The organism is Carboxylicivirga sp. M1479 (genome assembly GCF_007097485.1).
Taxonomy (GTDB): Bacteria; Bacteroidota; Bacteroidia; order Bacteroidales; family Marinilabiliaceae; genus Carboxylicivirga.
In genome coordinates this window covers 1-57,671 of the sequence record NZ_VKDE01000026.1, presented here as the reverse complement: position 1 = coordinate 57,671, position 57,671 = coordinate 1, and the positions used below count along the sequence as shown (strand labels likewise).

Annotated in this window: 37 protein-coding genes and 1 pseudogene (1 of these 38 running past the window's edge); 8 read left to right on the top strand and 30 right to left on the bottom strand. The window is 37.8% G+C overall.

Annotation, left to right across the window (positions count from 1 at the left end):
- The 3 genes and pseudogenes from FNN09_RS15460 to FNN09_RS15445 all read right to left on the bottom strand — a co-directional run.
- Nucleotides 1-594 (bottom strand): annotated as a pseudogene (locus FNN09_RS15460) (IS1380 family transposase) (it extends 670 nt beyond the left edge of the window).
- A gap of 462 nt (nucleotides 595-1,056) precedes the next feature.
- Nucleotides 1,057-2,475, bottom strand: a complete 1,419-nt coding sequence (locus FNN09_RS15450; protein WP_143303275.1) for a sulfatase-like hydrolase/transferase — start codon at nucleotides 2,473-2,475, stop codon at nucleotides 1,057-1,059.
- Complete coding sequence (locus FNN09_RS15445; protein ID WP_143303274.1) at nucleotides 2,475-4,280, bottom strand: alpha-L-fucosidase; 1,806 nt, start codon at nucleotides 4,278-4,280, stop codon at nucleotides 2,475-2,477. Before FNN09_RS15445 ends, FNN09_RS15450 begins: the two co-directional genes overlap by 1 nt.
- A 451-nt stretch (nucleotides 4,281-4,731) precedes the next feature.
- Between FNN09_RS15445 and FNN09_RS15440 the strand changes: the two genes are divergently transcribed.
- Nucleotides 4,732-6,333 carry a sulfatase gene (locus FNN09_RS15440; protein ID WP_143303273.1) on the top strand — a complete coding sequence of 534 codons (1,602 nt, stop codon included), beginning with the start codon at nucleotides 4,732-4,734 and terminating at the stop codon, nucleotides 6,331-6,333.
- A gap of 61 nt (nucleotides 6,334-6,394) precedes the next feature.
- On the opposite strand, the gene FNN09_RS21180 is transcribed toward FNN09_RS15440, so the two are convergent.
- Nucleotides 6,395-6,553 carry a hypothetical protein gene (locus tag FNN09_RS21180; protein WP_185969036.1) on the bottom strand — a complete coding sequence of 53 codons (159 nt, stop codon included), beginning with the start codon at nucleotides 6,551-6,553 and terminating at the stop codon, nucleotides 6,395-6,397.
- 100 nt (nucleotides 6,554-6,653) lie between these two features.
- Between FNN09_RS21180 and FNN09_RS15435 the strand changes: the two genes are divergently transcribed.
- Complete coding sequence (locus FNN09_RS15435) at nucleotides 6,654-7,514, top strand: T9SS type A sorting domain-containing protein (protein WP_143303272.1); 861 nt, start codon at nucleotides 6,654-6,656, stop codon at nucleotides 7,512-7,514.
- A gap of 477 nt (nucleotides 7,515-7,991) precedes the next feature.
- Complete coding sequence (locus tag FNN09_RS15430) at nucleotides 7,992-11,288, top strand: T9SS type A sorting domain-containing protein (RefSeq protein ID WP_143303271.1); 3,297 nt, start codon at nucleotides 7,992-7,994, stop codon at nucleotides 11,286-11,288.
- A gap of 318 nt (nucleotides 11,289-11,606) precedes the next feature.
- On the opposite strand, the gene FNN09_RS15425 is transcribed toward FNN09_RS15430, so the two are convergent.
- Together FNN09_RS15425 and FNN09_RS15420 are read right to left on the bottom strand one after the other, a co-directional pair.
- Nucleotides 11,607-12,581 (bottom strand): hypothetical protein, encoded by a 975-nt coding sequence (locus tag FNN09_RS15425; protein ID WP_143303270.1) that lies wholly within the window; start codon nucleotides 12,579-12,581, stop codon nucleotides 11,607-11,609.
- Nucleotides 12,582-12,603: 22 nt separating this feature from the next.
- The gene (locus FNN09_RS15420) at nucleotides 12,604-14,130 is read right to left on the bottom strand and encodes a sulfatase-like hydrolase/transferase (RefSeq protein ID WP_221932516.1); all 1,527 of its coding nucleotides are present in this window, start codon (nucleotides 14,128-14,130) and stop codon (nucleotides 12,604-12,606) included.
- A 538-nt stretch (nucleotides 14,131-14,668) separates the two neighbouring features.
- Between FNN09_RS15420 and FNN09_RS15415 the strand changes: the two genes are divergently transcribed.
- Both FNN09_RS15415 and FNN09_RS15410 read left to right on the top strand, forming a co-directional pair.
- Complete coding sequence (locus tag FNN09_RS15415) at nucleotides 14,669-16,099, top strand: sulfatase (RefSeq protein WP_185969035.1); 1,431 nt, start codon at nucleotides 14,669-14,671, stop codon at nucleotides 16,097-16,099.
- Between the two features lie 70 nt (nucleotides 16,100-16,169).
- Nucleotides 16,170-17,738, top strand: a complete 1,569-nt coding sequence (locus FNN09_RS15410) for a sulfatase-like hydrolase/transferase (RefSeq protein WP_143303267.1) — start codon at nucleotides 16,170-16,172, stop codon at nucleotides 17,736-17,738.
- 559 nt (nucleotides 17,739-18,297) lie between these two features.
- Here FNN09_RS15410 and FNN09_RS15405 read toward each other — a convergent pair.
- The 3 genes from FNN09_RS15405 to FNN09_RS15395 all read right to left on the bottom strand — a co-directional run bounded on the left by FNN09_RS15405 (nucleotide 18,298) and on the right by FNN09_RS15395 (nucleotide 19,891).
- Nucleotides 18,298-18,885, bottom strand: coding sequence for a hypothetical protein (locus FNN09_RS15405; RefSeq protein ID WP_143303266.1), 588 nt, complete (start codon nucleotides 18,883-18,885; stop codon nucleotides 18,298-18,300).
- A gap of 178 nt (nucleotides 18,886-19,063) precedes the next feature.
- The gene (locus tag FNN09_RS15400; RefSeq protein WP_143303265.1) at nucleotides 19,064-19,447 is read right to left on the bottom strand and encodes a hypothetical protein; all 384 of its coding nucleotides are present in this window, start codon (nucleotides 19,445-19,447) and stop codon (nucleotides 19,064-19,066) included.
- Between the two features lie 39 nt (nucleotides 19,448-19,486).
- Nucleotides 19,487-19,891: a structural protein gene (locus FNN09_RS15395; RefSeq protein ID WP_143303264.1), complete on the bottom strand. Its 405-nt coding sequence runs from the start codon at nucleotides 19,889-19,891 to the stop codon at nucleotides 19,487-19,489.
- 1,019 nt (nucleotides 19,892-20,910) lie between these two features.
- Between FNN09_RS15395 and FNN09_RS15390 the strand changes: the two genes are divergently transcribed.
- Complete coding sequence (locus tag FNN09_RS15390; RefSeq protein ID WP_143303263.1) at nucleotides 20,911-22,818, top strand: alpha-L-fucosidase; 1,908 nt, start codon at nucleotides 20,911-20,913, stop codon at nucleotides 22,816-22,818.
- Nucleotides 22,819-23,027: 209 nt separating this feature from the next.
- Here FNN09_RS15390 and FNN09_RS15385 read toward each other — a convergent pair whose 3' ends face one another.
- The 17 genes from FNN09_RS15385 to mnmE form a co-directional block, all read right to left on the bottom strand.
- Nucleotides 23,028-24,068 (bottom strand): LacI family DNA-binding transcriptional regulator, encoded by a 1,041-nt coding sequence (locus FNN09_RS15385; protein ID WP_143303262.1) that lies wholly within the window; start codon nucleotides 24,066-24,068, stop codon nucleotides 23,028-23,030.
- Between the two features lie 59 nt (nucleotides 24,069-24,127).
- Nucleotides 24,128-25,456 carry an MFS transporter gene (locus tag FNN09_RS15380; protein WP_143303261.1) on the bottom strand — a complete coding sequence of 443 codons (1,329 nt, stop codon included), beginning with the start codon at nucleotides 25,454-25,456 and terminating at the stop codon, nucleotides 24,128-24,130.
- A 217-nt stretch (nucleotides 25,457-25,673) separates the two neighbouring features.
- The gene (gene uxuA, locus FNN09_RS15375; protein ID WP_221932515.1) at nucleotides 25,674-26,852 is read right to left on the bottom strand and encodes a mannonate dehydratase; all 1,179 of its coding nucleotides are present in this window, start codon (nucleotides 26,850-26,852) and stop codon (nucleotides 25,674-25,676) included.
- 85 nt (nucleotides 26,853-26,937) lie between these two features.
- Nucleotides 26,938-27,780: an SDR family oxidoreductase gene (locus FNN09_RS15370; protein ID WP_143303260.1), complete on the bottom strand. Its 843-nt coding sequence runs from the start codon at nucleotides 27,778-27,780 to the stop codon at nucleotides 26,938-26,940.
- Nucleotides 27,781-27,785: 5 nt separating this feature from the next.
- The gene (locus FNN09_RS15365) at nucleotides 27,786-28,454 is read right to left on the bottom strand and encodes a bifunctional 4-hydroxy-2-oxoglutarate aldolase/2-dehydro-3-deoxy-phosphogluconate aldolase (protein ID WP_143303259.1); all 669 of its coding nucleotides are present in this window, start codon (nucleotides 28,452-28,454) and stop codon (nucleotides 27,786-27,788) included.
- Between the two features lie 163 nt (nucleotides 28,455-28,617).
- On the bottom strand, nucleotides 28,618-29,655 hold the full coding sequence (locus FNN09_RS15360) for a sugar kinase (RefSeq protein WP_143303258.1): 1,038 nt from the start codon (nucleotides 29,653-29,655) through the stop codon (nucleotides 28,618-28,620).
- 3 nt (nucleotides 29,656-29,658) lie between these two features.
- On the bottom strand, nucleotides 29,659-31,059 hold the full coding sequence (gene uxaC, locus FNN09_RS15355; protein ID WP_143303257.1) for a glucuronate isomerase: 1,401 nt from the start codon (nucleotides 31,057-31,059) through the stop codon (nucleotides 29,659-29,661).
- Nucleotides 31,060-31,465: 406 nt separating this feature from the next.
- Nucleotides 31,466-32,527 (bottom strand): T9SS type A sorting domain-containing protein, encoded by a 1,062-nt coding sequence (locus FNN09_RS15350; protein WP_143303256.1) that lies wholly within the window; start codon nucleotides 32,525-32,527, stop codon nucleotides 31,466-31,468.
- A 225-nt stretch (nucleotides 32,528-32,752) separates the two neighbouring features.
- The gene (locus FNN09_RS15345) at nucleotides 32,753-35,437 is read right to left on the bottom strand and encodes a glycoside hydrolase family 2 TIM barrel-domain containing protein (protein ID WP_143303255.1); all 2,685 of its coding nucleotides are present in this window, start codon (nucleotides 35,435-35,437) and stop codon (nucleotides 32,753-32,755) included.
- 155 nt (nucleotides 35,438-35,592) lie between these two features.
- A complete protein-coding gene (locus tag FNN09_RS15340; protein ID WP_143303254.1) occupies nucleotides 35,593-37,221 on the bottom strand; it encodes a right-handed parallel beta-helix repeat-containing protein in 1,629 nt (542 codons plus the stop codon).
- Nucleotides 37,222-37,289: 68 nt separating this feature from the next.
- A complete protein-coding gene (gene bglX / locus FNN09_RS15335; RefSeq protein ID WP_143303253.1) occupies nucleotides 37,290-39,569 on the bottom strand; it encodes a beta-glucosidase BglX in 2,280 nt (759 codons plus the stop codon).
- A 192-nt stretch (nucleotides 39,570-39,761) separates the two neighbouring features.
- Nucleotides 39,762-41,102: a hypothetical protein gene (locus FNN09_RS15330; RefSeq protein ID WP_143303252.1), complete on the bottom strand. Its 1,341-nt coding sequence runs from the start codon at nucleotides 41,100-41,102 to the stop codon at nucleotides 39,762-39,764.
- 20 nt (nucleotides 41,103-41,122) lie between these two features.
- On the bottom strand, nucleotides 41,123-42,778 hold the full coding sequence (locus FNN09_RS15325) for a RagB/SusD family nutrient uptake outer membrane protein (RefSeq protein ID WP_143303251.1): 1,656 nt from the start codon (nucleotides 42,776-42,778) through the stop codon (nucleotides 41,123-41,125).
- An 18-nt stretch (nucleotides 42,779-42,796) separates the two neighbouring features.
- The gene (locus tag FNN09_RS15320; protein WP_185969034.1) at nucleotides 42,797-46,042 is read right to left on the bottom strand and encodes a TonB-dependent receptor; all 3,246 of its coding nucleotides are present in this window, start codon (nucleotides 46,040-46,042) and stop codon (nucleotides 42,797-42,799) included.
- Nucleotides 46,043-46,237: 195 nt separating this feature from the next.
- Nucleotides 46,238-47,233, bottom strand: coding sequence for a FecR family protein (locus FNN09_RS15315; protein WP_143303249.1), 996 nt, complete (start codon nucleotides 47,231-47,233; stop codon nucleotides 46,238-46,240).
- A 66-nt stretch (nucleotides 47,234-47,299) separates the two neighbouring features.
- Complete coding sequence (locus FNN09_RS15310) at nucleotides 47,300-47,878, bottom strand: RNA polymerase sigma factor (RefSeq protein WP_185969033.1); 579 nt, start codon at nucleotides 47,876-47,878, stop codon at nucleotides 47,300-47,302.
- Between the two features lie 373 nt (nucleotides 47,879-48,251).
- Nucleotides 48,252-49,661 (bottom strand): tRNA uridine-5-carboxymethylaminomethyl(34) synthesis GTPase MnmE, encoded by a 1,410-nt coding sequence (gene mnmE, locus FNN09_RS15305; RefSeq protein WP_143303247.1) that lies wholly within the window; start codon nucleotides 49,659-49,661, stop codon nucleotides 48,252-48,254.
- A gap of 305 nt (nucleotides 49,662-49,966) precedes the next feature.
- Here mnmE and FNN09_RS15300 point away from each other — a divergent pair, with 305 nt between their 5' ends.
- Together FNN09_RS15300 and speB are read left to right on the top strand one after the other, a co-directional pair.
- Nucleotides 49,967-51,385 carry an arginine decarboxylase gene (locus tag FNN09_RS15300; protein ID WP_143303246.1) on the top strand — a complete coding sequence of 473 codons (1,419 nt, stop codon included), beginning with the start codon at nucleotides 49,967-49,969 and terminating at the stop codon, nucleotides 51,383-51,385.
- A complete protein-coding gene (gene speB / locus FNN09_RS15295) occupies nucleotides 51,375-52,241 on the top strand; it encodes an agmatinase (RefSeq protein WP_143303245.1) in 867 nt (288 codons plus the stop codon). Before FNN09_RS15300 ends, speB begins: the two co-directional genes overlap by 11 nt.
- Nucleotides 52,242-52,289: 48 nt before the next feature.
- On the opposite strand, the gene gshAB is transcribed toward speB, so the two are convergent.
- The 4 genes from gshAB to FNN09_RS15275 form a co-directional block, all read right to left on the bottom strand.
- Nucleotides 52,290-54,605: a bifunctional glutamate--cysteine ligase GshA/glutathione synthetase GshB gene (gene gshAB / locus FNN09_RS15290; RefSeq protein ID WP_143303244.1), complete on the bottom strand. Its 2,316-nt coding sequence runs from the start codon at nucleotides 54,603-54,605 to the stop codon at nucleotides 52,290-52,292.
- Nucleotides 54,592-55,932, bottom strand: coding sequence for an MATE family efflux transporter (locus FNN09_RS15285; RefSeq protein ID WP_143303243.1), 1,341 nt, complete (start codon nucleotides 55,930-55,932; stop codon nucleotides 54,592-54,594). The genes gshAB and FNN09_RS15285 overlap by 14 nt, the downstream gene beginning before the upstream one ends.
- Nucleotides 55,933-56,184: 252 nt before the next feature.
- Complete coding sequence (locus FNN09_RS15280; RefSeq protein WP_143303242.1) at nucleotides 56,185-56,598, bottom strand: DUF2721 domain-containing protein; 414 nt, start codon at nucleotides 56,596-56,598, stop codon at nucleotides 56,185-56,187.
- A gap of 70 nt (nucleotides 56,599-56,668) precedes the next feature.
- The gene (locus tag FNN09_RS15275) at nucleotides 56,669-57,364 is read right to left on the bottom strand and encodes an HAD family hydrolase (RefSeq protein ID WP_143303241.1); all 696 of its coding nucleotides are present in this window, start codon (nucleotides 57,362-57,364) and stop codon (nucleotides 56,669-56,671) included.
- Nucleotides 57,365-57,671 lie beyond the last annotated feature (307 nt).

Below are 57,671 nucleotides of genomic sequence, written 5' to 3'. Positions count from 1 at the left end.
GGCCACTGTTGTCTCAACCTGAAAATCAATTTCTTTAATAATGAAGCTACATCGCTTTGTTTGCTCCTTCGACCAGGCTTAAGCATAGTGGCCACCAGCTTACCCGACAAGCCTTCGTATATATGCAATGGCATGTAGCAGTGGTTGTGGTAGTAATTATTGAAAAGGCTCAATTGTTGCCCTCCATAGGTGTTATTGTTGGTATCGTCACAATCCAGTATAATTAAAGGTGGGGCACTCTGATAAGAGCCAATAAATGTGTCAAGTAGGTACTCACCTATACGGTAAAGCATTTTGTTGTCAATAGCATTTTCCAACCTGCTCATTGTTGGTTGAGAAGCTAGTGGCTATTTGAAAAATTCGTTGCGTAAGGAGCTCTTTTACCGTATGGTCGATATACCGCTTATCCCTGCTATCTTCAATACAAGCAACCGCGCCTTCTATTAGACCTATCTGTTGCTCTGTTTCTCGAAGTAACAGCAGGCCGCCATCGCTGCTAATTTCCTCACCGTTGAACGTAAGCTCAATGTTTTTTCCTTCTATTGGAAAAAGTTCGTAGGACGTGGAGATACTTTCTGATTTATTTTTTATCATTACATAAAGGGATTTGTGTATCGATACCTTGAAAATACTGATATTCCAGAAGATTCAAGGAGCACTTATCCCTTTTTTATGAATAATTCAGGCTAGAACAATTATCTACGTCTTCTGGTAATTGTTTATAGTCCTATTCATTTTTGTTAATTTAACGAGCAACATAAGGTGTTCTCGGCTATTTTTATCTGCTTCTCACTCAATATTAATCAGGTGTGGCCTCATTGGGTTGATTTCCCGGGTTGTATTGAGTGACTCTCGGAAGTCTTTTCCTCGTTCAATGACTTTAAATGAACCTAAAAAGTCGTCGCATGACAAAATAAATGCCCTCCAGGTTGATATTATCACATGCCACGCAAAAGGATTAGCTTGGGAGCTGAAATATAGGCGATGCCAACGTTTACTAAAAAAGGCATCCGGAATAGCCTCCGGATGCCTTTTTACTAATTGTTTGTTTTCATATTACCGCTTAAACTCAGGGTTTATTGCAGGTTCAGGTAATTTCGTGTTTTTCTTGGCCTGCTCCAATTGTTCAATTAAACGCTGGGCAATCACCGATTCTTTAGTGAAGATATTCTTTTTCTCACCAGGATCATTACTCAGATTATAAAGCTCATAACTATTCGTTTCAATATCTTCAAGAAGCTTATAACCATTGTCCTGAATGACATTAATCCATTTTGATTGAAATTTCTTTGTTTTGGAATTAAAGCCACTGTAATTTGTATAAAACCATACCAGAGGCATTCTTCGCTCAGGGCTTGTCTCTTTATTGAGTAAAGTGCTTTTTATGCTGATTCCATCAATGATGTGGTTCTCATCTATTTGAATATTTGCCATGTCAGCCAGGGTCGGAAATAGGTCGACGTGAATGATTGGCAATTCTGATTTTGTTCCCGGCTCAATATGATCAGGCCATTTAAAAATATAGGGTATACGCACACCACCTTCCCACATTACACCTTTATTCCCCCTATAAGGCTGAGCAAACAGATTGTTTCCTTTAACCTGATAATGGCCGTTGTCTGAGGTGAAAATGACAATGGTATTATCGGCAATACCCATTCTTTCAAGGTTATTCAATAATTCACCAACACTGTCGTCCAATGATTTGATCATGGCAATGACATCAATCACTTGTTCGTGATCGTACTCACTTCCTTTGAGTTTATTGCTGAAGTATTTAACGTACTCTGGTTTTGGATCAAATGGTCCATGCACCAGATAATAAGGCATGAACAAAAAGAATGGTTGCTCATTTTTCACACAAGCATTCATAAAGTCAACTCCTTTTTGGGTACAATAATCGGCATTGTACACCTTACTGTCATAGTCATCCTGCTGCGGTACTGTTGAGAAATTATAATGCTTCTTGGCTTCAATAGCTACGTCAAAACCGACTTTGTGCATGGCTGAAGTGCCCGTTCCCAGATGCCACTTTCCGAAAGCAGCTGTTCTGTATTCAGCTCCTTTAAAGGCTTTGGCCATATTAAAACACTTAGGATCCAAGCCATTGTTTCCGGAATACAGGTGTGCAGTAGCAGGTGGCAGGTAGCGCATATGCTGTCGCATCTCTTCTGCATTTTTCGCAGTGTAGTGGCGGTTAACCACCCGGTAAATATTGGTGCGTGGAGACAATTGCCCGGTCATAATAGAGGCTCGTGACGGTGCACAGGTTGGGTCGTTGGCATAGCCATTGGTGAAATGCATGCCCTGTTCGAATAAGCGATCGATGTTAGGCGTTTCTACGGCTTTATTACCGTAGCAATTAAGCGCATTAATACCCAGGTCATCCGCTAATATAAGTAATACATTGGGCTGTTTTGTCTGGGCCGTTACCAAACCGGCCCACAATAATAGAAGTAAATAAATATGTCGCATTATAATATATTGTAAATTAGCACTTTGTTAATTTCTAATCCCTTCGCATTTTCAAATGTGATGCGTAATTTTGAGGTGTTGACAGGTGTGGTAAAATTAACACCGTAAAAGCGGCCTATATTACTACCTTTATGAATGGTTTCCCATTGCCCTTTATTCCAGCTTTGAATCTGAAAAGCCTTCACCTTCGATTTGTCTAGGCGCCTTCCTTCTTTAATAGATATTTGTTTAATTTTTTGCGGCTGTTCCCAGGAATATTCCAGGCTTGGTTCTTCATCTTGATCCGATGGGCGCCACGATTTTTTAATACGGATACCTTCCGAGAAATCCTCTCCTGCACCTGGTAATAAATTTTTACTGGCAAAGCTCTCTGCTTTATCAGAACTGGCTTGCAGTTTAACTGATTGAAGCAGTAAATGTCCGCTGGTTGCAATGGGCGTGATGCTTGCTGCATCTTTGTTTATAGTCAGTTCAATAACCGGAAACAGCTCATCATCCTGCCGGGCATCATACTTTACCACAAGTCCTTTTTTAGTATTGCTTACTTCAATGCCTGTGTTATTCGTCAGTGCTTTAAAAGCCTTTACATTAGCCGGTAATTGCGGTAAGATAAGTGCCTTTCCTTCTTTATTACCCATCAAATGCAAATACACCTTATTACCCTTATAGGTGGCTCCACCCCATGGGCCTGAGATATATGGCCCCCCCTGAGTGGCATAAATACTTTCGCCATACTTAGCCAGGTAATCACCCATTTCTGTTAGTCGTGCCACGTGGTTATCCACGTTGGAACCATCCGGGCGAGGTCCGGTACCCAACAAAAGGTTACCGCCATTCACTGCTACTTTGGTTAGGGCTTTTATCACTTCACCTATTGGAGCCGGGTCTGACTCGCCGTTATAGGCCCAGGCACCTGCAATAACATCACATGTTTCCCAGGGACGATTCACCTGAAAACGACCCACGCCGCGTTCCGGGCCGTCAAAGTCACCCATGTGCCATTGCGGAGGTCCGTGGCGATGATTCACAATCGCATTGGGATTGACATCACGTATCATCTTTAGCATCTTAGGAGAGTTCCAGCGGTCGGGATGAAGCCCCAATCCATCAAACCAGATGCCGTCAATGCCTTTATAACTCATTAGCTCTTCTAATTGGGGAAATAATATTTCGTCGTTATAGCGCTGATGAGGTACATTTTCAGCATAATATGGATGTGTCCAGTCGGGCTGTGAATAATACCACATTAAACGCATATCGTGCTTTTCGCAGGCATCAGCAATGTCTTTCATTACATCTTTGCCATAGGGCGTGTTCATGATGTTAAAATCGGTTGTTTTGGTGTCCCACATACAAAAGCCGTAGTGATGCTTGGCCGTAAAGACGAAATACCTGGCTCCGGCTTTTTTCCATGTCTTCACCCATTCTTCAGCATCAAAATTAACAGGATTAAAGGTTTTGTAAGTGTCGTTGTATTCCTGCTGGGGCACTCCTTTTTTTACGGTTCCGTCTGATGAATGATGCGGTCGTGGCCCTTTACGCCCCCAGCTAAGGGGTGCCTCGGTCACTACCGACGGAGCCCAGTGAACAAAAATGCCGAACTTAGCTTCTTTCCACCACCGCATGTCTTCGTCAGAAGCAAACATATAAGGTAAATAGACCGGATCAATCGATTCCAGGTAATTGCTTAAATCCTTAGGGTGGTAATAGGGTTCAATCCCGTTTGTATGCGTACCGTGCTGAGCTCTGGAGGTAGTTATGCCCAACAATAGGATTAAAGTGATAATACTTATTGATTGTTTCATGATATTTTATTTTAATAAATATTTTGACTTAAATGAAGTACAATATCTCAATTTTTGCTTCACAATAAATGATGCTGTAAAAGTAGAAGATTTGTCGTTGAACAGGGTTTCATTATAATTCGCATAGGTCACTCCATTGCTCATTGTCTGTTGACTTCGGCCCTAAGAAAGCCTTTTTTTCTCCTAAGTATCTCCTCAATGCTTATTCCTATAAACGAGGGAAGAATTATTATGAGATCAGTACAAAAAACTCCTCCCTTGCCTACACTGCAAAAGGTGGGAGATGTTGGGTGAATGATATTGACACCTCAAAAGCCCGAAAAAGCAAACTTAACCGATAGACTATTACATAAATAGAACGCTATTCAAACCATCCAAAGAATGATAGAATATAATTTTACAACAGGGATTGGCTTATAGGTCTCCTGTTAACAATATTAAATTCAGATTTATGAAAAACGCTCTATTCAATTTGGGTAAGCCGAAAGGCCGCCGGTATTTCAATCTTCAACTAACAGTATTCGCCGTGTTTTACCTGTTAGTGACAGCTTTGTGTTTTGAGGCTGAGGCACAAGAACGGCCAAATATTATCTTTTTATTAGCTGATGACCATTCCTATTTGTCGGCGGGATTTAATGGCAATAAAGTCATTAAAACACCTAACCTGGACAAATTATCGGCTCAGGGGCTGGTGTTTGACAATTATTATAATACCACATCTATTTGCATGGCAAGCAGAGCCCAGATAATGACCGGTATGTTGGAGTATAAAACGGCTTGTAACTTTACACACGGTTCATTAACCAAGGAGCAGTATGAATTATCATACCCTGTGCTACTCCGGAAAGCGGGTTATAAGGTTGCTTTTGCAGGTAAGTTTGGTTTTCCGGTTACCGAAGGTATATCCAATAGCATTGGTCACCATACCTACGATTTGTTGCCAATCGATCAGTTTGATGAGTGGCGCGGCGGAATTGGTCAAACAGAATATGAGACGGCTAAAAACAAGTACATGCAGATGTACGCTGATGATTATCCACACTCCAGCAGGGCTTACGGAGCCTGGGCAGCCAACTTCATTAAGGAAAATACCAATAGCAAGCAGCCCTTTTGCTTATCGCTAAGTTTTAAAGCACCCCACCTGCCAAGTGTACCGGATCCCATGTTTGACGAGGTTTATGCCGGTATAGAAATACCAATGCCTGAAAACTATGGTATTGCTAATGGCAGGCATTTGGCCGAACAAGCTCAAAATGGGCGGCAACGGCTTAGATTATTTCGCAATTACGGCTATGAAAGTGCTGATGCTTATCAGGAAAGCGTAAAAAAATACTATCAACTCATTTATGGAGTGGATTATGCGGTTGGAATGATTATGAAGGCCTTAAAAGAGTCTGGGCAGGATAAGAATACAGTTATTATTTACACTTCTGATAATGGTTATCATCTGGGAGCACATGGTTTTGGCGGTAAAGTGCTGCCATATGAAGAGGCAGCCAAAGCTCCGTTTATTTATTTCGATCCGCGACATAAAAAAATGAATAAAGGCACAAGAACTGCCTCTCTGGTCGGGAACATTGATGTGGCACCAACAATCCTAGCATTGGCACAGCAAGAGATACCCTTTAACATGGATGGTAAAAGTTTATTGCCGATTGTTGATAATCCGAAGAAATCAATGCGCTCCTACCTGCCGGTAATGAATATGTTTGGTGCGGCACCTACACATGTACTATCCATTCAGTCTGAGAAAATCAAATACATCTACTGGGCTTATGGGGGCAATGGCATGAAACCCACCGAAGAGTTGTTTGATAAAGAAAAAGATCCTTTGGAGATGAAGAATGAGGTGAATAACCCCGTTTACAAAAAGCAGTTGGAACAAATGCAAAGTTATTATGACCAGGAGGTTCTGAAAATAAAAAAGGAGGGCGTTGATTACAACAACTACCAATTTTACAAACAGTATTTTGATCGCCACATCAGTTGGGAAAATAAGAAAGTAATTCTGCCTAAAAATTATACATCCTTATATAAGCGATTGTTAAAATAAGATAGCATTGGGTATGTTCATAACATTCTAATGCTAATACGGTACTATTATTTTGATTTATTTATAATAGTGGAGCAGCTGCGACAACAATTTTATCATGCGTTCTTTGGATGGATGACATCACGATAAAAACAGCCGTTGCTCCTGCCACATCGATTGAGCCGTATGAGTGCTTGAACTTACTATTGCTTACTGCTGCATTATAAGGTTTCGGAATCAATTACAAACCTATTAGAACAAAACAGAAACCCCTATAAATACCCATTGCCATACATTTGAACTGTCCAAAATTATTTACTTATTTTTTAAATCTATGTGTTATGAGAAATGTAACGTTTACTCTTTTTGTTTTATTATTTACTGCTTTAAACACTACTAATGCTCAACTATTTTCTGCTAAAGAAAATTTTGAAAATTACACTATCGGAGAAACAGCGCAAGGCTGTTCCGGTTGTGGTACTGATGGTACAGATGTTTTACTTCAGGGAGGAGTGTGGACAGATTTATTCACACAATCTAATCCGACCGGCTACATCAGAAGAATAGCTTTTGATAAACGAGTTGAATTTCCAACTTTAAAAGCTGCAATTTCAGGTTCCGGTGCCAATGGATCAAGCAAATCTTTGAAAGTATCCTATACTACATTGGCTACATTGGATAACGAATGTTGGTTAGAAATGTATGCTTTCCCGTCGGGATCAGCTACAAATCCTGTGACAATGTCATTTTACGCAAAAACTGATGCGGCAGGTGTAACAAACGGTGCCCGTGTAAGAATTTTAAGTACGAGTGTATTGCTAACAGAGGAATGGCAACAGATTACGGTTGACAATTATAATATTGAAAACACAACTAAAATCAAATTGTTTGATAAAAATTATTATGCTGGAGGCAAGGCTTTTAATATTTGGTTTGATGAAATTACTTTTACAGAGGTTGCTCCAACAGCCATCAATGATGTAAAAGATAATTTATTTACTATATATCCAAATCCTGCTTCATCGCAAATTACTGTTGATGGTGCTCAGCAAATTGAGGTTATTGATATTAGCGGAAAAACAGTTCTTGAAGTTAAAGACGTATCAGGAAGTATAAATGTAAGCTCACTAACTAAAGGTTATTACCTGGTAAAAGGTTTGGTTGATGGGCAAATTGGAGTGCAAAAACTTGTGATAAAATAACAAATGCCGTATTTAAGGGTTATCCTTTTATACGCTTGAATTTTTCGCATATCGTATTTTAAGGAAGCTTTTGAGCTTCCTTTTTTGTAAGTTGCTACTAGTGTATAGAATGCTAATTTCCCGAACTTTCTTTTTGTCCTATTTTCCATTTTACTACGTTAAAATTTTTCGCCGTAGCTATGACTATGCTTGTAAATTTTTGCTTTGAAAAAAGAAAAATATCATCAAAATATTAGCTTGTTTAATTAACATACTTCACTCTAGGCTTGTTAAGGAATTTTCACTATCAATCATATTAATAAAGGAATGGATAGTACTGAGCCATTCATTGCCATCATAGCATCATTAATGAATCATTCAGCTTCAATGCCCCACCTTGATGAGGTATGTGTAATATGAATGTTCTTATAACCTGATGAAGGATAATAGTATACATTCAATATTTGTTTTAAAGTAAAGCTAAAAAATCTAAGTAGTATGAAGCACATTCACATTTTTGTTTCTTGTCTAAATATGCTGGTGTGTACATTGCTGTTCACCTCAGCAAATGTATATGCTGCGAGCCCCATTAAAATAAGCACCAACGATGGTGTCGATGTCAGTTCAATCGCATTAATTCAGGCCGACCACATTCACATTGAGGTAGATGTGCCTGATAACTATAACATCACACATTATAAGCTGTCAGAAGGGGGAACAATGCCGGGCGATTGGGCAGCCATTCAGGCTTATGAGTTTTATAAAGACATGTACGTTTATAAAAAATCCGTTTCACAGCACGTCCAAATAACCCTGGAGGACAAACAGGGAAGTATTACTCAAAAAGAGTTTACACTTAAAGGAGGAATGTTAAGTACCCATGTTGATAATCCTATTTTGCCCGTTGACTTAGTGAACAATATGGGCAATGGTTTTATTGTTGAGGCAGATGTTGATAAAGGCGAACATCGGCCGGCACAAACGGTTGTTGATATGAAAAAGGCAGGTTTTGGACACGTAAGAATGCATATTGGTCGGCTTGATAAATCTAAATCAAAGCAACAAGACCAAACCAATACACCCAATTATTATGAATCACTTGATGGCTGGATAGAGGAAATAAGCCGTCATGGCTTATACTGCCATATTGGTAATAAAGGTAATTCGGTCACCGAGGGGGTTCTTGGAATAGATCACGACAATCCGAATTTCTTGCAGCACTTCTTACCTGAGATGGAAGCCTGGTGGATAGCCATTGTCGATCGTTACAAATATGCTTCGCACCGCTTATCCTATCACGTTTTTCTGGAGACCGGGAAGGTAAATAGCTTATTTGGTACGAAAGATCCGCAGGCCATCGATCGATTAAACAACCATTATCAGGTGATATGTAACATCGTTCGACAGGTTGATCCCACCCGAAATATAATTTTCCCACCCGGAAGTATTAACAACCCTGAAAGACTGGATGAGATTATTTTCCCCTCAAATGCCGGAGAGTACTATTTAAGTGATTTTCACAAAGGATTTGCCGGTGGTGGATGGCACCCTTATGAAGAAACGTATAACACCATGATCAATGCAGCAGTGAGCTGGATGAATGAAAGTAAAGTGCCACTGATTATGAGTGCGGTGAATGCCAAAGACAGGGTGGACTATCCGACGGTTCTCAGGATTGAGGAAATCAAGCAATTAATGGAGGATGTAAACAAAGGCATCTATCCCTTGCCCATCACCTTTTTAACTTTGAACGAGTATTACAATCAAATCGACCATGAGTGGTACAACGATTATGAAAAACGCGTGAGGCTTGAGGTCATGAATGGAGAAGGCAGTGTTGATGCCAACGATACAGACGGTGACTTTTTAAGTAATGACTACGAGATCACTATAAGTGGTACAGATCCGCATAACCCGGATAGTGACCGGGATAATATTTCAGATTTCGCGGAGAGTTTACTGGATGAGCTGAATCCCAACGATCCAAGTGATGGAAATCCACCTGGTGATTTATCCATCAATGGCGATTATGACGGAGATGGTATAAGTAATGTCATAGAATTAAGTTATGCACTATTTGATGGGGAGAAGGCCACGATTACACAAACTCTGGATTTAATAGACCCCAATGATTCAGAAACTTCAGAATTTGACAACGATGCTACCCCAAATGTTTGGGAAGCTATTATGGGTTTTAATCTGGATCATCACACCACTTATTATTTGAGAGAAACTACACACGATAGTAATGCCGATCATGACGGAGATGGTGTTTTAACCGTCGATGAAATAAATAATAACACCTGGCCTATTGTTAACTATGATGATTATGGTGACAGGGATGATGATTATGAATTAGCCGGTGATGATGATAAGATGCCCTACGTTCATGATGCCGGCCATGCGGTGGCTTTCGATTTTGCATCATTACAACATGGCGATATTGATAATTTTGCCAGTCAGAGAATCTTTGATACCGGGCATTTAATTGGAGAGGGCTCTAACCCCAATGGTGTACTGGTATTAACCGGTACAGGTTATATAAGCATACCGACTGCCGGGCATCATTCAATGCCGGACCGTTCCGTTCATTTTCACTTTCAGGCAGGTGAAACAACAGACGATCAAATACTATATGCCGAAGGAGATGAAACAAACGGCCTGTCAATCGGTATTAGCGATAATCACCTGGTGGCAAGTATATGGAGTGATGCAAATGGCACTGTCGTTCACGAGCACCTAAATCATGCCATTGATTTTGATACCTGGTATGCCATTACAGTGTTGTTCGATAGCCAGAACCAGCAATTAAAGTTTATGCTCTATGAAGCCAACAGGCCAGTTTCTCGCATAAAAGCAGACCTTCCTTTCACCCAGCTATCATTAAATAATGCAGGGGGTCCTGAGTTAGGGGGCAATACTGTAGCCGTTAAGCTGTATGTACCGGCTGCTCAGGATTACCTGACCGTTGAGGAGTCTTATTATTATGGTTTCATTGATGATTTCCATTTATATGACCGGCTGTTAAGTGAAACAGAGGTGTCTTTATTATCTCGCAATGACTTGTTTCCGGCTAAGGATTTCCCAATGAATGCTTTGCCACCAAAAGGTTCAGGCACTGATAACGGGTATAACTTTATTAAAAATCCCGGATTTGAAGAAGGTGAAATTGGTTGGAGTAATAACAAAGCTCAATTGAGGCAGTTAATACAGCCAGGGCAGAACGAGTCCAACAATGCATATCAAGTAAGTGGTGACCTTAATTCAGGTGTTGACTATATTCAAAGTATTCAAATTGATAATCAGGAAGAATATTTTATGGCATTCTGGGCTAAAGGTAAAGCCGGTGAGCAATGTAAGATGAAAGTGCATTTTGATGAAGGTTCATCTGTTGTTTTTACAGCTACGTTTTCGTCGACTGATACCTGGGAATATTTTGCCGATACGATTCAAACACCCGCCAGTGTACAAAGCATTGAGAAGATTCAGATTCTTTGTGGCACTGATCTATCTCCTCAGTATCAGTCGATAAGTATTGATAATATTCACTTGGGACCGATCATTTATGTCGATATTGAGGATGTGTCAGCTACAGATCTGAAAATATACCCGAACCCGGTGAAACATACCATCTCCTTTTTAACCAACGGTCATGTGGAAAATGTTAAAATTTATAACCTTAATGGGGTAAAAGTGCTGGATGGCACCAATGTGAGTCATTTGTCCAAGGGCTTATACATACTAACTGCAACAGTAGACAAGCTGCCGGTAAGGAAAAAATTTAATAAGGACTAATACCGGTTGTATAATGAAGCTGGCCTTATCATCATTTCATTTGCTAAATCCATTCATTATTGCATCGGCAATACACAAAAAAAATAAGGCTATAATCATAGTTAAAATGGTATAAAGTCTGGAGGATTAGGCTTTTTGTTTAAAATCAACATCATACTGCGCCTAGTAAATCACACTTCAAGAGATTTACTAGGCGCAGTGTTATTAAGTGAGTGATACTGATTGAAAATCCGTGTCAGTAAGTTGAATAAAATATTTTAATTACTATCTATCAAATAGATAAATAACATGCTGGACACTATTCCAATTACTGTAGGATTATTTTAATGCATTTATCGTCTCCTTGACCCTGTTAAGATCGGGTAATAAATCAGACGGGAATTCAAATGATTGCAAATACCACTCTTCGTTAAAGGTAGCTGATTTACCGGGCTTAAGGGTTTCCATCGGTCCATAGGGCTCAATTTCGTATACCTCGTGGCGAAATGACCATATTGAGGTGGTTGCAGCCGTCATCTCACCATAAATTTTCTTCGGATAGTGCTTGAACTTCTTCACAAAAAGCACATCTTCTGGCGATAGATAAGCCATCCAGCCATCTTCACCGTCCATTACCAATTTACCGCAATCCGTTGGCCCGAATATTTCTAGTATATTATCGCGTTTACGTATATTTGGCTCATTAATGTTTTTGTACTTCATAACGGTACCGCTCTTTTCTTTATAATAGGCAATGTACCCCTCGGGAAAACGCGATTGCGGGTGAAGCGGTGTTAAACTAATTCCGCGGCCTTTAACTAGTGTCCGGCCCCAAAAACATACGCTAATCTCCTTATTGCCAAGATTTTTAATTGTTTGTGTACAACTTAACCTCGAACAATGCTGGTCAAGGATAAAATGCCTGGTGATGCACAGGTTAAGGGAAGTGTCAACCTGACTGGTCATTTTTACCGAATAATCACCGATAATTTCAGCCTTCCAGACACCTTTCCAATAGGTATTGTGTTTAGGCATTGTCTGTACCGGGCCAAAGTCAAAACGTCCGGCATCAACTCGCTGTATCTTGTAGCCATCTGTGATACCTTCGTGTGCTTTATCAAAGTACAGCACATTTTTCCCGTTAATTTCATAAACTAAAACCCGTCCGCCGATATTAGGGTCCAGGACAACTCTGGTGTTTTCATTTCGCAATTCAATGCAGTTGGGCAGCCCGTATTGTGTAATGGTCCTGGCTGCCGATAATGAAATCAGAGAGATGAATAGAAGAACAATTAAAGTAGCATATAATTTCATGTATGTAAGTTTTGTTTATTTTTTATGGATTAACAACAACGGGTATAATATTGCTCTTTGCTGAAAACAGACCATTGTTATAATCTCCACTGCATTCTTTCAGTAATTGTTTTTTTAATAAGATAACTCTTTCTGGATGTTGGTGTGATAAGTCATGCTTTTCCCGGTAGTCATCGGGTAAATAGAAGAGCTGAAACGTATTTTTAGGCGCATAATGCCTCAGTTTCCAGCCCTCATTGGTGACAATGGATGCACCTTGAAATGATGCATTGACAACGTACGTATGTTCAGTATCGGGGCCAGTTCCATTCATTACTGGCCATAAAGAAATACCATCCTTAGGGTCCTGTAATTGAATATGCAGCATATCGGCAAAAGTTGTAATAAGGTCAAAGTTGGCGACTAAATTTGATACTTCCCGGTGGCCTTTAATCTCCGCCGGCCAGCTCATAATAAGCGGTACCCGACTTCCGCCTTCCCAGTTATCTCGTTTGCGCCCTGCCATGCCGTCGTTACCGTCGAATATGTCACCTCCACATTCACTATAGTACTTAGTGTTGATATTATTGTAGTTAACCCCCGTCAGTATGTTCTTACCTTTTTTGGTACATCGTCCTTTCATGGTGTAGTACAGTTCATGCCCGTTGTCGGAGGTAAAAATGAAAAGGGTATTGTCAAGCAATCGATGTTGCTTAAGTTCATCCAGTATACGACCAACGTGCTGATCCAGCATTTTTACCATGGAAGCATATTCTTTTTCCACTTCAGTAAGCGTATCGTTTTCGATAAAATCCTGATGTACTTCGGGAACTGCAACCGGACCATGTGGCAATGTTGTCGGGTGATAAATAAAAAAAGGTTTGTTTTTGTTTTGTTGTATAAAAACAAGCAGTTTAGTAAGTATAATATTGGGTGAATACAGTTTTTTACCGGTCATATCCCAACGGTCTTTATAGCTTTCAGGAGTTTCCGGCTCGATTGTTTTGCCACAATCTTTCCGAGTATTACCTGACATTGGCATTATATCGCCGTCTTCAAATAAAAAAGGGGGATAAAAACCATGGGCACGCATATGATCGAGATAACCGCAATAGTGATCCCAACCGTGTGCATCCATTTGTTTTTTACTAACCGAAAATCCCCATTCTAATTTACCAAACTGAGCTGTTGTGTACCCGACATCTTTAAATACCTGTGCCATGTGATGGATGTTCTTATGTTCGGGCACTAGCTTTTCAATAGTGTTTGAAATAAGGTCATCTGAAATGCTGTCAGAAACGGCATAATAGGCACCGCCTTTGGTAATCTTCCATTTATCCGGATGGCAATCGTGGTATCCGGTTAACATACTGGCCCGCGCCGGTGCACAAAGCATGCAGCCGCGGGCATTTTCAAACACCAGCCCCTGATATGCCAATCGATCAATATTTGGGGTTTTCACTATTTTCTGACCATAATACGATAGCATACCTCGCCCTAAATCATCGGCATAAATTAATACCACGTTGGGTTTTAGTTGGTTATTGGTTGCTCCTTTATGGCAGCTCATTATTAGAAATGCCGCTAAGCAAATGTGTTTAAAAGTTTTTTTAGACATATCTTCGTTAAATTCATGTTTTTTTTGAGAAATCAATTGATTACTAATTTAAAGCTATGTATAGAAGCATAGGTTTCTGTATCGTTCAACTAATTTTTATTTAAAAAAGTGACTGTACAAAACCAGGCTTGATGGCATTTTCGAACAGGTAAAACTTTGATGCAAAATAGGATTGTCGTCTATCTATGAAACAATTACAGATTTGTAAACAAGTTATGAAATGATGCAAATTTCAGTTTTGTAACAATCTTTCTTTCAACAATTATTATCTGTTGTGCTGACAGTTGGATGATAAATACCAAAACAACTGAATGAAAATGAAACCTATATGAGATGATAGGAAACTTTGTTTTTTTGTCAAACCAATAACTTTGTTATGAAATTTTCTAAAAAATTATAAGCCGAAATCAAAAGAAATCATTAGTACTATTTACCCAAATCAATTATCACTTTTTAAATTTATACATGCAACTAAAACATGAGTTTTAAAATGAAAAACATAAGAATAATAATAGCGCTGTCGTTGATTTTATTTAATACTGCCAATCACGCATTTGCGAAGAAAAAACCAAATATTGTTTTAATTTTTGCAGATGATTTAGGTTGGACTGGGCTCGGCAGCTATGGAAGCGATTTTTATGAAACACCCAATATTGATAAGTTGTGTTATAGCGGTATGAAGTTTACCCAGGGGTATGCGGCAGCTACTGTTTGTGCGCCATCCAGAGCAGCGCTTATAAGTGGTCAGTACAATACAAAAAATGGCACTTTAAGAGTAAGTGATGTTCCCAAAAGAATCAATAAATATCATTTATATCAGGCACTTCAGCCGGCTAACCTGCCTTTTGAAGAAAGTCAGACAACTATTGCTGAGGCTTTAAAATCAGGTGGCTATGCAACCGGCATGTTCGGAAAATGGCATTTGCACCCCGGCTCACCCGGCGACCATGGTTTTGATGAATGGGTGACTAGTGCATCCAAGCATTTTAATTTTGAAACATCATTAAACGAAGAAATTAAAGAAGGTACTTACCTGAGCGATTACATGGCTGATAAAGCCATTGAGTTTATTGATAAAAATAAAGACAATCCATTCTTTCTTTACCTGCCTGATTTCTTAGTACATAAACCCCATGAGGCTAAAGAGAGGCTGATACAGAAATATGCTAAAAAGCAACCGGCAGGAGGACACAAGGATCCGGTTTATGCCGCCATGACCGAAAGTCTGGATGAAACTGTCGGGCGTATATATAATAAGTTAGAAGATACCGGTATTCTTGAAAATACACTCATCATATTTACATCGGATAATGGAGCTGCCGGTCGAACTAACCCTGATGGAACAGGAATGAGTAAGAACTACACCGACAACATACCTTTAAGAGATGGGAAAGGTCTGTTGTACGAAGGAGGTATCCGTGTTCCGTATATTTTATACTGGAAAAACAAAATTGCTTCCGGCACATCTTCTGAGATGCCAATCATAGGAGTAGATTTATACCCCACCCTATTAGATATAGCAGGCATTAAAGCACCGAAAGAGCATGAACTTGATGGAATAAGCTTTTTTAAAACTCTTTTAAATCCTGATCATCAATGTAAAGAGCGTCCTTTGTATTGGCACTACCCTAATTACGGGCCTGTCTCCTATAAAAATGGACAACTTAAATATGCTTATATCCCCACCGATGCTATTAGACTCGGGGACTATAAGTTACTTGAATTTTACCACGATACAACAGCATATATAGAGCTCTATAATATTGCGGAGGATTTGGGGGAAAGAAACAATTTGGCAGAAAAAATGCCGGAAAAAGCAGAGGAGTTATTACAGATGCTCAAGTCATGGAGGTATGAATCGGGAGCGCGTATGCCAGTACCTAACCCGCAATTTGATAAGAGTTTAAAGTCTTCTAAATAAAAAATGAGCTTAAATAAGCTTGTGGCATAAAGCTGAGTATCAATAATAAAAGTAAAATAATTACAGAGATATGAAAAGATTCACCTTATTTATGATAATGCAATGCTTCGTCTTTGGATTGGCATTTTCTAAAAAAAATAAAGTTGAAAAACTACCCCATATTGTATATGTTTTAGTGGATGATATGGGACAGGGCGATCTGTCGTGCTATAACCCGGAATCTAAGATTCCTACAGTAAACCTTGATAAATTAGCGGAGCAGGGTATGCGCTTTACCGATGCTCATTCAGGATCGGCTGTTTGTACTCCAACCCGATATGGTATTCTCACAGGTCGTTATTGCTGGCGTTCAGAGTTAAAAGAGAGAGTGGTGAGTGGCTACGATCCTTGTATTGTTGATAAAGACCGCAGCACCGTGGCCACTTTGTTAAGTCGGAATGGTTATCAAACGGCAATGATAGGTAAGTGGCATTTAGGCCTTAACTGGGCAACTAAAGATGGCTCTAAAATCACAGAATTAAAAAATGACATCGTGGAAACAGAGAAGCGTATTGATTTTACAAGACCTCTTGAGTTGGGACCGACGCATTTAGGTTTTAATTATTTTTATGGTATTGCTGCGTCGTGGGACTTCCCTCCGTATATTTTTATTGAAAACGACCGACTGGTAGAACAGCCAAATGGCAAAAAAGGTGGCTGGATTGGTGATTTACCTGAAGGTCATACCCTTGAGACTATTGAAAAAAACAAAAAGAAATACCCTTTGGCTAGCTGGCGCGATGGTGTTACCGGCTCATTAGGTCCTAAGGATGCTGTTAAGGTTATTACCGATAAAACCGTTGATTATATCAATGAGTTTGATAATTCAAAACCACAATTTCTTTTCGTTTGCTATACATCACCGCATACGCCTGTTGTGCCGCGTGATGAGTTCAAGGGAACTTCACAGTGTGGTATCTATGGTGATTTTTGTGTTGAGTTGGATGATGCTGTTGGTCAGATTATTACTGCCTTAAAAGAAAAAGGTGTTTACGACAATACATTATTTGTTTTTACGGCCGATAATGGTTCAAGTTTAAAAGGAATCCCCATCACTATTCAGAAAAAATATAACCATAGCCCAAGCTATATTTATAAAGGCTACAAGGCACGCCTGGATGAAGGCGGCCACCGTGTACCGTTTATCACCAGCTGGCCGGCAGCTATGCCTATGGGGGAAGTAAATGATAACCTGATTAGCCTGAACGATTTATATGCCACCTGTGCCGAACTGGTTGGTGAAGATTTATCCAATAATGAAGCAGAAGACAGCTACAGTATTTTGGCAGATTTAAAAGGCGTAAAAACAGTGACTGACACCAAGAGAGTTATTGTGCACAGTGACTTTACAGGCTATTTCGCCATTCGGAAGGGTGATTGGAAACTGACGTTTCCAAGGGCTGGAAAAGAAAATGAATTGTTCAATTTAAAGAATGATCCTGGAGAGAAAAGCAACCTGATGGATAAACATAAAGAAAAAGCTGACGAACTGACAAAGTTGCTGACGAAGGTTGTTAAAGAAGGACGAAGCAATAAGGGCACACCTGTGCTAAACGATGGTCCAAAACATTGGGAACAACTCACCTGGATGAAAGAATAAACACAATGGCAATGTTAGGTCAATAGGTTAATGGTCTGTATTTTGTTAGATAGGTCTAATGGTTCGACTCTTCAAGACAATGTTATGGAGAGGTAAAGGGAAATATTGAGAAGGATCGAATTTATTAGAAAATTAAAATGTAAGTTCAGCGGGATTTGGTCTTTTGACAAAGGACTTTTAAAAGACATAGATGCTTCTAAGAACAGTTTCAATATAAATTGGAGTAATAGATCAGTAGAAGATCATGTCAACAAGATAATGCCTATTTAGAGATAAATATATGACCTGGCTGGGTTTAATCTTCTAAAAAAAAATAGTACTATCGCAAGTTGGAAAAGACACTTCCCCAAATATGATGAAGAATCCTGATATTGCCCTGATATTGCCCCCTTGGATTTAGATTTTTAAGTTAGTTGGCAGAATCTAGTAATTGGCTTAGTAAAATTATTAAAAAATAGTAAAAAATAATTTATATCTTATCTACCAAAATTTACCTTCAAGTTAATAAGCTTACTATAAAAATATGGTAACATTTATGTAACCAATGTAATTTTGCCAATTAATTTACATTGCTATATATGCCAGTACTACATCTTGATACGTTTGAATTAGCCTTTCTAGAGGGTGTCACCCAGTTTGCTCCAACAGTAGCATTCTCTTCAATACGTGACAGTTTATCTTCATCTGTTTGCGGATAGCTTCGCTTTTGAGTGTTTGCTTCAATAGCTGCCGATTGTTCCGGGGTAATGGTATTGGTTTTATTCTCCAACTGTTCAAAATCATTGGTCAGGTTCATGTCGTTTTCCAACTGTGAAAACTTAGTTGGAACAGCTATGTCGATATTTCCGTAAGGTCGGGTAACAAATCCACCATGAATCTCTACACCACCATTGGGCATATACACCGGGCTTTTATCTGAGATAAGCAAGTCTTCAACATTTCCGGCAATAATCATCCCACCGCTTAATGAACTTACAATGGTCTTGGGTCTGAAATCCGGTGCAGATTTACTTCGTGCAATATTCACAAATGAACCCACCGATGTTTTATCCTGAATAGAATCCTCCACATCACGGTTCATGTTGAAATAGGTATCAGAAAGTACAATCTTGTTATAGCCCCGGTCAAACACACATGAATGGTTCACCTTGGCATCAAAGCAACAATCGTCAATGTTGGTAGTACTGTTCAGGTAAGCGATTGCACCATTTGAAGCATCTGAATATTCAAATCGAATATCGGAGAAATTTCCGCACTATTATAAATTTCTATGGTTCGGTCACTCTGAAAAATGACTGGTTTCACGTACGTTCCCAGAGAACCATCTACTTTATTGCTAAGAGATTTAATGTTGATTTGATAAGAGAAATCACGAAAAACGTTCCCAAATCATTAAGGTAGATACCATCCTCAAACATGATGTCGATACTGGCTTTCTCATTGATATGGTATTTCAATGCTTTGGGCAGCGTATCAAATAAGCGTTGAAGCTTTGAAAATGGCGTACCTGAAGGAATCATAATCGCTTTTTGGGCAAGATCGAATTCAAACCCGGTAATCTCTTGGTCTTTACTCATATCAAACACGCCCTGAAACACTTTGTATTGTTCGTGTTCCATACCCAGATAAGCGTACTGGCCATCAGAAGCCCATTCGCCTTTTTTCAGTAACGTTGGGGTCGTTCCCCTAAACATCTTGATTGTTACCATATATGAAGCCTTTTTATGTATTATAAATTGATAGCGTGGCTATATCATTGAATAAGCTTTGTCGAATAGTTCGCTGCTGCTGTAATTGCCTCCATTTTCAACCCTGGTTATTGAAAGCACTAAAAGGCGAAGAGTATTCGTGGTAGGTAGTAGCTTCGCTGTTGTGTTCACCTTCAAATCCTGGTAAATTGTATTGATGTAAGCTGCTGTATTGTTCTCAAACTTGTTTGCATATTCCTCAATAAGAGCCGGAACCGCATTCTTACCTTTTTCAATGTCGTGTTTGAGGACTTTAATCATGGCACGGGCACCGTATTCTGGAGCAATAAATATTTCGAAACGCCAGTCTTTGTTTTGCTCTTTGGGCAGCTTACCATTCCATTTGATGTTGGTATAAATCAGGTTTCCCGGATTGTTATTCCTAATTCCCCAGGGCGCACTCAATAAGTAGTTGTTATCACCGTTCCAGTTCTTGAAATTAAAAGGTAACTCATTATTGTTAGTAATAATAAAGTTTGAACCACGAGGAGGCAATAGCCCTTGCCGTTTTCTTGTTTTCCAGGTTTTAATGCAGACTGCTTCCTATTCAGTCTGCGAATAAGTAAAACGGTGGTAACTATTGCTCTCGTGGTTAACACCCCTCTCGAAATAAATAATATCTTTTTTTCTTGTTCATAGCTGTAATCGTGTTTTAAAGATGGATTCCCCAACTGTCGAACTTGGGTTTGATTTTGGCAATTTCTTTACTGTCCAATTCGGCTCTTAACCACCCGATTTCAACCGTTTTTCCACAACTTATGAATTCCCATAATGTATACATGTTTCATATAATGAACGGTTACAGTAGTGCTCTTTTTGATCCTGAAGATAACCAACACTTTAGATTTAGAAACCGTTAAAACGGTTCAAGTAATATCAATCTTAAGGTCATACCCCACAGGTTAAGCCATGGTTTGATACCGGCTTTGCAAGCCGGGCTGGCAAGTAAAAAATGAAAATACACAGGAATTGCGATTGATCCACATTAACACGTTTTCATCTTCAATCATCGAATATACCCGACTACTTGATAATCCATCTTTGGTGGAAATGATTTTAAGGTTATTCGCAATGGCCAGAAAGGACAGGAAAGTAAATTATATTAGTATTGGGAATCTTCTCTTATTCTTAAAAATGATTGATTTTTGGCTCGGTACTTTTCAAAAGTAGTCATTCTTTTCAGTTATTCCAGAGATTTGTAAAAGTAGAACAGAAAAGAAACCATTGTGAATAATTGATTGACCTGAGGCATACATTTAATAAATAGTTTTGCTTTACTAATTCAGAAAAAACCCCATAATGAAATGAAAATGAGATAAGATTGTTGCGACGACTCCAATATTCTTATACTAATAATAAATCCAAATTTTGATTCAACTAAAGACTAAACTAAAAAGCTCATTAAAAATAAAAAAACATTAAAAATGAAAAAAAAACTATCGGTATTATGCGTGGCAATTACTACTACGTTACTTTCTCTTTCATCAATAACGGGTTTCTCCCAGGTTAAACCAACTAAAATTGGAGCTACAATAGATGATTACGATTGGTGGCGAAAGGCAAGATTTGGTATTTTTATTCATTGGGGACCAGGGGCACTTGTTCATAAAAATGCTTTTAGGAGAAAGGATGAGAATAAGCATTTAGGATCATTTCATAACAAAGCGAGAAATTCGAGTCAAAAGCCTGTCCCTGAAGAAATATTTAATGGTGGTTGGAAAAAATATATCGATGCCCCGGATTGTCCGATGGACATATACGACAATTTATACCAGATATTTAATCCTGTTGAATTTGATGCTGAAGAGTGGGCCCAAATGGCTCAGGATGCCGGTGCCGGTTATGTAGTGCTGACTACGAAACATCTTGATGGATTTTGTCTTTGGGATAGCAAGTACACTGATTATGATATTATGAGCACTCCCTTTAAACGTGACATTTGTAAGGAATTGTCGGATGCGTGTCATAAGCGTGGGATTAAAGTAATTTGGTATTATTGTAAAGCTGATTGGTACGACATCCGACATGATGTAAAAAATCCAAAACCGTATGAAGACTATCTGTATAATCAGGTTGAGGAACTGATGACTAACTATGGGCCGGTTGAAGGTATCTGGTGGGATGGAGGCAGGATTAAATTAAATACGGGACCAATTTTTGAAATGATGCACAAACATCATCCGGGGTGTTTAACTAACGGAAGGATTGGTGGCGAAATCCCTGGTATAAAATTTACTACTCCCGAACAACGAATAGGTGGTTTTAACATGGATTATCCCTGGGAGACCTGTGCTGTAATACATGGACATTCATGGATCTGGAACGGTGAAAAAGACATGAAATCAGTAAAAATGTGCCTTCAGTTGTTAATTGAATGTGCCGTTGGTGACGGAAACCTGTTGTTAAATTTTGGCCCCAAGCCTGACGGTTCCATTTATCCGATGATAAAAGACCGATATTTGGAAATGGGAAAATGGTTGAAAAAGCATGGAGAGTCAATTTATGGAACTCGAGGAGGACCTTATAAACCAGGACTTTGGGGTGGATCAACCCGAAAAGGTAACACCATATTCTTGCATGTCACACAAAAATGGCCTGGTGGAATATTAAACTTGTCTAGTCTTCCAGCGAAGGTACTGGAATGTAAATCATTAACCGGAGGTAGGCCTAATTTTACACAAACTGATGAAGGATTAAAAATTACACTGGATCCCCAATATCATTCTTCGATAAATACCATTATTGAACTAACAGTTGATAAGGACGTGATGGAAATAGATCCCATTGAAATTGAGCAACCTGTAACTTTAACTACTGATGCGTTAGTAACTGCTTCAAGCAGTATAAATCCTGAAAGTAGCAAAGGGGCACCCGAAACAGTCGTAAACTATAGTTTCGAGAATGGTAAAATTAAAAAGCATTTTGGAGAGGACAGTCGTGATGAAAAACAAATTATCGTGAGCAGGAAAAATGTGAATAACAACCGTGATAAAGAGCGGATACACAAGATGATAAAAGGGAAGCATAAGGGGCACTTCTGGCGTTATTGGATGCCTAACGCAGAAGATTCTAATCCCTGGCTTGAGGTGGATCTTGGTGCAATCGAAAAGTTTAACCGTGTAGCTATAAAAGAACTTTATGGACAAGTACAAAAGTTTGAATTACAATTTCATAATGGTGAAGAGTGGAAAACTTTTTACGCAGAAGAGAATACCATTGATAATTTATCTATTCACCTGGCAAAACCTATCTTAGCCAGACGAATCAGGTTAGTAATTAATAAAACAAATGGCGAATTTCCATCCATTGTTTCGTTTGATCTATTCAACTAGATAAATGCGCAGGTGTGAAATTATAATAAATCAATATATTCAAAACAGAGGAATATTCAAAGCTTTAGGGCTTGGGCTATTTCGATACAGAATTTTCTAAATACTGATATTCTGCCCCTTACAAGGATCGCATTGTAAAAACTAGGTAAATAATATTATGCAAATAATTAACTCAAATTACTATTACAGCACTCCCGCAAGACTTCATTTTATTTAAACCATTCCTTATTAACTATATCAACTGGCTGAAAGTGATTATTTGGAATTTCATTTTTATTCACCAAATGATCCACAAGAAATTGTAAAGCTTTTTCAGCTTGTTCAACAGGACGCTGGCTAACCAGAAAATTAATCGTACCGCTATTTAAATACTTTATATTTTCATCGATTGATTCGTAACCAACTAATACATGGTCAAGTCCCGCATTTTCAAGATAATTGGCTACCACATATGTACGAGAGCCGGAAACCAGAATGGCCCCGATATTTGTATTTGCCGACAAAACCGTGTCTAACTTCCCTTTTACCTCCAGATTTTTATCACTTGGAATATCAACATTAATTTTTAAGCCTTTATTTAAACCACTCTCCATAAAATAAGCCATAAACCCCTGGTTACGACTATTTAAATGCTGTGTATTAACAAGGCTTTTGGCAATATTTACGATTAGAATATCTTTATCAACAGGTGTTATGGCATCAACCAAACTTGCAGCTATTCGTCCGCTTTTCATGGCATCTTCACCAATGTAAGTCAGAGGATTAACACCATCTATATTCGTATCTATAAAGACATAGGGGATCTTTAGTTCATCCAGTCGTTTAATGAAGGTTTGAGATTCATCCTTATACAATGGTGCAAGAATAACACCATGTGGCTTAGCAGCCATTAATTCCTCAGCCCGTTGAAGAAAATCCTGATGATGCTCCAGACTAAATTCATAAAAATCAGCTTTAATGTTATAAGGAAGGCTATTGGCAATTGCCTGGTTGATGCCAATTGGATGATTTGTCCAGAAGCTCTTATCATTAACAGGCTTGGGTAATAGTACACCTATTTTATACTCAGCAGGGGCCTTTAGCAGCCTGGCCGCCACATTAGGTTTATAATCAAGTTCCTTTGCAATTTTCAGTATTAATTCTTTGGTCTCAGGTTTTACTTCGCCACGATTGTGTAACACGCGGTCCACTGTACCTGCCGATACGCCTGCCTTAATTGCAATATCTTTTATTCGGACTTGTTTGGCCATATTAATAATAAAAAATACCCGGTGCAACATACACCGGATAGATTACGCAAAACTATAAATTATTTTACAGCTTGAAGATTTTCATTAAGAGGTATCATTCGAGGCATTATCAAATGCACTAATCCCAGGATAGTTAGATAAGATAGACCAGCAATAAGGAAGGCCCAAAAGAAACCCGTATTATCAGCTCCATCGAGTACGACGCCCAAAATAACATTACTAATGATACCGGCCACAGCACCAACCATTCCTCCAACGCCTACAACCGAAGCAACCGCTTTTTTAGGAAAGACATCAGAAACGAGCGTAAAAATATTTGCTGACCACGCTTGATGGCCGGCAGCACCAAAGCCTATTAAGAAAATAGCTAACCACTTATTGTCAATAAAGGCCACAAAGGCTACTGGCAAAATAATTAAAGCACATATTAATAGTGTTGTCTTACGGGCCTTATTAATTGCCCATCCTTTTTTTATAAAGTAACCAGATAACCATCCGCCAAAGATGCTTCCACCATCAGCAATTAGATAAATTACCAGGAAAGGCAGCCCCATCTCTTTTATTTTAACATCAAAATTTTCCGCCAGGAAAATAGCTCCCCAAAAAAGATAAAACCACCATACGGCATCTGTTACTTTTGCTAAAGAGAATGCCCATGTTTGCTTTTTTGCGAGCACCTTACTCCAAGGTAATTTCTCAACAGATTCAACAACTTCTGAATCACTTTGAATATAGCTTAGTTCCTCCGACGATACTTTGGGGTGATCTTCTGGTTTTTTATAAGTACGAACCCATAGGAAAACCCATATCGCACTTAATACACCTGTAATTAAGAATGGTATTCGCCAATTAACAAGCTCCCCTTCTCCTCTTTCACCACCTGTCCAATAAACAATGGCACCAACCACAAAAGGAGCTGCGATTGCTCCAATACTCGTTGCGGCATTAAAAATACCGGTAGCAAAGGCCCTGTCTTTTTTAGGAAACCATTCTGCTGTGGTTTTTATTGCAGCAGGAAAGTTACCCGACTCACCAAAGCCTAAACCAAAACGAGCTAACATAAATCCGATGATACTAAACCCACGGCCAATCGCGGCATGCATCATACCAAAAGCACTCCACAAACCGATTGAAAGTATATACCCTTTTTTTGTTCCTAAACGATCAATAATACCACCCATGGTTAAAAGCCCAATGGCATAAGCAATCTGAAACGCTATAAGGATATTTGCATAATCCTTCTTTGTCCACCCAAACCACTCAATGAGTTCAGGCGACATTATCCCCATAAGACTTCGGTCGAAATAGTTAATTGTGGTGGCCAGCATCAAAAGTGCCAAAATACGATACCTGTATTTACCTTTTGGTTGGTTATTTGATTTATTCATGTGTTTATAATTTGTTTTTATTTACCACATGGAACTCGCCAGCTAAGTTATTCTCGTGTGTGAGAAGTATTTGCTCATGGCTCGTTTCATATGATTATGATTTTCTTTCATTTCCCATATGGAACTCTCAAGCAAATTTTATCATCCTCCTGTGTGAAATTTGGATAATCAAATTTACATGGTTCGTTTCATATATTTATTTGTATTAGAATACTGATTATAAACTTCTTCTGATACCCAGCTCCAAGCCTCTTATCTCGGCTAATCCTTTCATTCTTCCATAAAGCGAATAGCCCGGATTATTATCCTGACCAACATCACCAAGCATTTGATTTCCATGATCAGGGCGCACTGGAATGGAGTAATCTTTGCGTCCTTGCTTTTTTCTGGCTTCTTCTTCTTCAACAATGGCTTTTAATACTTCATAGATATCCACATCACCATCAAATAAATAGTCTTCGTTGAAATTGTAATCGTTGTCGCGTTTCACATTGCGTAAGTGAGCAAAATTAATACGAGGAGCCAGCTCTTTGGCCATCACTGATAAATCGTTAAAATGACCTGCTCCCCATGAACCTGTGCAAAGTGTTACACCATTTGAAACTGAATTGATCGTATTGATTACTGCTTTTGCATCCTCTAGCGTACTCACAACACGAGGTAAGCCCAATAAGCCCCATGGCGGATCATCCGGATGAATGGCCATGCGTACACCTGCTTCTTCGGCCACCGGTATAATAGCTGCTAAGAACTCCTGAAGATGTTTTCTTAACCTCTCGTCATTAATATCTTTATACTCATTTAACACAGCTTGAAATTGTTCAAGCGTATAACTTTCTTCAGCCCCCGGTAACCCTTTAATAACCGTATTGGTCAGGACTTCTTTACCTTCATCATCCAAAGCTTTATAGTATACTTCAGCTTCTTTGAGAATCTTCTCGGTGTAATCATTTACAGCACCCGGGCGCTTCAAAATGTGAATATCAAAAGCAGCAAATACCTTTTGTTCGTATATCAAAGCCAATGAACCATCATCAAAAGATGACTCCAGATTAGTTCTTGACCAATCGAGCACTGGCATAAAATTGTAACAAATGGTTTCAATGCCACATTGTCCAAGGTTTTTGATCGATTGCTGGTAATTAGCAATGTAGTCTTTCCATTTACCCGACTGCTTCTTAATATCTTCGTGCACCGGCACACTCTCCACCACCGACCACACAAATCCTGCAGTTTCCACTTCAGCTTTTCGTTTTTGAATCTCTTCAACCGTCCACACTTCACCATTTGATACGTGATGTAAGGCAGTAACGATACCGGTTGCACCGGTTTGCTTTATATCCGCTAAGGTGATACGGTCATTGGGTCCGTACCATCGCCATGTTTGTTCAATCATTATTTTTTACTTTTTAAAGAAAGATGAAGGAGCTATGAACAAAACAATACAAACAAAACATTCATAACTCCTTCTGATATAATTGTTATACACCACTATACGCACTAAAACCGCCATCGACAGGCACTACTACTCCAGTTATAAACTTAGCCCAATCAGATAGTAAATAGTTAACAGTTCCACATAGCTCTTCCGGCTCACCATAGCGTTCCATTGGAGTATTGGTGATGATTTTATTTCCACGTGGGGTTGCTTCTCCAGTTTGCTCGTCAATCAACAGGAAGCGATTCTGATTTGTCAATAAAAATCCAGGTGCAATGGCATTCACTCGAATGCCAGTTTTGGCAAAATGTACTGCCAACCATTGTGTGAAATTATTAATGGCTGCCTTAGCTGCTGAATAAGCCGGAATCTTGGTTAATGGCGTGTAAGAATTCATGGAGGACACATTGACAATGGCTCCATCTTTTTTATCCAGCATATCTTTCGCAAACACCATTGACGGCAACAGTGTTCCCTGGAAATTAAGCGCAAACACCTTATCGAAACCTTCCATTTGCAAACCAAAGAAAGTATCCTCCAATTTATCCAACTTATCCTCCGTTAAAAACTCTGCTTGTGTAGTAGCTGTTGCAGCATTACCTCCCGCCCCATTTAATAGGTAATCGACGGTACCAAGTTCTTTATGAATAAGTTCAAGAGCTGCTTCCAACGACTCTTTACTTAATACATTAGCACTGATACCTATAGATTTAACACCAAATTCGGTTTCAATCTCATTGGCAACTTTCTTAGCCGCTTCTTCATTTAAATCAAGAATAGCTGTTTTAACACCTTGCTCGGCCAAACCCTTGGCCATAGCAGAACAGAGAACACCTCCTCCGCCAGTCACAACAGCCACTTTATCCGTTAAATTTAATTCATTCATATCTTTTATCTTAATGATTTAATAGTCTTGATTAATTCCTGAACTTTTACTTCTAATGCAGGCCAATCTTTATTCTCCATTATTTCTTTGGGAAATAAATTAGACCCCATGCCCACACAGGTTACTCCAGCGGCAAACCACTTCTTGAGGTTTTCTTTTTCACAAGTGACTCCGCCAGTAGGCATAATATCGGTCCAAGGCATGGGTGCTTTAACTGCTTTTACAAACGATGGCCCGCCCACTTCTGAGGCAGGGAATACTTTCACCACTTCGCAGCCTAACTCTTGGGCTTTATTAATTTCAGAGATGGTACCACAGCCAGGAGACCACATCACCTTACGTCGGTTACATACCTTTGCCATGGTCTCATTCAATAAAGGTGAGACGATAAAGTTGGCACCATTCTGAATGTATAAAGCAGTTGTTCCTTCTTCAACAATAGATCCGGCCCCCATTATCATACCGGGCAGTTCGGCCAATGCATACTTATTTAATTCGGCGAACAGCTCATGGGCAAAATCACCTCTGTTAACAAACTCAAATACACGGATACCTCCTTTGTAACATGCCTTCAACACGGCTTTACAAACCTCAATATTGGCATGATAAAAAACCGGCACTACACCCGTTTCCTTCATTTCCTGATACACTTCTATTCTTGAATATTTTGCCATATTCTATATTGTTTTGACAGAAGTATGAAGCCGTAATCAGCAGTGACCATCTGTCCATTATATATTATTAGTTTATAGTTAGGTTAAAAAGGAAGATGAGTATACCCCATCCTTCCTTTAACCGTTTTCCCAACCGTTGTTGAGGCTCCTTCAAAAAATACTACTATCTCGAAACACGTCCGGAGGCATCACCTCCCATTAATTTTTCAACTTCTTTTATTGTCACCAGATTGTAATCACCATGGATCGTATGTTTTAAGCATGAAGCTGCGGTTGCAAACTCCAGTGCTTTCTGGTCGTCGCCTTCATAGCTTAACAAACCATAAATTAAGCCACCCATGAAAGAGTCTCCTCCGCCAACACGGTCTACAATGTGAGTGATGTTATAATCGGCTGCTTTAAACAAGGTTTCCCCATCGTATAATACACCCGACCAGGTATTGTGATTGGCATTGATGGAACCTCGCAATGTGGTTATTACCTTCTTAACACGTGGATATTGCTTCATGATTTGCTGCGATACACTTCTGTAGGCTTCAGCCTCAACATGACCACTGGTCACATCCATACCTTCAGGATGAATACCTAATACCATAGCAGCATCTTCTTCGTTACCTAGAACGATATCGCAACCAGCTACCAAAGCAGGCATTACTTCGGAAGCTTTTTTGCCATACTTCCACAAGTTTTTACGATAGTTTAAATCACACGAAACAGTAACGCCAAGGCGATTGGCAGCTTGGATAGCTTCCAAACAGGCGTCTGCGGCTCCCTGAGACACAGCCGGTGTAATTCCAGTCCAGTGAAAAAAAGATGCATCTTTTAATACTTCATCCCAGTTAACCATTCCAGGTTCGATGGTTGAAAAAGAAGAGTATGCACGGTCATACACCACTTTACTGGCTCGCGCCACAGCACCGGTTTCAAGAAAATAAATTCCTAAACGATCACCACCATAAATGATATCATCAGTATTAACGCCATACTTGCGTAATTCCTTCATGCAAGCATCGCCTATATCGTTTTTGGGCAAACGGGTTACCAATGAAGCTTCAATACCATAGTTGGCCAGTGAATAAGCCACATTGGCTTCTCCACCACCATAACACATATATAAATTGTTGGCTTGCGCAAAACGCTGATATCCGGGGGTGGATAAACGGAGCATAATCTCCCCGAAAGTGATAACTTTTTTATTCATATTTTAAAAATCAAAGTAGTTCTTAGCATTGTTATATGAAATACCTTCAACCAAAGGCTTTAAGATGCTTTCATCATCAGGTATTAATCCCTTCTCAACCTGCTCACCTATATAGTTACAGGCAATTCGACGGAAGTACTCATGACGCGGAAACGACAGGAAGCTTCTTGAATCGGTGACCATACCCACAAAGTGACGCAACAAGCCTAATACAGAAAGGTCGTTTAGGTGCTTTTCCATGCCCACTTTCTGGTCGAGGAACCACCAGGCGGCTCCGTACTGTACTTTAGCAGCCACACTGCCGTCGTTGAAGTTGCCGCACATGGTCAGCATCATTTCATTGTCAGCTGGATTGAGGTTATATAAAATGGTTTTACACAACTGATCCTCTTTATCAAGATGGTTCAAAAAGGCAGCCATCTTCTCTGGATTCTGAACAGCTCCCATAGAATCAAAACCGGTATCTGCACCAAGCTCATTAAACTTACGAATGCTATTATTTCTAAGTGGCCCAACATGGTATTGCTGCACCCAACCACGCTTATGGTTCAGACGCGCCAATTCAGCCATTACGCAGGTATTGTATTTTTCTGTTTCCTCTTCAGTAATACGCTGACCACTCAAAAGCTTTTTGATAATACTATTAATCTCTGTTAGAGTATAATCGCTATAGTAAAAGCGATATGGCCCACTATCAGACACCCTACATCCTACTGCATGAAAAAAAGCATGTCGTTTGTCTAAGGCTTCCAGTAAGGTATCTAAATCAGAGATGTTAACATCGGCAGCAGCTCCTAACTTTTCAAGATAAGCAACGTAGCCTTGCGGCTCATCAGTCTTAAGTACATTGTCGGCTCTAAAACTGGGTAGTACTTTTATATCAAAGCCCTCCTCTTTTAATTGTTGATGGTAACGTAAATCATCGGCCGGGTCATCAGTTGTGCCGACCATCTCTACATTCTGCATCTTCAGCAAGTTGCGGGTACTGAAATTCTTTGATCGCAACTTAGATTGAGTTTCTTCGAAAATTGCTTCTGCAGTTGATGGTGATAACAGATCATAAATATCAAAATATCGGGCTAATTCCAGATGTGTCCAATGATATAAAGGATTACCTAACGTATTAGGTACTGTGGCCGCCCATGCCATAAACTTTTCTTTATCACTGGCGGCACCTGTACAACTGTGTTCGTCCACGCCATTAATGCGCATGGCGCGCCATTTGTAATGATCACCTTCCAACCAAACTTGTCCTAAATTATCAAACTGAAAATCTTCTGCTATCTGTCGCGGATTTAAGTGGTTGTGAAAATCAACAATCGGAAGCCCTGAACTATAAATACAATACAATTCTTTTGCTGTATTATTAGAAAGTATAAAATCTTCGTTTATAAATTGATTCATGATAAAACTTATTGAGAAAATTTATTGATATATAAATTTCGTGTTCGTACACGAAGATATGCACAATAATTTAATTTGCAAATAGTCAAACAAATGCAAGCGATGAGAAATTACTTATGTGATATAAAATTATGAATGCCCGTTATGCGATATATATCACTAAGCCGAGTTAAAAGAGAATAGATTCATTGTAACACTTTTCAATGATATAAGGAAAAAACCGATTGAATATTAGTGCACATTTTCAAGGGAGGCTAAAGTATTAATTTATTCCTGTTATAGATATCGGCGAAAAAATTCGAATTCATGGCTGCTTATGAAAGACTTATATTCTCTTTGAAAAGTGGTGAGCAGACAAGAAACTATTTTATATATAGTACCTTCTCATACTCACCATTCATAATGCTTATCGGATCATAATTTTTTTAGTAAGCTTAGTTTCGTACCCTATAACATTTAAAATATAGATTCCTTTTTGAAGCTTGCCATTTAGATCTAAAGTAAATTTATTTTGATTGTGAATAAGCTCACTTGTAATCAATTGTCCATTTACATTATAAATACTAACGCTATAGTCACCACTCAGCTTAGCACCATTAACTTCAATATTTAAAGACATATCCCCATTAGATTGAAATACGTTTAGTGTAACATCATCCTTAGACAAAATGTTAATATCTGTGCTTTTACTTTCAACAACAACATCACCCCAACTGGTACCCAAAGCAACTCCATCAACAATCGCTTCTACTTTTCGCTGACGTAAGTGAACAATTTTAATATTAGCAAGATCACTACCTGAAGCATCATTAGCAGTTAGCGAAGCGGTTTGCGGTTCAGTCACAGGAACACCGTCTTGCTCCTGTTCAAAAACGAATAAGCTAGCAATATCGTTGTCAGCCCCATCTACAAATTCATATTTAACAACAAAAAAGTATGTTTTATTATAATCATATAATTCAGAGGTCCAATTGATATTTGTACTATACCCTTTTGTAAAGCCAAACATTACTTTGCCACTACCATCATCCTTGGCCATTACTCTACCTCTCAATTGATTTGAATCATAATCGCTTACAGAGATAAAGAAGTTATTAAAATCACCTCCAATTGTTGACTTAATATTTGCCAAAAAAGATAAATAGACTGTTCCAGAGCTTACGGAAGAAGAAAAGAATGGCTTGCGTGCAATTCGTTCGGGACCATATGGATCTCCTCCTTCAGAAATGGCAATATGAGCCGCGTTACCAATACCAGAAATCGCTAATCCAGTATATTCCAATCCTGGACTATAAATGTTAATCGATGGAGCATCCCCTTTCTGTGTAAATCCAATGCTTGCATCTGTTAACAAAGTAGAGGTCGGATAATCAAAATTTTCAACATTTGTTTGTGCAAATACAGCACTTGAAACAACTCCAATAATAATAAAAGACAACATTTTTTTTAATTGTAGATTTAGTTTCATGATTAATTAATTTATAAAAGTTAAACAATAGGTTCCTTTAAACCAGTCGAAATATTGATTTAATAGTTACCATAGATTTTTTCAATAACTGTGATCAATATCTCTGTAGATATTGGTCTTATCAGTATTTTAATTTTTTGGCAGATTTTGAATACCCTTGTAAGATGTAAAATGCTTTTTTAATGGTGTTCTTCTTAATTATCAGAGCAGAGCTTCCAACAAAAACTAATTCGTTACCTTCCTTATACTTAAAGCATTAATAACAGGCACTCCTTTTGAAGCGTTAAAACGTATTGTAATTCCTTCTCCACCTTCAATGATTATCTTATTTTTCAGGACAAACGGAACAAATTCGCAGAAATCTTGTGCTAAATTTAAGTTTTCAATTACGGTAGTTTCATTAATCTTAACTGAGAACTCTCTTTCTTCAACTTCAACCTTTATGGCATCATTGCCCAAGTTATAAGCCAACTTTTTAATTTCTTCCTTTTTTAATAATTCTGAAAAATGTAGTTCAACAATGTATTCTCCGGCAGGTAAATCAAACTTGTATGCCTTAGGATTTACTCTTTGCGACTGATAAATTGGGTCATTTTTAGTACCAATTATATTTTCGGATGCCGTAGGGTTAGTACCATGCCAGGTTTTCACTTTAAACGTTTTTCCTCCTATATAGCCCCAGCTTCCCACTGAATAAGGCTTATCAGGAACCCAGTTTTGCTGTATAACATTATCACTAAAATATTGATGCGATCCGGCGTTTATAGCAATGTAATTGAAATCAACGTTAGAAGTATGAAAGGGTAAAACTTCGAACTTGATGTTTGCAACATCCATAACAACAGCACTATCTGTTTTAGCCTTTGCTACAAGAATATTTTCCCCATTTATAAAAGGCACATTAAATCTTGCTTCATTATTACGCACTTTCTTTGTACCAAGCAGTCTTCCGTTTAGTTCCAGTTGAACTTCGGACATATTTGACATTAAGATTATTTCCTGAGTGGCAACACTATTATTGATTGAATCTGAGACTGCAGATCTATTATTCCAATTTTTCGAAGATATAACCACTATTGGTTCCGAACTGTTACTAACCTTATACAAATAATAAGGTTCTTTAGGCTTTCTATTAAAGGTTGACAAGCCCTTGTTATTCATATGAGGCACTGCATCACCTCTCCCTTCAGAACCGAAATCAAACTGATTCCAAACCATAGCTCCTGCTACAAAATTGCGTTCTTTAATGGCCTTTAAGTAAGCCCTATGGTAATTGGTAGCATATTCCACTGAAAAATCAAAAGCAACAGGGTTAAACGTATGTAAGCGAGGATCTGCTCCTGCCCCGTATTCAGTTACTAACATTGGCTTATGCGGAAGTTCTCTATGATGTCGATCTAAATATTCCCCAAATTGGCTAAATTTTCCACCATACCATCCCTGATATAAATTCCAACCAACTATCATTGGGATTTCAGTTAAGCCTACTTCAACATACCTATCAAAAGCCCCATGATTAGGAATCATGGTATATCGGTATGGATCAAGAGCTCTTGTTTTATTTTCGATGCGCTGAGCCAGCAGATTTATATTCTTAAAATATTCCTTTTGACGCTCCTTATTATCTTCATATTTAGGACGAAGCAATATCTCATTCATATATGCCCATATAACAACACTAGGATGGTTATAATTCTGCTTTATCATTTCTTCCATCATAGTCAGGCTGTTGGAATAAAATGCTTCCGATTCGGTTATTCTATTACACATAGGGATTTCAACCGTAGCAATAATCCCCAGTTTATCACACATTTCAAGAACCACAGGATCTTGCGGATAGTGGGCAATACGCAGCACATTACCACCCATTTCTTTGATTTTAGCTATATCGGTAAGGTGCAGATAATCCGGCAGTGCATTCCCCAGGCCTTTATAATCCTGATGACGATTTACACCAATTAATTTTGTTTGGATTCCGTTAAGAAAAAAACCTTTGTCAGCTGAAAATGTAAACCACCTAAAACCGACCGGATTTGTCACATAGTCAAGTTCTTTTTTAGAAACCGGATCGCTTAATACAGAATGTAGCGTGTATAAATACGGATTGTCTATTGACCACAAACGGGGATTATTAAGGCTGTTATTTAAATTAAACTCAATTTCATGCTTACCATTCAGCTTAACTTTTTTGGTTTCTTCAAGTACAACATCACCATTTTTATCCTTGAGTATGTTTGTAACCAGTACATCCTTAAGGGTTTTATCTGATGTAATCAGACCTTTGATCTCTATATCGGCCTTCTGTTTGGAAACCTTGGGTGTTGAAATATAAATTCCATTCGAGGCATAATCGGATAGACTAAAATGAGTTTTATGAGTACTTATTAGATATACATCGCGGTATATACCACCATAAAAGGTAAAATCAGCCGTTAGTGTGGGAATGTTTTCATTGAATCTATTATCAACCTGAACCAATATTTCACAGTCGGCTTTACCATTGACCTTTTTCTCAACTAAATCAGTTATATCAAAACAAAAGCGTGTATAACCACCTTCATGTTTTCCGGCCAATTTGCCATTGACATACACGATAGCTTCTTGATTCACTCCTTCAAAGTAGAGGTATAAGTTCTTTTTAAGCTGAGATTCACTTAATTTCACATCTCGCCTATACCAGGTCTTGCCCCTATAATAACCTTCTTGATCATCAAAGGCATCTTTGCTATTGTACGTATGTGGTATTTGTATTCGTTCCCAATTTAGCTTAGCTTGAGATAAGCTATCAATGGATATATCTGATTTTACAAATTGCCAATTGGAATTTAAACTAATTTCCTGCCTTTGTTTTTGACAAAAAATAGATTGTTGACCGATTAGTACTAAAGTTAATATGAACAAAATTCGCATGACTATTCAAATCAATGTTTATTAAAACCTATTAAATATCTGTATTGGAGCTTTACTGCGATAAATTCAATTAATTAGGGATATGCCTTGAATTTTTGTAGCTATTCACATATAACTCAATAGCACATCCCTTATTAAATATATTACAGTAGTTTTTACTGTTCTTCCATACCTATATCAACTTTTCCATTGACAGGTACAGGGGTACCAAAAATATCCTGAACAGGAATCACTCCACCTTTACCATCCATAGCATCAGGCTGATAGCTACTTCCCAAATCGACACCTGGTGAGCTACCATCTAAGCTAAAGTTGTAGATGTTCTCCATACCTTCCGATGCTTCTGGTAATCCTGAAGTTTTATATACAGGAACCTGGTTCCATAAATTTCTTTCAACATCAATCAACTCATGCGCAGCAACTCCTGCAAATTGATTGTCTTTTATCGAATTACCAGTACTCCCTCCCAAATTAACAAGGCTTTCGGTATGGCTACAGTAGAACACATTGTTAAAATACTCAGCACCTCTGGAATATCCATCCCAGCTTTTATGTTGGATAATATCTACTGCCTCATCCAGACCTGAATAAATATGATTATTGTGGACTTTTAGCCCCATTACATTCCCTGAAGTTTTTATGGCATGGTCGCCGTTATCGGCAAAAATATTGTAACGTATGATGGTATTATAGTTAAAAGCTGTATTCCATTTTGCCGGTCCTCCAGTTATCAGCACTCCACCTTCGCCATTATGATGACAGTAATTATACTGAAAAGTTGTCCAACGTGTTTTAAAGTCACTATCCAAACCGCCTGAATCGACATCTCCTTCATTAGTAATCGTATTACACGCTTCATTATATTGAAACAAAGCATAATCTGTATTAAAACAAAATGCTGCATTTCCGGAAGTCAGCTCCCCACAATAATTCAGTTTGTTATTTTCTATAACAGGAGCATATGCTTCTCTTATTATAATCCCGTTGCCTGCGATATGTTCAAGGGTATTATTTCTGTACACCACGTTTTTACTGCCAACCCATGAAATATTCACATAAGAACCTCCGTTTCTGGGCCATTCTCTGTCATCCCAGGATGATTTATTTGAAATTCCTGTTTGCGATACATGATGGATATGGCAATTCTCAATCAGAAAATCATCAAAATAAGTTTCTACCTGACTACCTAGTATGGTATAAATAATACCGCCACTCATTTTATCTTCATTAAAATTACCGTTTGAAAGCCCTCCATGCCTTCCATTAACATCCGTTATTTCCAGATTTTTAAGATGAATATGATTGACAATACCGAAATCTTCTACTTCGATATAAATTCCTTTTCTGTCTTTTTCAGCAGTAGTGCCTTTATTGGTAATTTTTAAGCCATCTACTTCAATGTATTCTTGGTTTTTGATTAAAAAGGCATATTCTGTTCCCTGAGATGCTATGAGTGGTTTATTTCCTTCTCCATACGATTTTATGATAATCGGATTATCCTTTGCCCCACTGCCTTTAAAAGAAAACACCTCATTCCATTCACAACCTTTCTTAAGGCTTACTTCAGTTCCTGCTTCCAGTACAACTTTCTGCAGGTTCGCAAAACTTTTCCAAGCATGACTTTCTGTATTTCCAGGGTTTGAATCACTCCCATTATCAGCATCTATAAAATACTGTTCATACACAGTATCAATTATTTCATTGCTTTCGCTTTTGTCGCAACCTCCTGAAACAATTGATAAAATTAAGATCGTTATGCTTAGTAGAATATTCACTTTATTCATTATTTAAAATTTAATCACCTTGTTAAAAACTATTACTAAAAACAATGCTAACTAAAACGTTGATATCTTTAGTTGTTATAACGAATTGTATCAGAAACCAAGTCCTGACTATTAGCCCCAATCATTATCTCAAACTCTCCCTCTTCGGCATATATTCCTCCATGTTTGTGCCAAAAGCCTAACTCATCTTCCGTAATTAAAAATTCTACGTTCTTAGATTCGCCCGCCCTCAAATGAACCTGCTTAAACTTTTTTAGCTCTTTGACAGGTCTGGCAACAGAAGCAACCGGGTCATATATATACAATTGAACGGTTTCCTTACCATCATATTTACCATCATTCGTAACCTTTATGGAAAGTTGAATAGATTCGCCTTTGCTAAAAGATTCTTTGTTAGCCGTAATATCAGAATAAGAGAATTTGCTATAGCTTAAGCCATAGCCAAATGGATATAGCGGGCTGCTTTCATTATCCTTATAATTGGCCTGATAAATAGATTTACTGCCAAGTTTTTCGGGTCTGCCTGTATTTTTTTTTGCATAATACAGAGGCTGCTGGCCTACATGACGCGGGAAAGATATGGGCAACCTTCCACTTGGGTTATAAGCACCTGTGAGGACATCTGCAATGGCATATCCACTTCTGGAACCTAAAAACCAGGTTTCAACGATGGCTTTTGCCTTGTCGTTAATAGCGGTAATGTCCAACGGTCTTCCGTTCATCAATACCACAACAATGTTTTTATTTACTTTATAGATTTCTTCAAACAACTCAATTTGCAGACCTTTTAAAGTAATATCAGTTTGACTTCTGGCTTCTCCTGTTTGATAACAATGTTCACCAATAGCAAGAATAACAACATCTGCCTTTTTGGCGATACGTACCGCCTCTGCAAACCCGCTTCTATCCTCTTCTTCAATGTTTAAAATAGACTGATAATTGACCACCTCATCGACCAAACTACAACCTTTAGCAAACTGTAGCTTTTTGGTATCTCCTATCCGGTTTTGCAAACCCTCCCACAAGGACACAGCAGAGTTATATTCTGCACGGGCTCTCCATGATCCGAGGGGCACATCTTTATCGTTGGCCAATGGTCCTATTACTGCAATCTTCTTATCTTCGGCTTTTAAGGGCAGTATGCTTTCATCGTTTTTAAGTAAAACTATTGATTCCCTCGCCATTTGCTCACTCACCTCAAGATTCTCGTCCTTATAGATCTCGTTCTTTTCGCGCTGAATGGATGAGTATCGATAAGGATCCTCGAATAGTCCTAACCTGTATTTAATCTTTAAAATCCTTTCTACAGAGGTATTTAAAGCTTCTTCGGAGATAATGCCTTCAGCTATTAAATCTTTTAGATGTTTTTTATAACACCGTCCTTCCATATCCATGTCTACGCCAGCTTCCAGAGCTGCAATTGTTGCTTCTTTTCGATTGCTGACAATGCCATGTTTGATGAGCTCACCGATAGAATTCCAGTCGGACACAACAAAACCGTCAAATCCCCACTCATCCCTTAAAACACCGGTCAACAGCTCCTTATTTTTAGAACAAGGAATTCCGCCAATATCGTTAAATGCACTCATAAATGTAGCAACACCTGCATCTACACATGCTTTAAAAGGCGGCAGCACCACATCTCTAAGTGTTTGCTCGGTAATCTCCGTTGTATTGTAATCAATGCCGGACTCGGCAAAGGCATATCCTGCAAAATGTTTCGCACAAGCGGCCACGCTAAAAGTATCGGACAAGGTGGTTCCCTGCAATCCTTCAACAGTGGCTTTTGCAATAACCGAAGTCAGATAAGGATCTTCGCCACAGCTTTCTACAATTCTTCCCCATCGTGCATCCCTGCTAACATCCAGCATTGGTGCGAAAGTCCAATGTAAACCGGAAGAAGCTGTTTCCCTTGCCGTTACCTTCGCACCTTCTTTTATTAATTTTTCGTTCCAGCTACTCGCTGAAGCTAACGCTACTGGCATAATAGTTTTGTATCCATGTAGCACGTCATAGCCAAAAATCAAAGGAATTCCCAATCTGCTACTATCCACTGCTATTTTTTGCAGGTCATAGGTTTTTTGCGCACCATCTACATTAATAAATGATCCTACTTTCCCTTGCTTTACTTCATTAACAATACTAACTGCTTTATTGGATACTTCGGGACCGGTCAACGCCTCTTTACTTGAGTATTGAACTAGCTGTCCAATTTTTTCTTCAACCGTCATCTGCTCCATCAAATCGGCAATGAATCCGGCCTCGGTGTTTTTGGTTGCATGATCAGGCTTACAGCTTAACAATAAGCCCAGATATACAACAAATATCAATATTATTAAATTTCTCATGTGATAAAATGTTCTTTCAGTTACCACATTAAACTCCCATAAAGACGATCCGCTTCCTAAAAAAACGCACCCATGGATTGTTTAACCAAACAACTTTTTTTCAAACATGTATATTTAGATATGTGTAACTTACCCCTAACACCCTACCTTTTATTAGCAGAATGTTAGGATAAGCTACTTTATCTTTTCATCTTACTCCGCAGGACATACAAATCCTAAGGAAGAACCATCTATATCCAACAGTTCAAAATCATCGAAGTAATAAATGGTACTTTCAGAAGCATTTCCATTAACGTGGGTTCTTAAGTATAATCTATCAGGGTTTTGACCTTCCTTCCCATCAGGAATATAGTACTTATAAGACCCATAGGCCTGACTATGGTATTTGTATTCGCTTTGGTTTGTAAAATCAAACTCAATTGTTTCCCATTGATCATAAGCACTAACTTCCTTTTCAATCCACACATTACGTTTATACGAATCGCTATAAGAAGAGCCATCCGCTCTATATCTATCTTCAAGATATAGCCTGATGATTTTTTTATCCGAGTTATCGGTATTGTCAATCACGTTGCCGTCTGGTGCCGTTGTGCTTGAAGGAATATAAACATTCACCCTGAACTTAGCCTGGAAAGAAAAATCAAACTCAGAACCATCAGCCAGCTTACTAAATTCAAGAACTCCATATTGTGCGCCATTGGCTTTATAATGATACCTTAAGGTGGCTGAACTATTATTGGCCTGCACTGCTGCCGGCAATTCTGATAATGCTAATAGTCCTGTTTCATCCGAAACAGCATTCCAATTAATATCACCACATGCACTGCCATCCATATCATCGAAGAATCCCCATGTTTTTGGAGGTGCCACACCTGCTGCTATGGTTACACTAAAAGGTAGGGTTTCAGTAATTACGCCAGCATTATTTTTTGCACTTATTGTAACCAGGCATTCTTTTGTTACTTCAACCAACTCTTCATTTAAAAATAGATAACTGTAGCTTGTTGCATCTGTAACATCAGAAAAAATTAAAGTGGTTCCATCATTCTCAAAAATATCTACCTGATAGCTGGTTGCATTCTGTGCTTCCATATTGAACTTTATTTTACCCGAACCATCATTACTCACTTCGACAGATGCTAATAGTTCAAATGGTATTTTCTCGTCAACAACCACCTCAACAGTGTCATTTGCGGTTCCTTTTAAACCTTGTGCAATTAATACGGCTTTATAAACTCCTGCGTTGTCATATTTTATTGCAAATACTCCATCTGTTGAAGTTTCAGGATCTAATTCATTGACATCTTTCTTCAATGCAAAATAAATCTGTCCCTCACCTGTTGCAGTATAATCAACAACATAACTAGGGTTATCTGCATTTATATCGTATGTTAGTTTTACATCTGTTGGGATATCCTTATAGCCTTCAAGCTTATCGTCCATATCCTTATCGTACTCACTTTCGCACGAAAACAAGCTAAGTATTGCTGTCGTGTAAATCAATTTCTTAAAAAAATATAATCTCTTTATCATGATCTTCCTTCTTAACTTTATTAATAACCTTCATTTTGGAACTCAGGAACCCCCATGATATCAATCTGATTTTGAGGAATTGGAAAATTGACATTACGTAATTGTATATTTTCCTGAGCATCAGTCTTTAAATTACCACCAACCAAGTCAGTATAGCCTGCCTCATGACCAGCATGATCTCTCATATATTCAATTAATTTACCTGTTCGTTTTAACGCATACCAACGTTGACCTTCCATAGCCAATTCACGGGCTCTTTCATCTAAAATCAAATCAACGGTTAAATCAGCAGCTGTAAAATCAATGGATGAAGGTGCTGTTATAGGCAATTCATATGCACGTCTTCTTACTTGGTTCAAATATTCAACCCCTTTGTCAGGATCATTCAGCAATAAGGATGCTTCCGAAGCGATCAAATAAGTTTCTGCTAAACGGTAAACAATTAAGTCGGACCACGACCAGGTTGTGGTAGTGGTTTCGAAGTCAATATACTTAGCTAAACTTGGGTGCAATCTTCGGTAATAATCTTCTGAAGATAATTTTTGTTCAGCATTACTTACAACATCACCCAACTGTACCCCATCAGGCAAGTCCTCACTATCGTTGTAATAATAATTCTGCACATAATAAGAGGTGAAACGTTTATCTTTTCTGCGTTCAGCATCATTGATACCATACAGGTTAAATAGATAGTTGCTTGGCATCGCCCAACTTAATCCCTGACCTAAAAAACCCTCTTCAACTACACCTTTTAGCTCTTGGTAACGAGCTGTTGTCATAGTACCTAAACGGTGATTACGTCCTCCACCATTACTACCCTCAAGCTCTAAATCGAAATTGATAACAAATAAGTTTTCACTAGAATACTTTGAAGGCTTTTTCTCTGATCCGAAAACCTCTGAAACCTTAGCTAATTCATAATCACCATAACCTATTACTTCTTCGGCTTGCGATAAAGCCTGCTGAGAATAGTTTTCTGCACTTAACGTACCTTGTGTTTCTATATCATAAGATTGCCAAAGGGCAACTTTAGCCTTTAAATGTTTTGCAGAAGCCTTTGTCCACCTTCCAACATCGTTAGTTGTCCAAGGCAAATGAACAATAGCTGAATCTAAATCATCATTTATTGCGCTAAAAATATCAGCAGGACTAGCAACAGCATATTCAATATCAAAAGCATTTTCAGGAGTTGTAGGTTCCAGGTTTAAATGAAGATTATGAAATAACCTGTACAATGTAAAATAAGAATGTGCTCTAAACATCCTTGCTTCTGCTTCCTGAGGTTTAATATCTGCATCAAAATTAACCGACGATGCAATAAGGGCATTACTTCTATCGATTATTCGATAATGTTGTGTCCAAATATAATTTCCCGGAAATGAAGATGAAGTTGGGGTTAGCTGATTGGGATTATAATACACCCAACTTCCAAAGCCTGCCCTAATGCCCACTAAGTCAGACATGATCATAGGAATTCCCTGGTGCTGCTGCCCCGTTCCTTCGTAAAAGGCGCGATTTAAATTATATAAAGCATTTACACCCGTTGTATACCCTTCTTCATTCTCATATATCCATGATGAAGAAATCGATGTAATCGGCTCCTCTTCTAAGAACTCTTCACAAGAGGTAAAAAAAAGGAATATTGTAACTATTATTGTATAATATAAATATTTCATTTGTCGATTCTTTATTGATTAAAACTGAAGCTGAATCCCTAATAGAAAATCTTTTGACTCAGGGTATCCATCCGGATCTTTTTCCGGACTAAAAGATAAGTAGTCGGTCCAGGTATAAAGGTTATAAGCCGTAGCATAAAACCTTAATTTGTTAATTCTCCACTTTTGAGTAAGCTTATCAGGTAAAGTATAACCAATGGTTAAATTTCTGATGCGCCAGTAACTGGCATCGTCGTATGCAATGGTTTGCATAAAAGGAATACTTTGCATCGTTGGTCGCGGATATTTCGTAGATGGATCCTCAGGAGTCCAGTAATCTACTTTTATCCCATTTACTTTACCATTTAAAGAACCTCCTTTGTTGTATTCGTATAAATAAGGGTTCAATTTGGTTATACCTTGAACCGTATATAAATCGATGAATAAATCGAAGTTTTTATAGTTGGAATTAAGTGAAAAAGATCCGATCCAATCAGGCTGACGGTCATAAATCCTGCGATCATCAGCATCAATTATACCGTTATTATTTCGGTCTTTCACTTTTATTCCTCCTGGTGATGCATCAGGCATATGTGAATTCACGATATCGTCATTTTGTTGCCAGATACCTTCAAATTCATAGTCATAATAAATATCTATCGGAGAATTGATGTAGTATTGTCCTTCTACATCATCCTCTTTACCGTCGCCATCTAAATCACCATATAACTCCTTAATTTGGTTCCTATTCATTGAAAAGTTAGTGTTCAAGGTTACATTTAGGTCCTTCGTATCTACCAATACCCCCGATAATGACAATTCAACTCCCTGGTTTTGTACTCGCCCTAAATTGTCTAACATTTGGGTATATCCTGTAATACCTCCTACACTTCTTCTCATCAATAGGTCTTCAGTATTGCTGTAATAATATTCGGCTGTTCCGCTTAGTTTGCCACGCCATAAACCAAAATCAAGTCCCAGGTTTAGCGTTTTTGTGGTTTCCCATTTTAGATCCGGGTTAGCCAACTGATAATCTGGAGAATAGCCAGAGGCACTTTCGTTGGCACCACCATTATAAAAGATGTAGTTATAATCCTGGGCTATTCCTAAACTTTGATAGGCACCAATGGCTTGATTCCCAACAGAACCGTAACTTGCTCTTAACTTTAATTGCGAAATGGCATTAATTTCTTTAATAAAACTTTCATTGGCCAAGTTCCAGCTCAATGCTACCGAAGGGAAGTATCCCCATTTATTGTTTTCGCTAAATACAGACGATGCATCAGCCCTCATTGTCAAATAAATGTAGTATTTCTTAGCAAAATCATATTGAATTCTCCCCATAAACGAAAGAAGAGTTTTTTCGTTGGCCGAATGTGAGATAGATAATGGATCCCTTGCATTATGAATTCCATTGTAGCCCAGAAAATCATTAGGAAAATTCTTTCCTTCTAAATTAGTTCTTTCCCATTTTGTTTTTTCAATACTATTAACAAATGTACCGTAAAGTGTATGATTACCAAATGACTTATTATAGTTAAAAATATTTTCAAGAGTCATCCAATCACTATATTCAGTATCTTTTTCAGCTATCCCATTTACACCTCTTCCACTGCTTTCTTTCGAGGTTTTATAAGTTCCATATTTACCAAAAAAAGAAGTTGTACTTCCCTTTAAGCGATAGTTAAAACCTTCAAAAAGTTTTAAATCAGCATACAGTGTTAAAATATATTTATCGGTATTGGATACATTATCTGTTTCATCCCTATTTATTAAAGGATTAAAAAACGATACATCACCTGTTGGGTAGGTCTTATAACTGCCATCTTCATTGTATAGAGTTCCAATAGGATCAGAATTAATTGTATTCATTGAGCCAGGGGCGCTTGTCTTTTCACCACTGTTATAAATAACATTTGTTCCAATAGTAAGCCATTTAGTGGCATCGTAGGTGATATTTGTCTGAAAATCATATCGTCTATAGTCGGATCCAGCAATTAGACCGTCTTGACTAAAGTACCTTAATGCAAGTGAATAAGTTGTTTTATCACCACCCCCTGATAGGTTAACACTGTGACTTTGTTTAATGGCCCCGTCATCTATAATTTCGTTTTCCCAGTCGATGAATTCACCACTTTGCAAGGCTGCTTGCTGCTCTTCAAATGTAAAAATCGACTCATCAATGACATAGTTACCTCCATTATCTGTTCGATAAGCTTCTCTCTTTAGTTGAGCAAACTCATATCCATCAAAGGTTTCAAAATTATTCCACAATTTCTGCGAGGAGACGAAAGCGTCATAAGAGATTCTTAACTTACCTTTCTCACCTTTTTTACTGGTTATTAGTATGACCCCATTTGAAGCTCTGGCACCATAAATAGATTGAGAAGCAGCATCTTTCAGTATCTCAATGGATTCTATCGCATTTGGGTTAACATCGTTCATACTACTAACGGGTACTCCATCCACCAATACCAAGGGATCGTTGTTACCTTCAATAGATCTTTTACCCCGAATTAAAATTGAAGAACTACCTCCTGGTTCAGCATTGTCGAGTGTAACTTCTACACCTGCTACTCTACCTTTTAACATATTCTGAACATCAGAAGTTGGTGTATTGGAAAAATCATCGATATTTACAGATGCAACTGAACCTACTACATCACTCTTTTTCATGACGCCATAACCTACGACTACCACCTGATCCAATCCAATACTTTCTTCAACAAGTGTAATATTTATTTGATTGCGTCCTGCTACATTAACTTCCTGCTTAACAAAGCCTATAAACGAAAAAACAAGGCTTTCATCAGAACTTACTAAATTAAGTGCATATGAACCATCAAAACCTGTAATAACACCATTTTGTGGATTACTTTTTTGATAGACATTAACTCCTGGGAGTGGTTCTCCTTTATCGTCAGTTACAATTCCTGAAATTGTTTCCTGCGACTGTACATTATCAACTTTCTTTTCTGTATTCTTTTCATATGGAAAAAGAATGACTTGTTTATCAACTATTTTGTATTCAATACCAAACTCATCTTTGACATCGTCCAGAATCTCAGTGATTTTTTGAGCACGATACTCTCTAGTTACTTTTTGCTCAACATCAATAATACCGCTATAAAAAAAGTTGAACTCGCTCTGTTCCTCAATCTTATTAAAGAAATCTTCAAGACTTACTTTATTAACTTTAAGCGATAAGGTGGCACTTTGTGAAAAGGTTTCAGAAGCGAAAGCTCCTGTTATAAAAAGTAACATCAGTAGTACTGAAAGCTTCATAATTCTAATCGTTTTTAGGACACATGGACTCAACCCATGCATACATCGGATTTTTTTCATAATTTTGAAATGTTATTAGATAAATAATTCTATTATTTATCAACTGAATAAAGAAGTGAGAAGGACCAGTTCTCGCTTCTTTTTTTTACCAGTTGATATGGTTTAATTCATCATTTGTGGGATATATTTTAATAATTAATTTTCACCCTCGGTATAATACTTAAGTGTAAAGACTCTTGTTTTCCTATCAAAGCTATAAGTAACAGGTGCCGACATACTAATCATATTCATTACTTCACTAATACTCTCCATTTCGATGGTACCAGAGTACCATAATTTATCCAGCTCTGAATCTTTATAATTGATTTTCACATTATACCACCGTTCCAATTTTGTTATTAAAGTAGGAAAAGCTTCACGATTAAAAATTAATTTACCTTCCATCCATGATGTTGAGTACTTTGTATCAACTTCTTCAATTCTAAATCCTTCTGATACTTTTCTAAGCTGATCACCTGGCTCAAGAGTTAACACTTCCGTTCCACTCTTAGGTTTGAAGTCTACAACTCCTTCAACAAGTGTCGTCTCATAGATTTCTTCATCGGGGTATGCTCTAACGTTAAAAGAAGTCCCTTTCACTACCACATCTCCATCTCTTGTTGAAACAACAAAAGGACTATTACTTTTCTTTACATCGAAGAAAGCTTCTCCAGTTAGGGATATAGTTCTGCGATTACCAAAATTCACAGGGTAAGTGATTGTTGAACCTGAATTAAGCCAGACGCTTGAGCCATCAGGTAAATCAATATTTGTTTTGGCTCCGTATGGTGTAGATATTGTTTGATGCTGTGAAGCAAGTTTGCTAGTGTCAAAATGCTGATAAAAAATGATATTACTAACAAGTAGAGCCACTACAAGAACAGCTGCAACTCCTGCAGCCCAACCGTAAATCCTTATCTTTCTTTGTGCTACTTTATTCCGCTCTATCCAAATGGCTTCTTTTATTCTTTTAAAGAGTATGGGGTTTTCACGAGGTGGAACATCTGCATTATTCATTTCATTGTCCCAGAAACCTTTCATTAAACCCGAAATGGCCGATTCTTTCCGTTTATCAGTTATTAATTCTGACACTTCAGAAAATTCATCGGGACGTAATGTAGAATGGTAATATTTCTTGAATAAACTTTTCATATTTAATGCTTGTCTAATATTTATACACAGCAAAAAAGTCTATCCCTAGTGAGAAAATGAAAAAAATTAGAAAAAAAGATAAAAATAAAGCATCGATACCACCCCGTAGTCTTTAAGATTACCTTTTATATACTTAATGGCAAGCGACATATGGTATTCAACAGTTTTTGTTGTTATCCCCAATTTATCTGCAATTTCATTATGTGTTAAACCTTCAGAACGACTTAAAACAAATATTTCTTTTTGTCGCTCTGGGAGTTCATTAATCAATTGATTTGCTTTTTCCTCTAATTCGCTGTATTCAACCTGGTCGATAGAAGAGTATTCCGATCCAATGGATAGTTTTTTAACTTCTTCTTTTAAGTTTTCATTATTAAGGCGAGCCCTCAATTCATTCAATAGTAAGTTTCGCGTAATAGTAAAGATGTATGAATTAAAAGTATTTGCAGATTTGATACTTTTCCGCTTTTGCCAAATTTTCACAAAAACTTCTTGTAGGATGTCATCAATACCAGCTTCAAGCTTTAGGAATGATTTTGAGAAATTATATAATCTAGGATAATAATAACTAAATAACGCCTCCAATGAGGACTCATCATCCTTAGCCAGCTTAATTAATATTTCTTCTAGATCTAACTGTTTCACTATCCTCCCTTATAATAAGCAAACATATATCATTTCGAGCAATTCTATATATGAATCGGCTAGAAAAATGTTTGTGCTTTGCTTAAAACTTATCCAGATTGTATAACTAATTTTCATAGCTGTTTCTTTTAATGTTCAATTATGAAACTCAATTATAAAACCTGTTCATGATACAATCAATGGCATTATGGGATACGGAAGGAAAAATCGTTTCATTAAATGTGGTTTTGTGAAGTTGACCAATTTTGATACAGATTAAATATTACCAAGAAAAACATCATCAAGAATATTAACACGTTATATATCAATCCACTAACTCCTATGAAACACAAGTGTAGAATCATTCATAACCCTGATTTTCAAGGCATTAGACTCACTTACCGATACAGAAATTCTTGAAAATATTACCTAAAACCTCATCAGTATTGATATGCCCTGTAATTTCTCCTAAAAAGTGAAGAACTTCTCTAATATCCTGCGCTAAGAAATCGCCACTAATACCTGAACTTAAACCTTCTGACACACGTTCAACAGCATCTAAGGACTTTTTAAGAGCCTCATAGTGTCGTACATTAGTAACAATCACTTCATCATTGTCTATTGCCGATAAATTAACTGTCTTAAGTAATTCTGAAGTCAAGGCATCAATATTCTGAAGTTTTTTTGCTGAAATAGGCACAATGGCATCTACACCAGATAACTCCTTGAAAATCTCCTTATTAAATCGATTTTGAGAAGAATCTGCAGCAAGATCCATTTTGTTAATCACCACAATTAATTGCTGATGCTCATCTAATCGATTTTTTACATCAATTATTGCTTCATGAATCTTTGTGTCTGGATCATTAACATCCAGCATCAATAATACAATGCTTGCTTTACTAATTTTATCGTAAGTACGTTCAATACCCAGGTTTTCGATCTCATCCTTGGTTGCTCGAATACCAGCAGTATCAATAAAACGAAAACTTATCCCCTCAATATTTATCGTATCTTCAATCACATCGCGGGTGGTACCATGAATATCCGAAACAATGGCTTTATCTTCCTGCAGTAAAGTATTTAATAGCGTTGACTTACCAGCATTCGTATGTCCAACGATGGCTACCGGAATACCATTTTTGATAGCATTACCCAATGAAAAGGAATCGGTCAGCTTGGTCAATAAACGCATCATCTCATCGATTAATGACATTAGTTCTGAACGGTTAGCAAACTCAACATCTTCCTCACTAAAATCTAATTCCAGCTCAATAAGTGATATAAAATTGAGCAACTGCGTACGCAAATTGATTAACTCATTTGAAAAACCGCCACGCATTTGTTGTAATGCCACTCTTCTTGCAGCTTCACTTCTAGAGGCAATTAAATCGGCCACAGCTTCTGCCTGCGACAAATCCATTTTACCATTAAGAAAAGCTCTTTGCGTGAACTCGCCAGCAGTAGCCAGTCTGGCGCCATTTGCAGTGAGGAGCTGAAGAATTTGTTGCTGTATATACGGAGCTCCGTGGCAGGCTATTTCAACAATTTCTTCCCCTGTAAAGGAATGCGGAGCTTTAAAAATACTCACTAATACCTCATCAATATCTTTGTTGCCATCTCCAATACTGCCAAAGTGAATTGTATTGGCCTTTTGATTCGACAGTACCTTACCTTTACGAGCTGGCGAAAACACTTTTTCGCAAATTTCAATGGATTGTGAACCCGAAAGGCGAATAACGGCTATGGCCCCCATTCCCTGGGCTGTTGAAATAGCACAAACAGTATCTTTTGAACTTTGCATGATAATATTAGTATTGACTTAAACTGATGAGTTGATTTTATAGAACTGAATGCAAATATAGCTATTAGATCTGTAGACACCTTATATAACAGCAAGCATAGATTAAAGAATCAAAAAAAATCATTTCTGCACTTGCAAAATATTATTTGTAAATTGAATAAATTCGCGCACACAAATAAATGTAGAATCGTACTTGGGATCTTTAATACAAAACAAAGGCGCAAATTTTCATCTTAATAGATAATCACTGTTAATGATTAAAATTCCGTTAGAGTTCCATGTGATAATAGAAAGAAAAACTCCACATGAAAAACACATATTTTGATTTAATAGAGCAAAGTTTTTACTTTCCTCAGGAAGGGTTTGACCTCAAAAAAGATTACTTAACATTCCATGGCGTATCACTCAAATACCTTATAGAGAAGTATGGTACACCATTTCGATTTATCTATTTACCAAAGATAGGTGACCAAATTAAAAAAGCACGCAACCTGTTTAACAGAGCCATTAAGAACAATGCGTATCAAGGTGAATACAATTTTTGCTATTGCACAAAATGCAATCACTTTAACCATGTAATTAACGAAGCTCTAAAACAAAATGTTGATATCGAAACCTCTTCCTCTTTCGACATTGATTTGATTCTTTACCTACATAAAAAAGGTAAAATCAATAAAGATATTGTTACGATTCATAATGGTTATAAAACAGATGGCTATCTAAAAAAGATTATAAAACTGCAAGAATTTGGTTTTACAAACTCAATAATTATACTGGACAGTATTAATGAGTACGACCGCTTGCTTAAACAAAGTGCCAATCAAAAATTAAAGATTGGTATTCGAATGGCTATTAACGAAGAACCACAATCAGCCTACTACACCTCTCGTCTTGGCATTCCGCAAAATGTTATCATCGATTTTTTCAATGAGAAAATAAAGGATAATGAAAATGTAGAGCTAAAGATGCTTCACTTTTTTGTTGATTCAGGCATTAAGGATACACCTTATTACTGGGGAGAATTTCAAAAAGCCCTTAACCTGTATGTAGAGCTTAAAAAAGAAAGTCCCGACCTTGAATCATTTAATTTAGGTGGAGGTTTTCCTATACGTAATCATTTAGGTTTTGAGTACAATTACGAGTACATGATACATGAGATTATAGCCAATATAAAAGCTGCATGTACCAAGGGCAATGTAATGGAGCCAAATATATACACCGAGTTTGGTAAGTACACTGTTGGTGAGTCGGGAGCAATAATTTTTGAAGTACTTGAACAAAAACAGCAAAACGACAATGAAAACTGGTACATCATCAACAATAGTTTAATGAATACAATCCCGGATGCATGGTCAATTCAAGAGAAATTTATTTTACTACCAGTTAACAAGTGGCACAATGAGTACGGTAGAGTGAACATAGGAGGTATTAGCTGTGATCATTCCGACTATTATAACTCTGAAGACTTCAACCAGGATGTTTTACTTCCTAAATATGACGATAATGACAAAGAACCTTTGTACTTAGGTTTCTTTCACACGGGTGCCTATCAAGATTCGGTTAGTGGATATGGCGGAATAAAACACTGCCTTATACCAGCGCCTAAACATGTGATTATTGATCGCGATGATACTGGAAACATTGTTGATACGGTATACCGAGAGGAGCAATCGGTAAATGAGATGTTAAATATATTAGGCTATTTAGAGCAGGATGATGAATAAAGTTTTTGGGGATTACGGCGATGAGATTATTGAGCTACAGGATGCTCAAATTTTATTACAATCCATTCCATACGATGGCACAAGCACATGGGGCAAGGGAGCCGACAAAGGATTTGATACATTCATGAACACAGTTCCTAACCTGGAGTTTTACGACATTGAAACGGACTCTGAAGTATATAAAAAAGGCATTCATATACTTCCTGAACTAACAAATTTCACTAGTCCTGAACAGATGTACGAACAGGTACAGAACAAAACCACAGAACTGCTTAAACTGAATAAGTTTCTGACATTTTTTGGTGGCGAGCATTCCGTTAGCATTGGCATTATTGAAGCGTATCAAAATAAATACAATAACCTGACTGTATTACAATTGGATGCTCATTCTGATTTACGATCAAGCTATTTGGGAAGCGAATACAACCATGCCTGTGCCATGCATAAAGCATCTAAAACCAGTAACCTAATTCAGCTGGGAATTAGAAGCATGGATGTTAGCGAAAAGCAATATTTGAATAAAGAAAAATGCTTTTTTGCTGAAGAGATGTACGGAACAGAAACCTGGATGAACGAGAGCATCGACTTAATGACGAATGATGTTTATCTTACCATCGATCTTGATGCTCTTGACCCATCTATTATGCCTTCAACAGGAACACCAGAACCTGGGGGCCTAAGCTGGGACACAACGATACGCTATCTAAAAAAGGTATTTGAACGTAAAAATGTAGTTGGGTTCGATATTGTTGAGTTTGCACCAATTGACGGATTACACGCCCCTGACTTTTTAGTTGCCAAACTATATTACAAATTACTATCGTACAAATTTTACGCTAAGCATATCAACCATTAAGCTGTTAATGCATTTCTACAATGAGTATGCGTTCATTAACTGATACAATCAAAAACCCAAAGCATCCAGCATTTTAGCATTTAATCGTCTGTTTTTACCAATATACGGATGACAATGTATGTGAATAGCAGGGTTAAAATTCATCTCAATTATTGAGTAATTAGATTGCGTTGCCGGTTTTGATATATCGTCAATCATCATATCTAAGCCGGTAACTTTTACATTTAAAGCTTTGGCTGCCTCAACGGCAATTTCTTTATACGATTCGTGCACATCATCAGTAAAATCAATACTATCTCCACCAGTACTTATGTTTGAGTTTTCGCGCAAATAAATGGTTACTCCATCAGCTGGAACAGAATCGAAATCCAAACCTTGTGTTTGTAAAAACATGGCTTCGGCCTCTCCCATGGCAATCTTTTCCAGAGGCGACTTATAGCCCTTCCCTCTGAGCGGATCTTTGTTCTTCTTGCTAATAAGCTGGCCAATTGAAAGTTGCCCATTACCGATTACATTGGCAGGCACCCGATGTAAAATACCAACCAACTCATCATTAATAAGAAACATACGATATTCTTTTCCGCTGATAAATTTCTCAACCAAAATTGTGCTGTCGTGTTCAAATGCAATTGCTACAGCTCTTTCAAATAGCTGTTTGTCATCGTTCTGCTTTAAAATAGTAATACCCAAGCCAAAATTGGTTGACTTCGGTTTAATTACGATGGCTTGCCCACTAAAATAATCAAAAGCAGAATGTGCAGTATTAGCATCAATAAATTCCAGGCCTTCGGGAGCATTAATCCCAGCCGACTGCAACACTTTTTTTGTCATTACCTTATTCTCCATCAACAGTACACTCACGTAGTTATCCAATGAAGTACGGGTGGCCTGCATAACAAATTCAGTTTTTCCATTTTTTGAGAGTTTGATAAAGTTTTCGAGCTTATCCATAACCTGCATCTCCACTCCTCTGATAAGAGCCTCGCGCATTATTAGCTGTGTTGATAACTCCATATCCTCCAAACCCCAAAAATTATAAGTCTTACTGACACTTTCTTGCAAATATAGTTTCGCCTTATTCAGGGTCCAGTCAACAAATGCATGCGACTTTAATTCTTTAAGCATTCTAACGGCTGGTCGCAGAGTCGGATCTACAACCATGCGCTTTAGCTCAGCAAAACTATGCTGATACTTTTCATCCAAATACTTAAGTGTATAGTGTTCAATCTCATTCAATACCAATTCAATTGCTTTTTGCATGGGCAACTGCTTTCCATCATCAGCAATAATAAAGGCATTTTCATCCATTATAAAAGATGCAGCTTGCTCATGATTGGCATAAGCCCTGTCTTGCGTTTTTATATCAAACACATTCAACTCTGGCTTTAATAAACAATACACTAAAAACTGATGAATTATGCGTGCATGATGCACATCAACCCCTGACTTAACAAAGGGATTAAGATCAAGTAAACGTATTTCAAGGTGTGAGATTGTTTCTCCTTCATCGAGTGACTTAATACGAATACTGGCGTAATTTTCCTTTGGTTGAGAAATTAATCCTTTTTCAATCGCATCATCCACGCTTTGATGATAATCTTTAAAGGTATTATAGTTCAAACACAAGTTCTCTTTGTTGCGATATCCGCACATGCTATTGCGCATAGAGCCTGCATGCATCAATCGATATGAGTCGTCTTTTAACTTGGGTAAATGCCTAACGCACTCATTGGCATAGCTACTGTGTACCACTGGACTATTCCCCAATAAAGCGATTAAAAACCACCGGTATCTTTTAAAATTACGCAACGATTTAAGGTATACCTGCTCCCTAAACTGCTCGTAAGAAAAAGCACTATCTTCTGACGTTTTGTACAATTGCTTTAAAACCACTTCATCGAACGAAATATTGAAATGAACGCCAGACAAAAGCTGCTTTTTACGACCATAGTTCTCGGCCAAATAATTACGATAGGCCTCCATTTCAGACCCTTGATTATCAAATTTAGCAATTGGTATATCAGTTTCTTGTTCAGGTAAAATGGGAGGTGTACTTTGTGGCCAAAGCAGCTCATTATCCAAATTTAAAGACACCTCATCGTGCAAGGTTTCTAAGAAGCCGATAGCTTCATCAACGCTATGGCGAACTGGCGTAATCATTTCAACCTGACTTTCGGAAAAATCAGTGGTTATATACGGATGCTCCCTTTTATTGCCAAAAACAGCAGGATGAGGCGTTTGCGCTAACTCTCCATTTAAAGTAACACGTACATTTTCTTTCTCAAAGCCAAAGCCTCCTTCAAATAATCGAGAGCTTGCATTTTGAGAAATAACATCATCAATATTTATATTAGTTGCTTCCATCATGAACATGTTTTAACCATTTATTATTTAAATAGTAGTAGCTTGAAGTTACAAGTATTCCGCGTAAAAAAGTACTAATTAAGATGGCATACCAAATTCCATTAACGCCCAATCGATGGGGTTGCGATAGCCAAAGAGCCAAAGGCACACGTACAATGGTCATAGAAATATTAATGGTGGCCGGATAACGCGTTTTACCAATTCCATTGATCACTCCCGAACCAATCATTTCAATACACATAAAAATTTGCGACAAACCAACAATACGTAGGTAGGCAGCACCAATAACAACAGTTGTATCCTCATCAACAAACCAACGAACCATTTCTTCTGAAAACAATAGAAATAGAACAGTCATAAAAGCGCCAAAACCAAGTGCCAATAATAAACCCGACTTATAGCCATTGTGAATGCGCTTATGTTTTTTAGCTCCAAAATTTTGCCCGGTAAACGACATGATGGCACCATTTAAACCGCCAACAGTCATAAATGTCATGGCTTCGATTTGCAGACCTATTTTTTGCGCTGCAATGGCATCACTACCAAAACCAGCCACAATTTTTGCCATTACAATAGCAATAAATGAAAAGATCATATACTGTATGGATGGCGGCAAGCCCAAACGAGCCAATTGCAACATCTTTTTAAGCGAGATTAACCACGCTTTACTAATACCTAAAAATGCTTTTGCCCGTCGAACTACAAAAATACCAGCTGCCACTAGTTGCGACAGTAAAGTAGCCATTGCTGCACCTGTTACTCCAAAATCCAGAACAAAAATAAAAATGGGATCCAGAATTATATTCAATACCACACCAATTAAGGTAATTTGAAAAGGGGTTTTTGAATCTCCTCTTGCATTACTATTTCCGGTAAATAAGCGTGTTGTAAATATAAAAAACAACCCTACTGAAGCCCAGCGCAAATAGCTATGAGCCATTTGTTCGGTTGCCAAATTATTCAACTCAAAAAACCCTATTAACTGCACGTGTCCTACTTGTATTAACGACAAGTATACTATGGTTAACAAAAAGACACCAATTAGGGCGTTGATGGCTATATTTTGTGCTTCTTCATTGTCATTTCTACCAATTGCCTGAGATATGGCAATATTATTGCCAACCATTAAAATCGAAGCAAATGCCCAGCCCATGTGCAGAAAAAAACCTGATGTTCCAACAGCAGCAACAGCATTAGAGCCTAATTGACCTACCCATAGCATATCGGTAAAATTATAGGCAAACTGCATAAAGGATGATCCAATAATTGGTATCGCTAGTTTTATAATACTCGAAAGAACTGGGCCTTTCGTTAAATCTTTCTGCATTTAGTATATTTCAATAATATTTTAAATAATCTTTAACTCCCTCTGTTGAACAAGAAATTAAAGGTTCAAAATTACGTCTATCATTTGATAAAAAATGACTAGCACTCGTTAAATAGAAGTTAATAAACCCAAAAGCTCTGTAAAAGCTACAGGATAATTACGGATTACTGGAACATTGATATGATAACTTTTCAGCAACAAAATACTTGCAACTCAAAGGTCGCTACATTTAAAAATAACGATAACTGTTGATTACATTTTTGCATCATCCTTAAAATGCTCCATATCAATAAGGTGCAAATCAAGTGCACGTACTGAAATCTTAATTTCCCAACCTGAAAGTAACAATGAAATTATGAGTAATAACAGCCCTAAACCAAAGGCAAAGGCGGCTGGCACAAAAATCTCAATGTAAATAAGTAACATGGATAATACGCAAAACATCAAGCTGGCTACGCCTAATAATTGCATATTCTTGATAAGGTAGAGTCGCTTGCGCAGATTTCTTATTTGATCTAACAATACTTGGTTAGAATTGCTTTGCAGTTGGCCGTATAATTGACGTACTAAAGCAGCATATGCCAAAAAGCGATTGGTATAAGCTAATAAGATCAATGATACAGCAGAAAAAAGCAATGCTGGCGTTGTTAAAGTGAGCGCGTTCATACATTATAATTTTAATGCAAAACCTTAAAACAAGGGCTTTGTTCGACGGTAAATAGTCATTTAACAAATATTAATCCTGCATTAGTTCTTCTAATTCAATAATTGATCCTAGTGTATAAAATTGATCTGAAATAATAGGTTCATTAACTTCCTCGTGATGCCAGGTTGTATGAAACGGCACATGTACACCCCAAGAACCTATTTGCAATACAGGCAGAATATCCGATTTGAGTGAATTACCCACCATTAACAGTTCGTGATTTTCGATATCGAGGTGCTTAATTAGAGCCTGGTAGGTGCTCGGTGTTTTATCGCTCATTACTTCAATATGATGAAAATAGGGCAATAAACCCGACTTGCGCAGTTTACGTTCCTGATCCAACAAATCACCTTTGGTCGCCACAATTAATCGATAATCGCCTTGCAAACTTTTTAATACCTGCTCCACTCCATCCAATAATTCAACAGGTTTTTGAAGCATGGATTTTCCAACCTCAATTATTTCACCAATTTGTTGTGCTGATACATGATTATTTGAAATAACATTAGCGGTTTCAATGAGTGACAGCATAAAACCCTTGATGCCATATCCGTATAGCAACATATTATTCATTTCTACTTCATACAACTTACGATACACCTCATCTGCTTTGGCGAAAGGCTTCATGATGGTAGCAAAAACCTTTTCCGCATCTCTAAAAAAGGTTTCATTAACCCATAAGGTATCATCAGCATCAAATGCTATTACTTTTATATTTTGTTTCATCTTTTTAAAAACTAGTATCAAGACACAAGACTGATTTACAGAACACATACAAAGATTCTTTAATCATAGCCCTGTGTATTTAAAGCTTAATCATGATGGTTTCATATGATTATAATTTGCTTTCATTTGCCATATGGAACTCTCAAGTAAATTTTATCATCCCCTTGTGTGAAAATTTGGATAATCAAATTTACATGGTCGTTTCATATACTCTAATTAATTACAAGTTTTTAAGCCACTTTATTAGTGGAGCTATTAATATTTTTCTCTCTCGGATCAAGACATATATAATCCTGACGATATGGTG

What these genes read in the sequence shown, in the direction of transcription:
- FNN09_RS15450 (WP_143303275.1), bottom strand. Translation starts at nt 2,475, where the DNA reads ATGCGACATATTTATTTACTTCTATTATTGTGGGCCGGTTTGGTAACG.
- FNN09_RS15445 (WP_143303274.1), bottom strand. Translation starts at nt 4,280, where the DNA reads ATGAAACAATCAATAAGTATTATCACTTTAATCCTATTGTTGGGCATA.
- FNN09_RS15440 (WP_143303273.1), top strand. Translation starts at nt 4,732, where the DNA reads ATGAAAAACGCTCTATTCAATTTGGGTAAGCCGAAAGGCCGCCGGTAT.
- FNN09_RS15435 (WP_143303272.1), top strand. Translation starts at nt 6,654, where the DNA reads ATGAGAAATGTAACGTTTACTCTTTTTGTTTTATTATTTACTGCTTTA.
- FNN09_RS15430 (WP_143303271.1), top strand. Translation starts at nt 7,992, where the DNA reads ATGAAGCACATTCACATTTTTGTTTCTTGTCTAAATATGCTGGTGTGT.
- FNN09_RS15425 (WP_143303270.1), bottom strand. Translation starts at nt 12,581, where the DNA reads ATGAAATTATATGCTACTTTAATTGTTCTTCTATTCATCTCTCTGATT.
- FNN09_RS15420 (WP_221932516.1), bottom strand. Translation starts at nt 14,130, where the DNA reads ATGAGCTGCCATAAAGGAGCAACCAATAACCAACTAAAACCCAACGTG.
- FNN09_RS15415 (WP_185969035.1), top strand. Translation starts at nt 14,669, where the DNA reads ATGAAAAACATAAGAATAATAATAGCGCTGTCGTTGATTTTATTTAAT.
- FNN09_RS15410 (WP_143303267.1), top strand. Translation starts at nt 16,170, where the DNA reads ATGAAAAGATTCACCTTATTTATGATAATGCAATGCTTCGTCTTTGGA.
- FNN09_RS15400 (WP_143303265.1), bottom strand. Translation starts at nt 19,447, where the DNA reads ATGGTAACAATCAAGATGTTTAGGGGAACGACCCCAACGTTACTGAAA.
- FNN09_RS15390 (WP_143303263.1), top strand. Translation starts at nt 20,911, where the DNA reads ATGAAAAAAAAACTATCGGTATTATGCGTGGCAATTACTACTACGTTA.
- FNN09_RS15385 (WP_143303262.1), bottom strand. Translation starts at nt 24,068, where the DNA reads ATGGCCAAACAAGTCCGAATAAAAGATATTGCAATTAAGGCAGGCGTA.
- FNN09_RS15380 (WP_143303261.1), bottom strand. Translation starts at nt 25,456, where the DNA reads ATGAATAAATCAAATAACCAACCAAAAGGTAAATACAGGTATCGTATT.
- uxuA (WP_221932515.1), bottom strand. Translation starts at nt 26,852, where the DNA reads ATGATTGAACAAACATGGCGATGGTACGGACCCAATGACCGTATCACC.
- FNN09_RS15370 (WP_143303260.1), bottom strand. Translation starts at nt 27,780, where the DNA reads ATGAATGAATTAAATTTAACGGATAAAGTGGCTGTTGTGACTGGCGGA.
- FNN09_RS15365 (WP_143303259.1), bottom strand. Translation starts at nt 28,454, where the DNA reads ATGGCAAAATATTCAAGAATAGAAGTGTATCAGGAAATGAAGGAAACG.
- FNN09_RS15360 (WP_143303258.1), bottom strand. Translation starts at nt 29,655, where the DNA reads ATGAATAAAAAAGTTATCACTTTCGGGGAGATTATGCTCCGTTTATCC.
- uxaC (WP_143303257.1), bottom strand. Translation starts at nt 31,059, where the DNA reads ATGAATCAATTTATAAACGAAGATTTTATACTTTCTAATAATACAGCA.
- FNN09_RS15350 (WP_143303256.1), bottom strand. Translation starts at nt 32,527, where the DNA reads ATGAAACTAAATCTACAATTAAAAAAAATGTTGTCTTTTATTATTATT.
- FNN09_RS15345 (WP_143303255.1), bottom strand. Translation starts at nt 35,437, where the DNA reads ATGCGAATTTTGTTCATATTAACTTTAGTACTAATCGGTCAACAATCT.
- FNN09_RS15340 (WP_143303254.1), bottom strand. Translation starts at nt 37,221, where the DNA reads ATGAATAAAGTGAATATTCTACTAAGCATAACGATCTTAATTTTATCA.
- bglX (WP_143303253.1), bottom strand. Translation starts at nt 39,569, where the DNA reads ATGAGAAATTTAATAATATTGATATTTGTTGTATATCTGGGCTTATTG.
- FNN09_RS15330 (WP_143303252.1), bottom strand. Translation starts at nt 41,102, where the DNA reads ATGATAAAGAGATTATATTTTTTTAAGAAATTGATTTACACGACAGCA.
- FNN09_RS15325 (WP_143303251.1), bottom strand. Translation starts at nt 42,778, where the DNA reads ATGAAATATTTATATTATACAATAATAGTTACAATATTCCTTTTTTTT.
- FNN09_RS15320 (WP_185969034.1), bottom strand. Translation starts at nt 46,042, where the DNA reads ATGAAGCTTTCAGTACTACTGATGTTACTTTTTATAACAGGAGCTTTC.
- FNN09_RS15315 (WP_143303249.1), bottom strand. Translation starts at nt 47,233, where the DNA reads ATGAAAAGTTTATTCAAGAAATATTACCATTCTACATTACGTCCCGAT.
- mnmE (WP_143303247.1), bottom strand. Translation starts at nt 49,661, where the DNA reads ATGCAAAGTTCAAAAGATACTGTTTGTGCTATTTCAACAGCCCAGGGA.
- FNN09_RS15300 (WP_143303246.1), top strand. Translation starts at nt 49,967, where the DNA reads ATGAAAAACACATATTTTGATTTAATAGAGCAAAGTTTTTACTTTCCT.
- speB (WP_143303245.1), top strand. Translation starts at nt 51,375, where the DNA reads ATGATGAATAAAGTTTTTGGGGATTACGGCGATGAGATTATTGAGCTA.
- gshAB (WP_143303244.1), bottom strand. Translation starts at nt 54,605, where the DNA reads ATGGAAGCAACTAATATAAATATTGATGATGTTATTTCTCAAAATGCA.
- FNN09_RS15285 (WP_143303243.1), bottom strand. Translation starts at nt 55,932, where the DNA reads ATGCAGAAAGATTTAACGAAAGGCCCAGTTCTTTCGAGTATTATAAAA.
- FNN09_RS15280 (WP_143303242.1), bottom strand. Translation starts at nt 56,598, where the DNA reads ATGAACGCGCTCACTTTAACAACGCCAGCATTGCTTTTTTCTGCTGTA.
- FNN09_RS15275 (WP_143303241.1), bottom strand. Translation starts at nt 57,364, where the DNA reads ATGAAACAAAATATAAAAGTAATAGCATTTGATGCTGATGATACCTTA.